Genomic DNA, 57,671 nt, shown 5'->3' on the forward strand with positions numbered 1-57,671 from the left:
CCCAGCCCCCCCCCCCCCCCTTACGGGGGGCCGGCCGGCCCGCCCCCCGGGGCGCGCGGGGGCGCCCGGCGGGGGGGGGGGCGGCGGGGCCGGCCCCCCCCCGCTCGGCCTCCGTCAGATCCTCCTGCCGAGCGTGACCCGCGTCAGCGGGCCGTTCACCCGAAGCGGCGCGGCTCAGGCCCGAGGGCCGGCGTGCAGGACGGCGAACAGCCCCTGGGCACGGGCGCCGTCCGGGGTGTCCCAGGCGCCGGCCACATGGCCTGCCGCCCCCTGGGGAAGGGCGGGACGGCCGTCCGGGGCGGGCTGCAGGACCCGCTGAAGACGCAGGGCCGTGCCGGGTGCGACCGGCAGTTCGGTGCCCTCTCGGTCGTCGGTGGCGGTGAGCGTGGCGAAGTCCGGGCGGAGGGGGCCGTCGCCGGTGTAGGAGCGGGTGACCTCCCGGTCGGGGGCGTCGCTGACGCTCTGGGCCTGGGCCTGGGCGTGACCCTCGATCAGGGCGAGCAACTGGGCGACCAGTACCGGGTCGTGGCAGCCGTCGTAGGCCCAGCGCTGTCCCAGCACCCCGTGCTCCATGGTGCCGACGAGAGCGTGCTCCGCCCCGTCGAGCGGGGCTCCGCGATAGGTCAGCGGCACCAGGTAGCTGACCGGGTCGGCGCCGGAGGTGTCGGTGACCACGATGAACTCGATCCCGACCTCGCCCTGCGGGTCGTCGAGCCGGAAGCCGCCTGCCTTGGCCAACTGCGGTTCGCCCGCGCCGCCGCGGTACCAGGGCCGGGCGGGAAGCCAGGCGGTGAGCAGTTCGAGCTTGGTCGGCTTGATGGAGGTGTGGTGGATGACGGCCATGGCGAAAATTCTCTCCTTGTGAATAGAGGCAAGCCTCCATACCTTCCCATCTGCGCGGCGCCGGCAGGGAAGTTCCCCGGCAAGATCCACGAGACGCGGGGCTTCTGCGACCGTCCGTTCAGGGCCGGTGCGCAAGGGGCGAGGCGGTGCCTCCCCGCCAGACGGGCGTTACCCGCACGGACGCGATCAGCCACGCGTCGTCCTCTTTGCGGTAGGTGTTGTCGTACCAGCCGCCCACAGCCCACCAGTGCGTCGGGTCGCCGGACTCGGGCACGTGCACGGCGTGCAGGTAGGACCGGGATCGCGCGGTGGTGCCCTGGACGGTGATCTGGTGGTTCGCGCTGATGTGATGGGTGCGGTGGTACCGGCCCAGGTCTGCGCGTACGAAGTCGGCGAGCCCCGCGCGTCCCCGGTGTGCCGTGTCCGGCAGCTCCAGAACCCCGTCTTCCGTGAACAGGGCCGCGTATCCCTCGAATTCCTTCTCGTCCAGGTGGCGGGCGAAGGAATGGAGTACCTCGGTGATCGCTGCACGGTCCACGAGCAGGCGGATCTGTGTGTCGACGGACATTTCGTGAGCCTTTCGCGGAAAAGGGAGCGCGGAGTGCGCCGAGAGCAATTTATGCGAATAGTGAGGAATGGGTAGGTTTGCACGTTCCGTGTGCGGCGGCCGTCGTCCCCGAGCGCACCGGGCGGAGGGGAACGCGCAGGTCACTGGCGCCTGACGCGCTCCCCGGCGCCGTCGTCGGGACGTCCCTCCGGCCCTCCGCCGTCGGCGCGCCCGGCGCTCCGGGCAGGCGTCGCGGTCCGGATCCGGCCGGCATCCCGGCACGCGGCGTCCGGGCACCTGGCCGCCGGCGCGGGGAATCGCCGGGATCACCGGGAGGAGCCCGCGGTGCGGCCCGCTCAGGTGAGACATGTGACGCGCATCGTGGTGGCGAGGAGGCTTTCGAGTGGTGAGGCGGGGCACTCGGCACACCACGGACCGGCATCCACGACCGCCACGAGGTGCGGAGAGCGGCAGCCGGCCGGAGGACTCGCTCGGCAAGGGGAGACGCGGCATGGTGCGCATCGGAGCAGAGGAAGAGTTCCACGTGCTGGACGTGGGCAGTGGACGACTGGTGCCACGTGCCCGCGCCGTGCTCGACCGGGTGCACAGACCCGGTTTCACCACCGAGCTCCAGCAGTCGGTCGTGGAGCGCAACAGCGGCGTGCACGACACCCTCGACGGCCTCTACGCCGACCTGTCCGGTGCCCGCCGCCGACTGGACGCGGCGGCCTCCTCGCTCGGCCTGGCCGTGGCGGCGGCCGGGACGGTACCGCTGGCCCGGGTCAGTCCGCGCGAGGTGACCGCGGACCCCCGCTACCGGCACATGGCCGACGAATACCGCAAGGTCGCCGACGAGCAGCTCATCTGCAGTGCCCAGGTCCACGTCGACGTGCCGGACCGGGACACCGCCGTCCGCGCCATGTGCCTGGTCTCCCCCTGGCTGCCGCCCCTGCTGGCGCTGTCGGCCAGCTCGCCGTTCTGGCTGGGCGCGGACACGGGGTACGCCAGCTGGCGCACCATGCTGTGGCAGCGCTGGCCCACCGCCGGACCGGCCGGCTGCCATGCGAGCGCCGAGGAGTACGACGCCGCCGTCGAGGGACTGATCGCCTCCGGCGTCATCAGCGACGCCGGGATGGTCTACCACGACGTACGGCCGTCGGCGCACCAGCGCACCCTCGAGCTGCGCATCTGCGACGCCTGCCCGCGGGTGGAGACGGTCGTGCTGGTCGCCGGTCTGTTCCGCGCACTGGTACGCGACGCCTGCGAGCGCCTGGCGGACGGCGGCGGCCCCGGATGCGACGGCCACCACGACTGGCTGCGCGCCGCGACCTGGCGCGCGGCCCGCTCCGGCCTGGAAGGGACCTTGGTGGACCCGCGGACCCGGCGGGCCGCACCCGCCGCCGAGGTGCTGCGCCGGATGCGGGACCGGCTGCGTCCGGCCCTGGAGGCGTCCGGCGACTGGGAGACGGTGCACACGCTCCTGGAGCAGGCCCTGAGCACCGGAAGCTCCGCGCACCGGCTGCGGCGCGCGGCGGCGGAGGAGGACCTGCTCGCCAGTGTCGGTCTGATGGTGGACGAGACCCGCGGCAGGTACGCCGCACGCCGTCTCGCCGCCGCGCCCCGGCGGCCGGCCGCCCCGGCGGCGGTCCTCGGCGGTCTTCCGTCCCTGCACGGTACGGCGGCCGGGGACATGGTCGGTTGATCCGGATGCCGTCCGACCCCCTTCCCGTACGTCCCGTCCCGCACCGGCCGGTCAGCCGCCGGCCCGGCCGGATGCGCCGGCACCCGCTTCCGTGACCAACGTGACCAAGGAGAGCCAGCCCTTCATGTCCAGCACGCCCCTGTCCCTGCCCTCGTCCCTGCCGCTGTCTCCGCTCCCGTCCCCTGCCGTGCCCCGCGTGGTGGCCGCCGGACGGCCGCCGAAGGCAGGGCACCTCGTCGAAAGGGGGTCCGCCTGATGTGTGGCCTCAGCGGTGAGATCCGGTTCGACGACGGCCGGCCGGACATCGCGGCAGTCGAGCGGATGACCGACCGGCTCGCACCCCGGGGCCCCGACGGCCGCGGGCTGTGGGCCCAGGGACCGGTCGCCCTCGGCCACCGCCGCCTGAAGATCATCGGCCTGTCGGAGAGCGGTGCCCAGCCCATGGCCGACCCCGGCGGGCGGGTGGTCGGCGTCTTCAACGGCTGCGTCTACAACTACCGGGAGCTGCGGGAGGAGCTGCGCGCGCTCGGCCACCGCTTCTTCTCCGACTCCGACACCGAGGTCGTCCTCAAGGCGTACGAGGAGTGGGGCACGGCCTGCGTGGACCGCTTCTACGGCATGTTCGCCTTCGCCCTCGTCGAACAGGACAGCGGGCGGGTGGTCCTGGCCCGGGACCGGCTCGGCGTCAAGCCGCTGTACCTGGCGCGGACGCCGGAACGGCTCCGGTTCGCCTCCTCCCTGCCGGCGCTCCTGGCCGGCGGCGACGTGGACACCTCGCTGGACCCGGTCGCCCTGCACCAGTACTTCAGCTGGCACGCGACCGTCGCCGCGCCCCGGACCGTGCTCAACGGGGTGCGCAAGCTCCCGCCGGCCACGGTCCGGGTGATCGAGCCGGACGGCTCCCACCGCGACCACCGCTACTGGCAGCCCGAGTACACCCGGCGGCCCGAGCACGCCGGGATGAGCGCCGAGGACTGGACGGACGCCGTGCTGGAGGCGCTGCGCACCGCCGTACGCCGCCGGATGGTCTCCGACGTCCCGGTCGGCGTGCTGCTGTCGGGCGGCCTGGACTCCAGCCTCATCGTGGCCCTGCTGGCCGAGCAGGGACAGAGCGACCTGGCCACCTTCAGCGTCGGATTCGACGCGGAAGGGGACGAGGAGGGGGACGAGTTCCGCTACTCCGACCTGGTGGCGCGGCACTTCGGCACCGACCACCACCAGCTGCTGGTCCCCTCGGACCGGGTCTCCCGGGCCCTGGACGGGGCGGTCGCGGCCATGAGCGAGCCCATGATGAGCCACGACGTCGTCGCCTTCCACCTGCTGTCCGAGCAGGTCGCCAAGGAGGTCAAGGTCGTCCAGAGCGGCCAGGGCGCCGACGAGGTGTTCGCGGGCTACCACTGGTACCCGGCCATGGCGGGCGTGCCGCGCCCCCGCGCCGCCGAGGCGTACATCGACGCCTACTTCGACCGGCCGCACGCCGGCCTCGCCCGCATCCTGGAGCCCGGCCTGCTGCCCCGCGACGACGTCTCCGGCGACTTCGTCCGCGCGCACATGGCGGCCCCGGGCGCCGAGACGGCACTCGACGCGGACCTGAGGCTGGACACGCACGTGATGATGGTCGACGACCCGGTCAAGCGGGTGGACAACATGACCATGGACTGGGGGCTGGAGGCCCGCGTGCCGTTCCTCGACCACGAACTGGTCGAGCTGGCCGCCGCCTGCCCGCCCGAGCTGAAGCTGGCGGACGGCGGCAAGGGCGTGCTGAAGGCCGCCGGACGCAAGGTGCTGCCGCGGCAGGTCGTCGACCGGCCCAAGGGCTACTTCCCGGTGCCGGCGATCAAGCACATGGCCGGCCCGGTGCTGGAGCGGGTCCGCGACGCCCTCACCGCCCCCGAGGCGAGAGCGCGCGGGGTCCTGCGGCAGGAGTACGTCGCCGAGTTGCTCGCCGAGCCCGACGCGCACCGCACCCACCGGGGAGCGAACACGCTGTGGCAGGTGGCATTGCTGGAGCTATGGCTGCAGACGCACGGAATCCGCTGACCGGCGGGCGCGCCCCGGAGGACCAGGCCGGACCGCCGGAGACCTCCCTGGACGGCGTCCGGCCGACGGGCGCCGCACCGGCCGGACCGGCGGCCGCCGACCGGGCCGCCGACCGGGCCGAGGAGCGGGCCGAGGACCTCCCGGGCGGCTTGCCGTCCCCGGCCTCGGGCGTCTCGGGCGGCTTGTCGTCCCCGGCGCTGAACGATCCGCCGTCCCCGGCCCTGGACGGTCCGTCCTCCCCGGCCCTGGAGGATCCCTCCTCCCCGGCTCTGGACGATCGGCCGCCACCGGTCCGGGAGGACACACCGTCCGAGACCCTGGGCGGTCCGCCGCCCCGGGCGCCGATGCCCGCCCCCGAACCCCTGCCGCTGCCGGACGCCGCCGCGGCCCACGACATCCCCCACCTGCTGACGGCCCACGGCTGCTGGTACCCCTCCGTGGACCCCGGCGGACGGCACGTCGCCTTCATCTGCGACCGGACCGGCGTACCGCAACTGTGGACGGGACCGGTCGACGGCGCCGACGCGCAGTTGCTGGACTCCGACCCGGACCCGGTGATCGAGGTGTCCTGGTCCCCGGACGGCCGCTGGATCGCGTACACCATCGCGCCGGAGGGCGGGGAGCACACCCGGGTGCTGTGTGTGCGCCCCGACGGCACCGGACGCCGCATCCTGGCCGGCGCCGAGCCGGGCAGCTCCGCTCACCTGGGCTGCTGGCGGCACGACGGTTCGGCCCTCGCGGTGACCGTCGCCGAGCCTTCCCCGAGCGCCGACGAGACCGACGTGGACGCCGCGCCCACCCGTGCCGATGCCGGTACGGCCGTCTCCTCCCATCCGCCGGGCTGGGCCGCGCGGGACGGCCGGGCCGTGCTCCTGGGCGGACCGCCGGCCGGGACGGTCGCGCGACCGGCCGCCGTCCGTGCCGGCGGCCCCGGCGCGGGCGACGACCGGACGGCTCCCGACGGGTCGGCCCCTCTGACGCTGTCCACCTACCTCGTCGACCCGGAAAGCGAGACCGCGCCCGTGTTCCTGGCGAGCGAACGCGGCGCGGCCACCCTCCGGGTGTGCGACGTCAGCCGCGACGGCCGGCTGGCACTGCTGCGCCGGGGGCCGCGGGCACGCCGGGAGGCCCTCGTCGTACGCACCGACGACCTGCGGATCACCTGCGCGGTGCCGGTCGCCGACGGTGATCCCTGGATCGGCGGGTTCTCGCCGGACGGCCGGACGCTGTGGCTGCGCAGCGACCACGACCGGGAGTTCGCCGCCCTGTACGCGGTCCGGCTCGACCCGCGCGGCATGCGGCAGGAACTCACCGTCGCCGCGGAACGCGCGGACTGCGGTCTGGAACTGCTGGTCCTGGGCCACGACGGACGCAGCGCCACGCTCTCCTGGAACGTGCGCGGGGTGAGCGAGCTGGAGATCCTCGCCCTCACCCCGGACACCGGCGCCGCCTCCTCCGCCCCGGGGACGCGGGACGCGCCGCTTCCGGCCGTGCACGGTTCCTCCCGTGCCGTACCGCTCCCGCACGAAGTGGTCACCCGCATCGCGCCCGCCCACGACCCGGACAGCCCGATCGTGGCCCTGTCCGGGTCGCAGCGCCGCCCCGGCGTGTGGTGGCTGCCGCAGGGGACGGCCCTGCGCACCCCGTGGTCCTCCCGCGACGAGGACGTGGCCCCGGGCAGCCGTACCACGCCCGTGAGGCCCGTGGCGATGCGTCCCGTCGCCAGGGACGGCCTCACCCTCGGCGGCTGGTACTACCGCGCGCCGGGCCGCTCACCCGGTGAGCCCGCGCCCTGCGTCATCCACCTGCACGGGGGGCCGGAGGAGCAGGAACGCCCCGAGTTCAACCCCGTCTACCACGAGCTGCTCGGCCGGGGACTGGACGTCTTCGCGCCCGATGTGCGGGGCTCGTCCGGCTACGGGCGCTCCTACGTCGACGCGGACCTCGGCAGGGGACGGTTCGCCGCCATCGACGACGTCGCCGACTGCGCGGCCCACGTGGTCCTGGCCGGGCTGGCCGACCCGCGGCGCCTGGCCGTGATGGGCCGCTCCTACGGCGGCTATCTGACGATGGCCTCGCTGGTGTGGCACCCGGATCTGTTCCGCACCGGTGTGGCGGTCTGCGGGATGTCGGACTTCGCGACCTTCTTCGCCGGCACCGAGCCGTGGATCGCGCAGTCCGCGGCCCACAAGTACGGCCATCCGGAGCGCGACCGCGACCTGCTGCGCTCCCTGTCGCCGATGAGCCGGGTCGACGCGCTGCGCGCTCCGGTGCTGGCCGTCCACGGCGAGCACGACACCAATGTGCCGCCGGGGGAGTCGGAGCAGTTCGTCCGCGCGGCCAGGGAGCACGGGGTGGAGGCGGAGCTCCTCGTCCTGCACCACGAGGGCCACGACTTCCGGCGGGCGGACAACCGCCGTCTCTTCCGCCGCACGGCGGCGGACTGGATCGAACGCCGTCTGGGGGTCTGAGACGGCCGAGAGCCCGAGGCGGTCCGAGGCGGTCCGAGGCGTCCCGGGACGCGGCCTGAGACGGCCCGGGGCGCGGCCCGAGGCGTTCCGGGACGCGGCGCCGCCCGGCGCCGACGCGTGGAGAGGAGCAGAGGCGGACCCCGCGGTCCGCCGTCCGCCGTCCCCCGCTCACCGGCGTGCCCACGGCCGGACCGGGTACCTGCGTGGGCATGACCTGTCCTCTCCACCCGGTGACGCCGCCGCACCGGCGGTGGCCCCCGCGCGCCGCGTCCGGCGGGCGGGCGGCCGGGCGCCTGACGTGCGTCCTGCCTTCTGCCCCGCCTCCACCGGAGCCGTGGAGGACGACGCGATGACGCCCGACGTGACGAAAGCGGCGCGGATGGTCGCGGAGGCCGTGGCGGACGTACCCGTCGAGGAGGTTCCCCGGCGGGTGTGCGCGGCGGTGGGCGAGGGGCTCGGGATGGACGGCGCCACCGTGTCGCTCCTCACCGACACGCCGTCCCGCCAGCTGCTCGCCGCCTCCGGCGACGCCGCGCTGCTGCTGGAGGAGATCCAGTTCACGGTGCTGGAAGGGCCCTGCATCACCGCCGCCCGTGAAGGCGAGCCCGTGGCGGTGGACGACCTGCGGACCGGAGTGTCGCCCTGGCCCCTGTTCGGGGCGAGCATGCGGGAGAAGCTGCCGCAGGTGGAGTCGGTCTATGCGCTGCCCGTCTTCTTCGGCGACTACGTCCTCGGGTCCATCGACCTGCTCGCCCTGCGCCCGCACGCCCTGGGGAAGGGGGCGCTGGAACAGGCGTCCCTCGTGGCCGACGCGGTGACGGCGGCCCTCCTGCCCACCCGCGACATGATCGTCACCGGGGCCCGGGCCCCGTCCTGGGAGCCGGAGGAGACGGTCCGCGCCCACTGGTTCGACACCGCCCGTGCCGTCGGCGCCCTGGCCGCCGCGCGCGGGCTGACCCCCGAGGACGCACTGGCCCTCATGCGCGCCGAAGCCTTCCGCAGCGGCGGGTCGCTGGCCGACATCACCCGGGACGTCCTGCGGGAGCCGCCCGGAGCGCCGTGACCCCGCAGCCGGGCGGACCGCCCTGCGCGGCGGATCGCCACGTGCGGCGGATCGCCACGTGCGGCGGATCGCCACGTGCGGCGGTCGGGGCCCGGAACCCGGCCGGCCGGGGAGAGGAGGCAAGGTGACGTACCCCCCGGAGCCGTGGCACCTCGAGGGGCGGCTGTACGTGTCCGTATGGACGGTGCCGCGGAGCGACGTGACCGCACCGTTGCCGCCGGAAGTCCGGCCCGTCACCCTGCTCGGCCGCGCGCTGGTGGGCACGGCCTGGGCCGTGTACGAGGGCGACGGCGTCCTGCGTTACAGGGAGGTTCTGCGGGCGGTTCTCGTCCGGCGGCGCTTCCGGCCGATGGCGACGATCACCGGCATCTGGGTGGACAGCGAAGCCTCGCGTGCCGGGGGCCGCGCCCTGTGGGGGGTTCCGAAGGAGCTCGCCGTCTTCACGGTCACCGGCCACGACACGTTCTCCGCGCGGGCACGTGCCGAGCACGGGCACCTCCTCTGCGCGGCTCGGTTCCGTGCCCTCACGAGGGTCTCCCTCCGCGTCCCCGTGGCCTTCCCCGTGGCCCAGACCCGCGCGGGCCGGCTCCACATCAGCCCGGTCAGGTGCCGGGGCCGGGCCCGGCCTGCCCGCGCCTCCTGGGAATTCGGGGAGGCCGGCCCCGGCGGTCCGGGGCGGCGCCGCCCGCTGCTGAGCGTCCTGTACGAGGATGCCCGCATGCTGTTCGGCAGGGCCCCGCACCGCCCGTGATCACTGCGTCCGGTGCACGGCTCGGCCGGAGCCGGGCCGCGTCCCGTCTGCCGGTCGGCTCGGCGTATCGGCGAACATGCCGGGCTCGTACGAGCCCCCCGGGTTGTGCACGATCACGTTCATCCGGGTGGCCGCGTTGATCAGGGAGACCAGGCAGACCAGCGCACCGACCTGGTCGTCGTCGTAGTGCTCGCGCACCGCGGCCCAGGTCGCGTCGGACACGCCGCGCTCGCCGAGCCGGGTGCCTTCCTCGGCGAGCGCCAGCGCGGCCCGCTCGGCCTCGGTGAACACCGTGCTGTGCCGCCAGGCGGCGACCAGGTTGAGCCGGAGCGCGGTCTCACCGGCGGCCGCGGCCTCCTTGGTGTGGACGTCGACGCAGAAACCGCAGCCGTTGAGCTGGCCGACCCGCAGCTCCACCAGCTCCCGCAGGGCCTTCGGCAGCGTCGACTCTTCCAGGGCCGACGAGGTGTTGTAGAACCGCTTGGCGATCTTCGCGGCGGTCGGGCTGTCGAACAGGTTGAAACGAGGTTCCATGACGTCGTCCTCACTCGGGGTGTCGTGTGCTGCCGTACCGGACGAACACGAGATGCCGGCCGCCCGGACTGTGTGACGGCGCGGCGATGTGGCGTGCGTCACCTCGCGCGGATGTCACAGGGCGGTGCGGGCCGGCGTCTGGTGTACGACACGGCCGAGAGCGAAGGGCAGGAGCCGGCGATGAACGACCGAACCACGAGCGACCGGGCGAGGGACGCCTCCGGGCCGGCCGTTCGGGACGACCGCCTGGGCAGCGCGACCCAGGTGTTCGTCGCCCACCGCAACCTGCTGTTCACCGTCGCCTACGAGATGCTCGGCTCGGCCGCCGACGCCGAGGACGTCCTTCAGGAGACCTGGTTGCGGTGGGCCGGCGTCGATCCCGGCACCGTGCGGGACCAGCGCGCGTACCTGGTCCGGATCACCACCCGGCAGGCGCTGAGCCATCTGCGGACGCTCGGCCGGCGCAAGGAGTCCTACGTCGGCCCCTGGCTGCCCGAGCCGCTGCTGACCGCGCCCGACGTGGCCGAGGACGCCGAGCTGGCCGACAGCGTCTCGATGGCGATGCTGCTGGTACTGGAGACGCTCGCCCCGACCGAGCGGGCGGTGTTCGTGCTGCGCGAGGTGTTCGGCCTCGGGTACGACGAGAACGCCGAGGCCGTCGACAAGACCCCGGCCGCGGTCCGCCAGATCGCCCACCGGGCACGGGCCCACGTCGCCGCGCGCCGGCCGCGCGGGGCCGCTTCCGCCGCCGAGACCCGCCGCACCGTCGAGGCGTTCCGGCGGGCGGTCGAAACGGGCGACCTGCAACGCCTGCTCGACGTCCTCGCGCCGGACGTCGTCCTGCTGACCGACGGCGGCGGAGTCGTGCAGGCCGCACTGGCGCCCGTCGTGGGGGCCGATCGGGTGGCCCGTGTACTGGGCAGGATCGCCGCCACGATGGCGCTGCAGCCGGCCCGCGTCAACGGCGACCCGGCGCTGGTCGTCCGGCTGGACGGCGCGATCGACACCGTCATGGCGTTGCACGTCGACGGCGGCCTCGTCACCGGGCTCTACGCCGTGCGCAATCCCGAGAAGCTGTCCTATCTGGAACGGGAGACCACCTTGCGGCGCTGAGACCGGGCCTTCTCGACGGCGGCGGGAGGCCGGCGTCTCGGCTCGCCTCGGCATCCGGCCGCCGACGGTCACCACGCCAGGGCTCAGCCGTGGCACTGCTCGCGGACCGAAGCCGACGTCCGGATGCCAGATCTCGCCCGGCTCCGGTAAGTACCCCGTGGACGGAACACGACATCACCACCCACGGCGCTGAACCACCCACGGCGCTGAACCACCCACGGCGCTGAACCACCCACGACACTGAGCCGAACGGGTGGTGGGGCGGGTGCTCGACGCCCCGAGATCACCCCGTGGCGGGTCTCCGGCGTATCCGGGGCATGCCCCCTACGATGGCCGCATGGCCGTCCCCCTTCTCGCCGGCATCCCCGTCGACGTACCCGGCCCGCACTCGGCACGGATCGCCGGACACGGACCGGAGCCCCCGAAGCGCGAGCCCTACGGCAGCGGCGCCCGGAACGCCGTCCACCACCGCCCGGACGGAAGCGGGACCGGCCTCGGTGCCGCCCCCCTCTGAGTACGCGGTCACGGTGCGGACCGGACAGCCCCGCGCGGAACACCCGGAACCCGGACGATCAACGCGAGACCTGGAGCCCCCATGCCCTTCCCCCTGCCCCTGCGCGGCGTCGTCCCGCCGGTCCTCACCCCGCTCACCCCGGCCGGACAGGTGGACGTCCCCTCGGTGCGCCGGCTCACCGAGCACCTGATCGGGGCCGGCGTGCACGGCCTGTTCCTGCTCGGGTCGAGCGGAGAGGCGGCCTACCTCACCGACGCCCAGCGGCTGACGGCGCTGGAGGCCGCCGTGGACACCGCCGCGGGCCGCGTCCCCGTCCTGGCCGGGGTCATCGACATGACCACGGCCCGGGTGGGGGAACGCGCGGCCGACGCCGTCCGCGCGGGCGCCGACGCGCTCGTCGCCACCGCCCCGTTCTACACCCGCACCCACCCCGTCGAGATCGCCGACCACTACCGGCGCGTCCGCTCCGCCGCCGGCCTGCCGCTGCTCGCCTACGACATCCCGTCCGCCGTCCACACCAAGCTGCCCCGCGACGTGGTGCTCGACCTCGCCGCCGAGGGAACGCTCGCCGGACTCAAGGACTCCAGCGGCGACGAGGGATCACTGCGCCGCCTCCTGGTCGACCCGCGCCGCCGTACCCGCGGCTTCACCGTCCTCACCGGCTCCGAACTCACCGTCGACAGCGCGCTGCTGGCCGGAGCCGACGGCGTCGTGCCCGGTCTCGGCAACGTCGACGCCCACGGCTACGTACGGCTCTACGAGGCCGCACGGGCCGGGGACTGGACGACCGCCAAGGCCGAACAGGACCGGCTGGCCGCCCTGTTCGCGCTCACCGAGGCCGGCGACCCGGCCGCCATGGGGCCGAGCTCCTCCGCGCTCGGCGCCTTCAAGGCGGCAACCCACCTGCTCGGCCTCATCGACTGCGCCGCCACCGCCGCACCGCAGGTACCGCTCGGCCCGGCCGCCGTGGACCGCATCCGCACCCACCTCGCCGAGGCCGGTCTCCTCTGACTGCTCTGACTGCTCTGGCCCTCTGTCTCTCCGGACTTCCCCCGTCTCTTCTGCCTCCCTCCGTCTCTTCTGCCTCCCTCCGTTTCCCCTGCCACCTCCGACTCCTCTGCCCCGGAGCGTCCGTGAAGTCCTCCGCGCGCACCGCCCCGAAGCCCCCGCCCTGGTACCGCGAGATCGGCCGGGAGAAGGGGAAGTCGTTCTTCGCCGCCTGGCTCGGCTACGTCCTGGACGGCTTCGACTTCGTCCTGATCACCCTTGTGCTGACCGAGATCGCCGACGACTTCGGCCTGTCCGCCGTCGAGTCCGCGAGCCTGGTCTCCGGCGCCTTCGTCACCCGCTGGCTCGGCGGCGCCCTGCTCGGCGCCCTCGGCGACCGCTTCGGCCGCAGGAGCGCCATGGTCGCCGGCATTCTGCTGTACTCCCTCGGCACGTTCGCCTGCGGGTTCGCCTGGGACTACACCAGCCTGTTCGCCGCCCGCCTGCTGATCGGCATGGGCATGGCCGGGGAGTACAGCGCCAGCGCCACCTACGTCCTGGAGACCTGGCCCGCCCGCCTGCGCAACCGCGCCTCCGGATTCCTCATCTCCGGCTTCTCCCTGGGTGGCGTCCTGGCGGCCGAGGTCTACGAGCACGTGGTGCCGGACCACGGCTGGCGCTGGCTGTTCTACATCGGGCTGCTGCCCGTGGCCGTCGCCCTGTGGGTGCGCCGGGCGCTGCCCGAGGCCGACGACTGGGAGGCGCGGGTGGGAGCCGCCGGGAAACGGCCGAACCCGTTCCGGCCGTTGTTCGCCGGTCGCGCCCGCGCCTGGGCCAACACCGTCCTCGCCGCCGTCGCCACCGGCTCGCTCCTCGCGGTGTTCACCCCGCTCGGCGCCGGGGCGGTACCCGTGCTGTCCGTCGTGGCGGCGGCCTGCCTGACCGCGTTCGCCGTGCAGCTGGGCGGACGCAGGCGCTGGCCGCTCCTCGTCGCGCTGTGCGTCACCGTCTTCTGCGCGTTCCTCTACAGCTGGCCGGTCCAGGCCCTGCTGCCGACCTACCTGAAGACCGAGCTCGGCTACACCCCGGCACAGGTCAGCGACGCGCTCTACTGGGCCGGCTTCGGCACCATGGCCGGATGCGTCGCCACCGGCTTCCTCGGCGACCGGTTCGGCACGCGCAGGGCGTACGCCGGCACCCTGCTGGCCGGCCTCGCCTTCGTCTTCCCGGTCTTCGCCGTCCAAGGCAGCCTGCTCGGGCTGGGCGTCCTGCTGTTCCTGATGCTCGCCTGCATGCAGGGCGTCTCGGGGCTGCTGCCCAAGTTCATCGCCGGGCACTTCCCGACCGAGACCCGCGCCGCGTCCCTGGGCTTCACCTACAACGTCGGTGCGCTGGGCGGCGCCGTGGCCCCGGTGCTCGGCGCGCACCTGGCCTCGGCGATGTCCCTGGGCCAGTCGCTCGCCGTCCTCACCTTCACCCTGACCCTCGTGGTGATCGTGCTGATCGGCTGCGACATCCCCAGTCGTCTGAACCGGTTCGCCGATCCCGAAGCCGTCCCCGACCATCTCCTCGTGGAGGCGGCGACGGCCACCGCCCGGAAGCCGCCGCCCCCCGCGGGCCGCCCGCGGCGGGACACCGGCACCCGCCCGACGGACCGCTGACCGGGCGGCACCCGGCGGCCGGTGCCGGGGGCCTGCGTCACCGGCCCCGGTCCCGGCACCGGCACCGGCACCCGTCCCGGCACCGGCGCCGGCACCCGTCCCGGGCGGGGACGGGGTCCACCCTGGCGGGCCGCCCCGAAAGGGCGGCCCGCGCATGGTGTCCGGCGGCCTCGCGACCGGCCCGCGTGGAGAGGGCGCCGACGCGAGCGGCGTCGTGACGGGTATTCAAGGAGGATCCCAGGGGAATCCCAGGGGAATTCCGGGGAAATTCCAGGGGGATCAGCGGGAGGCGGGGACCTCGGCGGGGCGGTCGGCTGGTCCGGCGACCGCGGGCACCGTGACCGCCGGCCTGGTGCGCAGTCCGAAGGCGCTGATCAGCGTGGCGAGCAGGGCCGCGGTGAGCGGGACCCACAGGGCCGCCCGGTAGCCGTCGAGCAGCGCGCCGGGCGCCGTCGACGCGGTGGCCGCGACATTGACGGCGGTGACGGTGGACAGGCCGATCGCGGCACCGAACTGGAAGGAGGTGTAGAGCAGACCGCCGGCCAGGCCCTGTTCCTCCTCCCGGACGCCCTCGGTGGCGACGATGGTGAGCGGACCGTAGGCGAGGGAGAAGGCCAGCCCGAGGAGGATCAGGCCGGGGAACATCGCCGAATAGGTCCAGTCGGCGCCGACCGGCAGGAACAGAGCGTACGACAGAGAGGCCAGCAGCAGCCCGCCGAAGATCACCCGGGCGTTGCCGAAGCGGTTCACCAGCCGGGGGGTGAGGACCGGGGAGAGGACCGCGTCGACGCCGATGACGATCATTGCGAAGCTGGTCTGCAGGGTCGACCAGCCGCGCAGCTCCTGGAGGTAGAGGACGACCACGAACTGGAAGCCGAAGAAGCCCGCCGCGAAGAGCAGTCCGACGAGATTGGCGCGGACCAGGGCGCCGCTGCGGAAGACACCGAGGCGGACCAGCGGGGACGCCGCGCGCCGTTCCGTGACGACGAACGCGGCAAGGAAGGCGAGGCCCGCGCCGAGCGTGCCGGCGGTCCAGGCGTGGCTCGTGTGCGTGGCGCGCTCCACGCCGAGGACGAGCAGGACGACGGCGGCGGTGACGGTGACGCCGCCGACCAGGTCGATGCTCCGGCCGGCCCGGTCGGGACGCGCGTGCCTGGGCACGAGGGCGAGCGCCGCGCACAGGATCAGCGCGGAGAGCACGACGGGGGCGAAGAACACCCAGCGCCAGCCGACCGAGGTGAGCAGCCCGCCGGCGACCAGGCCGATCGAGAAGCCGCCGGCCGCCGTGCCGGAGTAGAACAGGAGCGCTTTGTCGCGCCGGGGGCCCTCCTCGAAGCCGGTGGTGATGATGGACAGGCCGGCCGGGGTCATGAAGGCGGCGGCGACCCCGGTGACGAACCGGGCGACGATCAGCATCCACTCCTCGGTGGCCAGTCCGCCCAGGCCGGAGAAGAGCAGGAAGACCGAGAGCCAGAGGACGAACATCCGCCGGCGCCCGAAGAGGTCGGCGGCGCGCCCGCCGACCAGCATGAAGCCGCCGTATCCGAGGACGTACGCGCTCATGACCCACTGGAGGGAGCCGGTGGACAACCCGAGGTCGGCGCGGATGGAGGGCAGGGCCACGTTGAGCATGGCCACATCGATGCCCTCCAGGAAGATCGCGCCGCACAGGACGAGCAGGACGCCCCGTTCGCGTGCGCTCAGCGCAGCCGCCGGTTTCTGTGGACTCATCTCGGTTCCTCGATGGTTGTGGGGACGTTGCCGGTGCGAAAACCATCGATCAGGGCGCGGTGGGGGAACAACGGCGAAGACCGCAACGTTCGTTCAACCAGGCTTACCGATCCGGCCGACCTGGGGAACGTCGATGGAACGCGATGAACTGGAGTGTTTCCTGCTCCTCGCCGAGGAGTTGCACTTCGGTCGCACGGCCGACCGGATGCGGCTGTCCCGGGCCCGGGTGAGCCAGCTCGTGCGGCGACTCGAACGCCGCGTCGGCGCCCCGCTGTTCACGCGGACCAGCCGCCGCGTCGCCCTCACCTCGCTCGGCCGGCAACTGCGCGCCGATCTCGAACCGCACCACCGCGCGATCGAGGCCGCCCTGGAGCGGGCGTCCGCCACCGCGCGCGGCATCGACACCGTGCTGCACGTCGGCTTCTCGAACCCGCTGACCGGCGAGATCGTCCTGAAGGCGACGGAGGCCCTGCGCGCCAGCCACCCCGGGCTCGCCGTGGAGATCTGCGAGGTGCCGCTCGCCGACCCGTACGGGCAGCTGCGCAAGGGTGAGTTCGACGTCCAGATCACCGAACTTCCCGTACGAGAGGAAGACTTGGGTGAGGGGCCGACACTGCTCGCGGAGGAGCGCGTCCTCGCGATCGGCTCGGCGCATCCGCTCGCCGCCCGGGAGTCGGTGTCCCTGGAGGACCTGGCCGACGTGCCGTTGCTCACGATCGCCGGTCAGGTGCCCGACCACTGGCTCGAACACCACGTCCCCGCGCGCACACCGAGCGGCCGGCCGATCCCCCGCGGCCCCGGCGTGACGAACATGCAGGAGGCGCTGATGCTGGTCGCCGGCGGCAGGGGCGCGCTGCTCGCACCCGCGCACACGGCGACGTACTACGCCCGCCCCGGTGTCGCCTACATCCCCTTCGCGGACGCGGAGCCGACCGGCTACGGCCTGGTGTGGCGGGCCGGCCACGCCACCGGCGCGGTGCGGACCTTCGCCAGGATCGCCCGCGAGGTGGCGAAGGACGTGGTGCGGGGGGACACCGGAAGAAACACGCGCGGTCTGGAGAACACCCGAATCCGTGGGGTGCCGTCATGAGCGACGGCACCCCACCGCGGCGGAAGACCGGCTCGGGCCGGGCCCTCGGCATCGTCGGCGCGGCGGTCACCGCCTGTCCAAAGCACCCCGGCCGGACCGAGCCGGGAAGCGCAGTCCGCCACCGGTCACCTCGGCCGCTTCGGCCATCTCAGCCGCTTCGGCCATCTCGGCCACTTCGGCCCCTCCGCCCTCGCCGACCGCCTGCGGCCGGCGAGCACGTGATGCCCGGAGCCGGCCGACAAGCCTTCGGGCGCCGACCGCCTGCGGAAACCGTTCGACGGGCGGGGCCGGAACCGACATGATCCACGCGTGACGACTTCGCGACAGCTTCTGGTCCGGGCCGCCGCCCGCAACAACGCCGAGCGGTGCGCGGCGATGAGCCGGGCGCACGGCGCGCCGGGCGAGTTCGGGGAACAGGCGTGGACCGCTCCGTCCCGCACACCGCTCTACCACCCCGACGCGGTGACGCTGGTGCCGGGCGCCGATCCGGCCGCGCTGGTGGCCCGGATCGACACCGCCGCGCCCGGCGCCTCCGTCAAGGACAGCTTCGGCGACCTCGACCTGGCCGAGGCCGGCTTCCGGGTGCTGTTCGAGGCACAGTGGATCCACCGCCCGGCGAGTGCGCCCGCCCCCGCGACGGACCTCTCCTGGGACGTGGTGGACGAGCCGGACACGCTGCGCGCCTGGGCGCTCGCCTGGGACCGCGGGGACGGCAACGCGGACCTCTTCCGGCCCGAACTGCTCGACGATCCCGCCACGTTCGTGCTCGCCGGACGCACCGCCGACGGCCGGATGGCCGCCGGTGCGGTGGCGAGCCGCAGCGAACAGGTGGTGGGGATCACCGATCTCTTCGCGCTGGAAGGCGGCCTCGACGTGGCCTGGCCGGTCGTACTGGACGCGATGTCCCGCCTGTTTCCCGCCTCACCGGTGGTCGGCTACGAACGGGGCGAGGCGCTGGCCGCGGCCGTCCGCCACGGCTTCGAACCGGTCGGGCCGCTGCGGGTCTGGCTGAACGGCCGGTGACCGGACACTCCACCGGACCCGGCGGCAACACCCCCCGCCTAGGGAAGGCGACCATCGGGTGGCCATCGGCGTGGCCGTCGCGGACACCGCCCGGCTCCGGCGCCCGCTCAGGAGACGAGGGGCGGCTCGTCCAGCTCGGTCAGCTTCACCGTGCACAGGCCGCCGCGTTCGGTCTTCACGTCCGTCACCTTCAGCCGCGTACCCGGCAGGAGGACGAACTCCTCCTCGCCGGTGAACGCGGAGAAACCGCGGATGCCCACGGCCCGCGCGGGGACCACCTCGAAGAGCGTCCGTCTGCCGCGGCTGCCCAGGAACGCCCGTGCGACGCCGAGCTCGGACGTGCACGAGGACACACCCCACCAGGTCACGGTCCCCCCGCGGGGATACTGCGACCGCAGGTCCAGGGACACCCCGCGCCACAACGGCTCCGTGCGGACGGGAAGCCGCGCCACCGCCGCGAACAGCAGCCGCAGATAGGGCAGGTACGGGACGAGCCTGGTCCGGTCCGGGGAGCGCAGGACGGCGTTGAGCTCCCGGTAGAACGCGGACTCGCAGGTGTAGAGGTGGAGGGCGGCGATCGCGTCGGCGGACAGGCCGCCGCCGTCCGCATCGTCCGCCCGCCTCTCGCCGAACGCGTGCGACAGCTCGACGTGCCGGCCGAGCCCGGGCAGCAGCCGGGCGACCGGGGCGACGGCGTCGCGGAACCCCATGAGCGGGGTGTCGAACACACCGGTGATCGCGGGGAGGGCGAGTCCCTCGTCCTTGACGCCGGCGAGCCGTTCCAGATACAGCTGGTGCAGCTCCATGGTGGACGCGATGAACGCGCCCATGCGTTCGGCGACGCCGCCGTCCGCCCCGCCGTCCGCCGCCCCGGGCCTGTCCCACCCCTTGCTCGGCAGCCAGTCGATCTCGTCGGCGCCCAGCGACGCGAGGGCCGCGTTCACCACCCCGAAAGGGTCGCCTTCGCAGAACATGTCCCCCTGCGCCGCGGGATTGGGGTGGTCGATGTGCCGGACCTCGACCCCGGGGTACTCCTTCTGGAGCCGGAGGACGACCTTCTTCAGATTGCGCGCGTGCGCCCCCCACCACGCGAAGACGACACCGCGGTCCCCCTCGTCGGCGTTCTGCTTGGCCTTGAGGATCTCCTCGACGATCCGCTCCGCGACCGGACGCCAGAACGCGGTGTGCCGGCCGGCCCCCCTCGCCCCCTCACCGTCGGCGGTGAGGGCCGCGTTCAGCAGCAGGACACCCTGCGTGAGCATCGCCTGGAACCACTCCGGCGGCTGGACGGTGTCCTGCTTCTCCAAAAGGGCCCGGACATCGGCGATGGGGGTCTTCTTGGGAATGCCGTACTTCCACATCGCCGCCGCCTTGACGATGCAGCGGATGCTGACGACCCTGCCGAACCGGCTGTCCTCCCAGTCGTGGAAGGTGTTGTCGAACATGGCGATGCCGGTGGCGCTCTCCGGCCGCGGGTACGGGTTCTGGCCGAAGACGACGACCTTCCACTTGTGCGGCGGGTGGGGCTTGAGCGCCTGGAAGGTCAGTTCACGCACGGGAACGACCTCGGGGCCGCGGTCCGGGCCGATGAACGCGTCCGCGTCCGGCTGCGCCTCGATGACCGGCTTGAGCAGCGGAAGCCATGGCTCACCGCCGCCTTCGAACAACTCCGTGAGAGCCAGTGGGTCATGCGGACCGGACTGGGCGGGAAGGGCGGCATCGCTCATTGCGGACGGGACTCCGAAGTGTCGGACCCTGCGGACAGGGGCATGGCCGGCGAGAAGGAGTGATCTCCGCGCGGACGTCCCGCACGCGAGGGCGGAGGAAGCCGAGAGCCACGCGCGGGGAGCGGATCGGTACGCGTCGGGGACGCCGGATCCGAAGACGTGATCACCCGAAGGTGTGATCAGCGGAAATCTGGCGGCAGGCTAACACCGGACCGGTGCACCGGCAATCGTGACGCCGCGTCACGGTCCTTCGCCCGCCGGGTCGTTGTCAGTGGGGCACGGTAGCGTCGTGAGCAGTGGAAAAGCCGTTTCTCGACGGGAGTGGACGATGACCGTGGACCGCGTACAGCCGGCACTCAGGGTGGTGCTGACCGACATCGACACGCAGGTGGTGGAGGCGTGGCGGGCGGCGTTCGCCGACACCCCCGGCATCGAGATCCGCCAAGGCTCGATCCTCGACGAGGACGTCGACGCCTGGGTCAGCCCGACCAACTCCCGGGGCCGGATGGACGGCGGGGTCGACGCGGCCATCAAGCGGCACCTCGGAGCGGGCATCCAGCTGCGCGTGCAGCGGGCGATCCGCGACCGGTTCGCCGGACGTCTCCCCGTGGGCAGCGCGGTGTGCGTCCCGTCCGGGGCGAGCACCCCGAAGTTCCTGATCTCGACGCCGACGATGGAGAAGTCCTCGCAGAACGTGAGCGAGACCCTGAACGTGGCCCTGGCGTGCGCCGCCGCCTTCCAGGCGGTCCACCGGCAGAACGACGGGGCGCCGGGCAGCATCGGGTCGGTGGCGCTGGTCGGCATGGGAGCCCGGACCGGCCGGGTGCCCGCGCGGGTGTGCGCCAACCTGATGTGGACGGGCTACACGTTGTTCAACGACTACTCCTTCGAGGACGACGACGACCTGCGCAGCACGATCGTCGCGCAGCTCGACGACATCGAGAACGTCCCCGCCGAGAAGCGGATACGCATCACGCCGCCCCGGCGCCGCGCCGCCCGCCGCTGACCGGCGGCCCGCTCCCGCGCCCGGATCCCGCCGCCCGGCCCACGCGCCGGGAAGCGCACGCGCCGCCCAACTGGGCCGGTCTCCCTTAGGGTTGGCACGCGCCTGGCCGTGACCGGGTTCCGGCCCGGGTCCCGGCCCGGGGCCCTGACCCGGATGCGGTCCCCGAGGCCGCGATCGTCGTATTGGCCGGACAGCGTCGAGACATCGGAGTCAGCTCTGCATGACGTACCAAGTACCCCCGGAAACAGCGTGCTTCGTGGACCGGGAGGAGGAGCAGGCGCGGGCCTTCCGCGCGGTGGCGGAGTGGGGCGGGCGGTCCCGGCCGCTGGTCCTGGCGCTGAGCGGCCTGGGCGGAACCGGGAAGACGGAGCTCGCCTTCCGGATCGCACGCCGGCAGCGGGACCGCTATCCGGACGGGGTCCTGTACGTGGACCTGGACGACCTGCGGCGCGACGGAGCGGTGGAGGTCTCCGACGTACTGGGGGAACTGCTGCGCTCCCTCGGCGTGGGGGCGGAGTGGCTGGGGCACTCGTTCCAGGCCCGCTGCAAGCAGTACTGGGCGCAGACCGACCGCAAGCGGCTGGTGGTGATCGTCGACAACGCGCGCTACGGAGCCGAGGTGACACCCTTGCTGCCGGCCTCCGGTGAGAGCCTCGCGATCGTCACGAGCCATGGCCCCCTGTACGAGCTGGAGAGCGGAGCCGTGGTCGAGCTGGCGCTCGACCCGCTGGACGACGGGCACGCCATGGAGCTGCTGCGGCGGGTCGCGGACGATCCCCGGCTGCTCCGGGAAGCCGAGGCCGCCGTCGGCCTGGTGCGCCTGTGCTCCGGGCTTCCCGCGGCCCTGCACGTCGCCGGCCGCTGGATGCGCAGACACCGCCGCCGTCCCCTGGCACGTCTGCTGGACGACCTGACCGCCGAACTGCACGAGAAGGGACTGCCGGTGGTGGAGCGCGTCTGGGACGCGGCCTACCGGGGCCTGGGAGCCCGGGCCGCGTCGCTGTACCGGCTGCTGGCCGGCGCTCCCGGGCCGGCCTTCACGGCCGAGAGCGCCGCCGCGCTCGCGGGATGCGGCCCGGAGGCGGCTGTGGAGGCACTGGAGGAACTGGAGAACGCCGGACTGCTCGACGGCCGCGGTGAGCGGTTCCGCCTGCCGGAACTGCTGCGGGCGCACGCGGCGCGCTGCGCGGTCCGCGAGGGCGGCGAACGGGAGACCGCGGAAGGGCAGCACCGGATCGTCCGGTGGTACCTGCGGCAGGCGCAGCGGGCCGACGCGCTCGCCGCCGGGGCCCGCCTGACCCTCGCCGACCCCGAACCACCCGTCGAGGGCGCCCCCGACGTACGGTTCGAACCGCCGGACCAGGCCGGACCGGTACGGGCCGCGGCGTCCACGGGCCAGGCGTCCACGGGCCAGGCGTCCACGGGCCAGGCGTCCACGGGCCAGGCGTCCACGAGCCCGGCGGGGCGGGCGCTGGCGTGGCTGGAGGCCGAGCGCCACGCACTGCACGCGTGCGTCCGCATCGCCTACGCGCGGGGCCTGGACAGACAGGCGTGGGCGCTGTGCGAGCCGCTGTGGACGCACTTCCTCGACCACCCGCACGGCACCGGCACCGTCGAGGCGTTCCGCACGGGGGTGGCCGCCGCGCAGCGCGCCGGAGACGTACCCGCCCTGGTGCGCATGCGATGCCAGCTGGCGCGGCCCCTGTGGGAGCGGGAGGACTTCGCCGGTGCCGAGCAGCAGATGCAGCAGGCGCTCGGCGCGGCACAGACCCTCGGCGACTCGGACCGGGACCGGAAGCTGGCCGCGTCGGCCGTCGAGTTCCGCGGCATGCTGCGTTCCGCCCGAGGGGACTGGGCCGCCGCCGCGGCGGACTTCCGAACGGCCCGTGAGACGCACCGCGCGATCGGCAACGACTACGGCGTCATGCTGCAGACCTACCGGTGGGGCCAGGCCATGGCCGAGCTCGGGGACCTCGAGCGGGCCGTCACCCTGCTGGAACAGGCCCACGCCATGGCCGGCGAACTGGGCCGGCACCGTATGACGGCGCGCACCGGCTTCGCCCTGGGCGGCGTGCTGCGCGGCCTCGGCCGGGCGGACCGGGCACGCGCGTTGTACGAGACCGCTCTGGCCGGCGCGCGCGACCGCGGTGCCGAAGGGGACGAAGCCCGGGTCCTCGACGCGCTAGCGGCCCTGGCCGAGGAGACCGGGCGCACGGAGGAGGCCCGGGACCACCGTGCGGCGGCGGCCGCCATCCGCGAGCGCAACGGCATGGCCCCCTGACGGACGTGCGTCACAGGGCGTTCTCGGCCTCCCCGTCGGCCGCGGTGGACAGCTCGGCGGGGAAGGAGCGGCCCCCGATCACGCACGTGACCGAGGCGCGCATCCGCGACGGGACCGGCCGGCCGCCGAGCCAGGCGTGGACGGCACTGAGCACCGCGGCCGGGTCGGCCCGCACGATGCGGCCGCCGTCCCGGCACGGTGAGATCCGCACCCGCAGCAGCGCCCCGCCGCGCACGCGGACCAGGCAGTACGAGGGGGACAGCACCGCGGCGGCCGTGCGGCAGCCCGGGTAGCGGTCGAGGGTGTGCGCGGTCCATCCGCCCGCCGTCCACGCCACGCCGTGCGGGGCACCCGTCGGCCGCGTCGCGCGGCGGTACAGGAGTGCGGCGCTCTGGGCGTGCCGCTCGTCGGCCGTGCCGTGTTCGGCGGCGAGATGGTGTGCGGGCGCGCCGGTGTAGGCGGGGAAGCGTTCCACCGTCACCCGGGAACCGTCGAGTACGGCCCGCACGGCGAAAGCGGCCGGAGTACGGAGCGGCGCACGCGGCGCGGGGAGGACGCGGGCGCCGACGGGCACCGCCGAAGGCGTGAGGTCCAGCAGCCGGTACGCCTCCTCGCGGAGCCGGTCCAGCGCCTGCCCCTGTGCGGCGAACGCGGAGCGTGCCAAGGCCCGCACGGCTTCGGGGCGGTGCCGGGCCAGGGCCGCCTCCAGCCCTTCGGGGCCCGGCTCGCGCAGCCGCGGTCCGTGCTCCAGGAACGCGGCCAGGGGGCTGCCGGGTATGAGTTCCTCGCCCCCGTCGTACGCCCCGATCAGCGGGCGGCCCAGGGCGGCGGCGTACAGCGCGGTGGAGCCGTGGTCGGTGACGACGGCGTCCCCGGCGACGAGGACCGCGGCCCACTCCTCGTACGCTTCCGCCAGGACCAGGCCGGCGTCGAGCGCCGGGGACAGGCGCTCGGCGAGCTCGAAGGAACCGAGCCGGCTGCGCTCGTTGGGGTGCAGGACGAGCGCCACCTGGTACGCGTCGTGGGGGAGCGCGGCCACCAGCTCCGCGGGGAGCCCCGGGCGCCGGCGGAGCAGTGATTCGGGGCCCCAGGTGGAGGTCAGGACGACCAGCGTCCGCGCACCGGTGCCCAGGGCGGCCCGGTAGCGGTCCCGGTGCGAGACGGACGCCAGCAAGCGCTCCAGGGTGGGGTCGCCCACCACCTTGGCCCGTGCCGCGGCTCGTGGACTGAGGCGTGCCAGCCGGTGCACCTGACCGGGGTGGGCGAGGGCGTGGACGGAGGCCAGGGCGCGGCCGTCGGGCAGCAGGTACGCCGGGTCCAGGCCGGAGGGCACCCGGCCCGAACCCTCCCCCCGCACGCTCTTGTTGAAACCGGCGCCGTGCGGGAGCAGTACCCGCGGGCCGCGCAGCAGGCCGATGTCGCCTTTCGGGCTGGCCGCCAGGATCAGGTCGTAGGAGCGGCGGCACGCCTCTTCCCAGGGGACGGTGCGCGCTCCGGCGCGCTCGACGGCGGTCAGCGCCTCGACGTCGAAGTCGGAACCCGGAACTAGGGTGTAGGACCGGTCGATCCGGTCGTCTCCGGCGAAGACCGGCAGCACGTCGAGAAGCCGGTGCAGAGCCGTGGCCGACCGCGCGGCGAAAAGCACCTCACGTCGCCCGTCGCCCGTCGCCCGTCGCCCGTCGCCCGTCGCCCGTCGCCCGTCGCCCGTCGCCCGTCGCCCGTCGCCCGTCGAGTATCCGATTCTACCGGGGTCAGGCGCGTCAGGTATGCCGTTTGCGCAGTTCAGCCGGGGTTCTCTGTTCGCGGGCATGGGGTGATCGTATCGACCGGCCGGTGCCGGCCGAGCCCGCGCGGGCGGGCCGCCGGGCGTGGCCCACCTCGCGATGCGCTCCGGTGGGAGGTGAAGAATGGGGCCCATGACGGAGTGGGGGATCGCCGTGCTCGCGGCCGGCTCGGCACTGCTGGGAAGTCTCGTCACGGGGTGGTTCACCCGCGGGGCGGGTCACCGGCAGGCGGAGGCGGCGCGGCACGCGGGGGACCGGCAGGCGGACGCGTTGCTGGAGACGGTCCGGATGACACTGGAGGAACAGCGAGCCGCTCGTCTGCACGAGGCGCGGCGGCAGACCTATGCGCGGTTCCTGGAAGCGGCGGAGGAGGCTCTGCTGGCGCGGCGCACCGGTGAAGGGCAGTCCACGACCCGTTCCGCTCTGCAGCGGGCTCTCGGTGCCGTGCTCCTGGAAGGCCCCGAGGGCGTCGCCCGTTCCGCCCGCGACCTGGTCGGCCTCCTCGCCGGCAGCCGCTCCCTCGACGATCTGGAACGGGCGAGACGCGACTTCGTCGAGTCCGCGCAAGAGGCACTCGGGCAGGCGGACCGGCGGGGCTGAGGCGGCCGGCGGGCGGACCGGCGCCCCCCTCCCACCCACGGTCAGCCGGGGCCCCGGCCTGCGCTCCGGACGCGGCCCGGCGCCGTCCGGGGCGTCCGGGGGCAGGGGCGTCCGGGGGCATCCGGGGCCGTGGCGTGAGGGGCCGCGCGGCCCCGGCCGTCCCCGTTCACCATGACCGCCCGGCGATGCCCCCTGCTTAATGAAAGCCAAAAGAAAAGTGGTGTCAGTGTCCTTGACCCCAACTGCCGCGGCGGGCAAGGTTCCGGAGAGCGCTCTCCCACGTCGGTCCCATCCCAGGAGTCCCCTCATGCCCGCAGTCGGCATACCCCCAGCAGCGCCGTTCCCCCGCAGACCCGGCCGCCGTGCCCCGGCCACGGTCCTCCGCAGACCCGGCCGCCGCGGCGTCGTCGGCGTGGTGGTCACCGCTCTCGCCGCCACCCTTCTCACCTTCGCGCCCGCCCAGGAAGCCGAGGCCGCGCCCGTACTGCTCTCCCAGGGCAAGCCGGTCACCGCCTCCAGCCAGGAGCACGGCGGCACCCCGGCGACCGCGGCCGTCGACGGCAACTCCGGCACCCGCTGGTCCAGCGCCCACTCCGACCCGCAGTGGATCCGCGTCGACCTCGGTGCGAGCACCAAGGTGAGCCAGGTCGTCCTGGACTGGGAGGCGGCGTACGCCAAGGGCTACCGCATCGAGCTGTCCGCCAACGGCTCCGACTGGTCGACGGCCTACCAGACCGCCACCGGCGACGGCGGCACGGACACCGTCACCGTGACGGGCGACGCCCGTTACATCCGCGTGTACGGCACGGCCCGCGCCACCCAGTACGGCTACTCGCTCTGGGAGTTCAAGGTGTACGGCGAGAGCGGCACCGGAGGTCCGCAGCTGCCCGGCGGGGGCGATCTCGGCCCGAACGTGCACGTCTTCGACCCGTCGACGCCGGGTATCCAGGCCAAGCTGGACGAGGTATTCCGCGAGCAGGAGTCGGCGCAGTTCGGCAGCGGCCGGCACGCGTTCCTGTTCAAGCCGGGTACGTACCACGGCCTCAACGCGCAGATCGGCTTCTACACCCAGATCGCGGGCCTCGGCCTGAAGCCCGACGACACGACCATCAACGGTGACGTGACGGTCGACGCGGGCTGGTTCAACGGCAACGCCACGCAGAACTTCTGGCGGGCGGCCGAGAACCTGGCGCTGAACCCGGTGAGCGGGACCAACCGGTGGGCGGTCTCCCAGGCGGCGTCGTTCCGTCGTATGCACGTCAAGGGCGGACTGAACCTCGCGCCGAACGGCTACGGCTGGGCCAGCGGCGGCTACATCGCCGACTCGAAGATCGACGGCCAGGTCGGCAACTACTCGCAGCAGCAGTGGTACACCCGGGACAGCGCCATCGGCGGCTGGTCCAACTCCGTGTGGAACCAGGTCTTCTCGGGTGTCGAGGGTGCCCCGGCGACCAGCTTCCCCGAGCCCCGCTACACCACCCTCGCGAACACCCCGATCTCGCGCGAGAAGCCGTTCCTGTACCTGGACGGTGACGAGTACAAGGTGTTCGTACCGGCCAAGCGCACCGACGCGCGCGGCACCACCTGGGCGAACGGCACTCCGCAGGGCGAGTCGATCCCGCTGAGCCGGTTCTACGTCGTCAAGCCCGGCGCCACCGCCGCCACCATCAACCAGGCACTCGCCCAGGGGCTGCACCTGCTGTTCACCCCGGGCGTCTACCACGTCGACCAGACCATCGACGTCGACCGGGCGAACACCATCGTGCTCGGCCTCGGCCTGGCCACGATCGTCCCGGACAACGGGGTGACCGCGATGAAGGTCGCCGACGTCGACGGCGTGCGACTGGCCGGGTTCCTCATCGACGCCGGCGTGGTCAACTCCCCGACGCTGCTGGAGGTCGGCCCGCAGGGCGCGTCCGCCGACCACGCCGCGAACCCGACCACCGTGCAGGACGTCTACCTCCGGATCGGCGGCGCGCACGCCGGCAAGGCGACCACCAGCATGGTGATCAACAGCCACGACACGATCGTCGACCACACCTGGGTGTGGCGGGCCGACCACGGTGAGGGCGTCGGCTGGGAGACCAACCGGGCCGACTACGGCGTCCGCGTCAACGGAGACGACGTCCTGGCCACCGGACTGTTCGTCGAGCACTTCAACAAGTACGACGTCGAGTGGTACGGCGAGCGCGGACGGACGATCTTCTACCAGAACGAGAAGGCGTACGACGCCCCGAACCAGGCGGCCATCCAGAACGGTGCGACGAAGGGCTACGCCGCCTACCGGGTCGACGACTCCGTGGACACCCACGAGGCATGGGGCCTGGGCAGCTACTGCAACTACAACGTCGACCCGACGATCCGCCAGGACCACGGCTTCAAGACCCCGGTCAAGCCGGGAATCAAGTTCCACAGCCTGCTGGTGGTCTCCCTCGGCGGCATGGGCCACTACGAGCACGTCATCAACGACACCGGAGCGTCCACGGTCCCGGCCGGCACCTCGACCGTGCCGTCCACCCTCGTCTCCTTCCCCTGACACACCGTCCGCCGGCCGCCGGATGATCCGGCAAGTGGGCCGGCACCGACCCCCTTCCGGTCCGGGTGACAACCCCGTGCCCCGGCCCGGAGGGGCCCCGCGGCCCGGTGCCTGAACCGGGCGCCCGGGGCCGCGGCCCCGTCACGCCCTCCACGCGACCGTGCCGTCCCGAACCGGGCGGCACGCCGCGGCCACGCGCCGAACGGGGACCGGGGATCCCCCTGGTGAGCGCTCCCCACCCGGCACACCGACCTGCCAGGAGCAGATGTGTCCAGACCCCCCTCCCCACCCGCCCTGACCCGCCGCCGCACCGGCCCGGCCGGCTTGTCCGTGCTGGCTCTCGGCGCGCTGGTGGCGTCCTCGCTCACCCTCGCCGCCCCACCGGCCCGAGCCGCCGACACCCTGCTGTCGCAGGGCAGGCCCGCCACCTCCTCGTCGCACGAGGGCGACGCCTACGCCGCGTCGGCGGCCGTGGACGGCAATCTCACCGGCACCCGCTGGTCCAGTCAGTGGAGCGATCCGCAGTGGCTCCAGGTCGACCTCGGCCGTCGCGCGAACCTCAGTCGGGCCGTCCTGACGTGGGAAGCCGCGTACGGCAGGAGCTACCAGATCCAGGCGTCCGACAACGGCACCGACTGGCGGACGCTGAGGACCGTGACCGGCGGCGACGGCGGCACGGACGACCTCGCCCTGACGGGCTCCGGGCGCTACGTGCGGATGCTGGGAACGGAACGGTCCGGGGGGTACGGCTACTCCCTGTGGGAGTTCCAGGTCTACGGGAACACGGACGACGCTCCGCCGCCCCTCACGGGCGCGGTCCGGGTGACGGGCTCCCAGGGGAACTGGCAGCTCACCGTCGGCGATCAGCCGTACACCGTCAAGGGGCTGACCTGGGGACCGGCCATCGCCGATGCCCCGAAGTACCTGCCGGACGTGAAGTCGATGGGTGTCAACACGATCCGCACCTGGGGCACCGACGGCGGCACCAAGCCGCTGCTGGACTCGGCGGCGGCCAACGGCATCCGCGTGATCAACGGCTTCTGGCTCCAGCCGGGCGGCGGCCCGGGCAGCGGCGGCTGCGTGAACTACGTGACCGACTCGACGTACAAGAACAACATGCTGACCGAGTTCGCGAAGTGGGTGGAGACCTACAAGTCGCACCCGGCCACGCTGATGTGGAACGTCGGCAACGAATCGGTGCTCGGACTGCAGAACTGCTACAGCGGCACCGAACTCGAAGCCCAGCGCAACGCCTACACCTCTTTCGTCAACGACGTGGCCAAGAAGATCCACTCGATCGACCCGGATCACCCGGTCACCTCGACCGACGCCTGGACCGGTGCCTGGCCCTACTACAAGCGCAACGCGCCCGACCTCGACCTGTACTCGATGAACTCCTACGGCGACATCTGCAACGTGCAGGAGGACTGGGAGGCGGGCGGCTACACCAAGCCCTACATCATCACCGAGGGCGGGCCCGCCGGTGAGTGGGAGGTGCCGGACGACGCCAACGGTGTCCCCGACGAGCCCACCGACGTACAGAAGGCGGACGGCTACACCCAGGCGTGGAACTGCGTCACCGGCCACCGGGGCGTCGCGCTCGGCGCCACCCTCTTCCACTACGGCATCGAGCACGACTTCGGCGGCGTCTGGTTCAACCTCCTGCCCGACGGCCTCAAGCGCCTGTCGTACTACGCCGTCAAGAAGGCCTACACCGGGTCGTCCAGCGGCGACAACACGCCCCCGGTCATCACGAACATGGCCGTCAGCCCCGCGTCCTCGGCCCCCGCGGGCGGGGAGTTCAGCGTGCGCGCCGACGTCCGCGACCCGGACGGCGACCCGATCACGTACAAGATCTTCCTCAGCGGCAACTACGCGAGCGGCGACAAACGGCTCGTCGAGGCCCGCTGGCGCTCCACCGGGAACGGTACCTTCGCCGTCACCGCGCCCGAGAAGCTGGGCGTGTGGAAGGTGTACATCCAGGCCGAGGACGGACGCGGGAACGCCGGTATCGAGACCAAGTCGGTGAAGGTCGTCGCCCCGCCGGTCACCGGTACCAACGTGGCGCTGAACAAGCCGACCACCGCCTCCTCCTTCCAGGCGTCGTACGGCGACTGCCCCTGCGAGCCCGCCGAGGCCACCGACGGCCGTGCCGACACCCGCTGGGCCAGCGACTGGAGCGACCCCCAGTGGATCCGCGTCGACCTCGGCGCCCCCACCGCGATCCGCAAGCTCCAGTTGCACTGGGACCCGGCCTACGCGAAGTCCTACGAGGTCCAGGTGTCCGACGACGGCACCACCTGGCGCACGGTCCACTCCACGACGACCGGCAACGGCGACATCGACACCATCGACGTCGCGGCGACCGCACGGCACGTCCGTCTCCACCTGACGGCCAGGGGGACGGGCTGGGGCTACTCGCTCCACGAGTTCGGCGTCTACAGCTGACGCACGCACCGCGCCAGGCCCCCGGCAGGGGGCAGCGCTCAGCCCCCTGCCGGGCCACCATCCCCCCACCGATGGGCTGGAGGCCCTTCATGAGATGGCGTACGAAACGACTCCCCGCGCTCCTTCTCGGCAGCGCTCTCGTCGCATCCGTCCTCGGTCTCGGCACGGTCGCCACCGCGGCCGATCCGGGAAGTCCCGCCCTGGCCGGCGGTCACACCGGACACACGACGGCCGTGTCGACCCAGGCGTCCGGAGACGACCCCGACGGAGACGGCTACATACCGGCCGTCCCCCAGGTCACCGGCGTCACACCGTCCACGCACACTCCGCCGCCGCGGTACCACAAGGAGTTCCAGGCCAACTGCTCCGTCACGCACACCGCGCCGGACGACCCGATCGTGTACCCGGGGCAGCCGGGCAAGTCCCATGACCACACCTTCATGGGCAACACCTCGACCGACGCGCACAGCACCACCAACTCGCTCTACGGCGGCGAGACCAAGTGTCTCGCACCCGCCGACGGCTCCGCGTACTGGATGCCCTCCCTGTACAACGGGGACAAGAAGATCCTCCCGGTGGGCCCGCAGGTCATCTACTACAAGGCCGGTGTCACCGACTACACCAGCGTGCGGCCGTTCCCCAAGGGGCTGCGGTTCGTCGTGGGCGATCCGATGCAGAGCGCCGACGAGTTCCGCCGCCACCGCGGCTTCGTCGAGGGCTGGGAATGCGGTGACAGCTTCTTCAACGTCGACATCCCGGCGAGCTGTCCGAGCCGGCCCGACGTACAGCTCAACATCCGTATGCAGGCCCCCAGTTGCTGGGACGGGAAGTACCTCGACACCCCCGACCACAAGAGCCACATGGCCTACCCGGTCGTCAAGCCCGGCACCAACGACAACATGTGCCCGGCCTCCCACCCGGTCGCCGTGCCGATGATCGAGTTCAAGATGGCCTTCCCGGTCAACGGCGACATGAGCCAGGTCCGGCCGGCCAGTGGGCGCGGCTACTCCTTCCACTACGACTTCTTCAACGCGTGGGAGGAACGCACCCTCAAGGCGTTGGTCGACCACTGCATCGTGGGTGGCTTCCAGTGTGACGCGCGCGGCTACGACCTGTACCACCCGGAGCGGGGCGCGGTCCTGAACGCGGACTACCGACTGCCCTGACCGGCCGTACGACCCGGGCCCGGCCGTTCCCGCTCACGCGAGGAAGGCCGGGCCCTCTGCCCTGCCCGGCGCCACCGGCAAGGGCCAGGACCGAGCAACCGTGAGAAGAGGGGCGGGACATGGACCCGGACAGGGACGACAGGGTGCTCGACCGGCACATCGCAGAGCTGACCCTTGAGCAGAAGGTGCGCCTGCTCACCGGTGCGACGACATGGCGCACGGCGGGGGAGGCCGGCATCGGTCTGCGGGAGATGGTGATGTCGGACGGGCCGGCCGGCGTCCGCGGTGAGGCGTGGGACGAGCGACGCCCCTCCGCGCTGCTGCCCTCCGCCTCGGCCCTGGGAGCCATGTGGGACGAGGGGCTGGTGGAGGAGCTCGGCGGGCTGCTGGCCGCGGAGGCCGCCCGCAAGGGCGTCGACGTGGTGCTGGCCCCGACGCTCAACCTCCACCGGACCCCGCTCGGGGGCCGGCACTTCGAGTGCCTCTCGGAGGATCCCGAACTGACGGGCCGCACCGGCGCCGCACTGGTCCGGGGCATCCAGGCCCATGGTGTGGCGGCCACGGCCAAGCACTATGTCGCGAACGACTCCGAGACCGACCGGCTGACCGTAGACGTGCGCGCGTCCGAGCGGACCCTGCGCGAGGTGTACCTGGCACCCTTCGAGGCGGCCGTCGAGGCGGGCGTGTGGCTCGTCATGGCGGGCTACAACCGCGTCGACGGCGTGACGATGACGTCCCATCCCCTCCTCGACGAGCCACTCAAACGGGAGTGGGGGTTCGACGGGGTCGTCGTGTCCGACTGGGCCGCTGTGCGGTCGACCGAGGAGCCGGCCCGCGCCGCTCTCGACCTGGCGATGCCAGGGCCGCAGAGTCCCTGGGGCGCCGCGCTGGTGCAGGCGGTGAAGGACGGACGGGTTCCGGAGCAAGCCGTCGACGACAAGGTGCGTCGACTGCTCCGGCTCGCCGACCGGGTGGGCGCCTTCACGCCGCCTCGCCGGCGCCGCAGGCCGGTGCAGGACTCACCGAAGCCCCGGGCGCTGCTGCGCCGGGCGGTCGCGGCCGGCTCCGTGCTGCTCGGCAACCGAGGAGTGCTTCCGCTGGATCCGGCGGCGCTGTCCGCCGTCGCGGTCATCGGCGCGCACGCCGCGTCACCCCGCACGCAGGGCGGCGGCAGCGCGGGTGTCTTTCCCTTCGATGTGGTGACCCCGCTGGCCGGGATCCGGGCCCGGCTGCGCGGCCGCGCCCGGGTGGTGCACGTCCCCGGGGTGCCGCCCCCGGGCCTCGCATCGGCCCCGCTCGACACCGACCGGTGCAGCGACCCGAGGTCCGGCGCCCCCGGGGTGCTGCTGCGCGTCCTGGACGAGTCGGGGCGGGAACTGCGCGCGGAGCATCGCCTCTCGGGCCGTCAGCTCGAACCGGATCTGCCTCCGGGGGCCCACACGGTGGAGATCAGCGCCGTGCTGCGGCCGCGGCGGACGGGGGAGTGGACGTTCGGCGTCGGCGGCTTCGGCCGGATGACGCTCACCGTCGGCGGACTCACGATCCTGGACGGCGTGTTCCCCCGTGAGACGGACGACCCGGCGGTCGTCCATGTCAATCCACCAGTGCGGGAGGCACGGACGGAGCTGACCTCGAAGCGGCCGGTGCACGTGGTGGCGCGGCGCGAGCTGGTCCCCGGCTGCGGGCGCGCCACCGTGGTCACCGCGGCGCCGCCGGAGCCCGATGCGCAGAGCGCGATGGCGGCCGCGGCGGAGGCGGCCCGGGAGGCGGACGTCGCGATCGTGGTCGTCGGTACCACCCAGCACGACGAGACAGAGGGATACGACCGGAGCGATCTGTCCCTCGGCGGGCGGCAGGACGACCTCGTGCGCGCGGTGGCCGCGGCCAATCCGCGCACGGTCGTGGTCGTCAACAGCGGCGGTCCGGTAGAGCTGCCGTGGCGGGAGGACGTGGGCGCGGTGCTGCTCGCGTGGTTCCCGGGACAGGAGGCGGGCGCGGGGCTCGCCGACGTACTGTTCGGGGTGGAGGAGCCCGGCGGGCGGCTTCCCACGACCTGGGGCTCGTCTCTCGCGGACACGCCCGTGACGCGTACGCGACCCGCGGGGGGTCGTCTCGACTACGCCGAGGGACTTCACATCGGGCATCGGGCCTGGCTGCGGGCCGGCCGGGCACCGGCCTTCTGGTTCGGCCACGGACTCGGGTACACCACCTGGGAGTACGAAGCCGTCGAGGTGCCGGCAAGGGTCACGACGGGCGACGCGTTCACCGTGCGGGTACGCCTTCGCAACACGGGGAACCGCGCCGGGCGGGAGGTCGTCCAGGTCTACGCGGCCCGGCCGGGGTCGGCCGTGGAGCGGCCCGTACGCTGGTTCGCCGGCTACGCGGCGGTCCGGGCGGAGGCGGGCCGGACGGTGACCGCCGAGGTGGAGGTGGCGCCCCGCGCCCTGCGTCACTGGTCGGAGGAGGAACGCGCCTGGTCCACGGAGCCTGGGCCGTATCGGATCATGGTGGGCAGGTCGGCGGGGGACCTGTGGTGGGAAGGGGAGGTGACGGTCGAGCGTCGGGCGCTCACCGGCTGAGGCCCCTCACTGCGCCGCCCGTTCCTGCAGGCTGGTCTGCCACACGGGGCTCTGCTGCTCCGGGTCCGCCTCGGTGCGGCGGCCACCGCGGGCGAAGAAGTCGGCGAGTGGCAGGATCGCGGCTCCGACGGTGACGGCGTCCGGTCCGAGGGTGCCGAGGTCGATCCGGACGCGCGCCGCCGGGTACTTCAGCGAGTACGACGTGGTGTAGGTGCGCACCCTGTCGAGGAAACGCCGGCCGAGCTGGAGGCCTGCCCAGCCGCCCACGAGAATCCGTTCGGGCTGGAACAGGTTGATCAGGTCGGAGAAGCCGGCGCCGAGGTACTCGGCGGTCTCCTCCAGGACGGCCAGAGCGGTCGCGTCGGCCGGCGGAGTCACTCCCTCGGTGTCGGGGGCGGGGTACGCGGCGGCGAGCATCGCGGTCAGCGCGGTCTCCTCGTCCGCGCCGGCCGGTGGCCGTCCGCCCGCCTCCGCCCACCGTTCCAGGAGCGCTTCGGCGCCGGCGTACGCCTCCAGGCAGCCCTGCGCGCCGCAGCGGCAGTGCCGTCCCCGTACCCGTACGGTCAGATGTCCCCACTCCAGGGCCATGCCGGACCGCATGTCATCGGCGACCACGCAGGCGCCGACGCCGGAACCGAAGAGGACCACCGCCGCGTTCTGCGCACCTCGCCCGGCGCCGAACCACATCTCCGCCTGGCCGAGCGTCTTGGCGCCGTTGTCGATGTAGTACGGCACGGTCTCGGGCAGCAGCCGGGACTCGCGCAGCAGCCGCTCCAGCGGGACGGCGTCCCAGCCGATGGTCTGGCCGTGCACGACGGCGCCGTCCTCGGCGGTCCTGGCCACGATGCCCGGCACGCCGATCCCGACGCCGAGCAGCCGGTCCGCCGCGATGCCGGCCTGCTCCAGCACCTGGGGGATGCCCTCGCGCAGGTGGGCCACGACGACGTTGACGTCGTAGCGGTCGACCCGGCGCGGACCCTCGGTCTCCAGCGGCTTCTCCACCCGGGCCAGCTCGGTGAGGGCGAGGTCGAACAGTTCGATCCGCACCCGGGTCTCCCCGACGTCGACGCCGATCATGTAGCCGCTGTGCGCGCTGATCCGCAGGAGGGTGCGGGGGCGGCCGCCGGCCGAGTCGACGCTGCCGGCCTCCTCCACCAGCCCCTCCGCGACCAGCTCGGACACCACGTTGCTCACCGAGCCGGAGCTCAGCCCGGTGACGGGCCCGAGCGAGAACCGGCTGAGCGGCCCGTCGAAATACAACCGTTGCAATACGGCGGTGCGGTTCTCCCGCCGCAGGTCACGCACCGTACGGCCGCTGCGCATCTTCACCCTGCCCCCTCGTTTCCGGTGTCCTGCACGCAACTTACATGGCACCGAGGCCTTGACGCGACCTTCACTTGAGGTTTAACTCACACCGTAAATTAAGCGGCGGGGTGCTTCAGGGCTCGAACACGGGACGTCACTCGTGTCGCACCCTCCCCGCAGGCGAAGTCCGTTCACCTCCCGGAAGGCCTCTGGAGCCATGCGCAGAACCCGAGCCGCAGCCGTCGGCGCCGTCACCCTCTCGCTCGTCCTCGCCGCGGCCGCCTGCGGCGGGGGGACGACCGGCACGGAAGGGTCCAACGAGCGGCCGAAGACCCTGACGTACTGGGCCTCCAACCAGGGCGCCAACCTGGAGGTGGACAAGAAGGTCCTCCAGCCCGAACTCGACAAGTTCGAGAAGCAGACCGGCATCAAGGTGAAGCTGGAGGTCGTGCCCTGGAGCGACCTGCTCAACCGGATCCTCACCGCCACCACCTCCGGCCAGGGCCCCGACGTCCTCAACATCGGCAACACCTGGAGCGCGTCGCTCCAGTCCAGCGGCGCCCTGCTGCCCTGGGACGAGAAGAACTTCGAGGCGATCGGCGGCAAGGACCGCTTCGTGGAGTCCGCGCTCGGCTCCACCGGGGTCCAGGGCCAGGACCCGGCCGCCGTGCCGCTGTACTCCATGGCCTACGCGCTCTACTACAACAAGAAGATGTTCGCCGAGGCCGGGATAGCGAAGCCGCCGGCCACCTGGGAGGAACTGGTCCAGGCCGGCAAGAAGCTCTCCAAGGACGGGAAGTGGGGGCTGGGCGCCGAGGGATCGAACCTCTCCAACAACATCCACCAGGTCTTCGTCCTCGGCAAGCAGCACGGGGCGGACTTCTTCACCCCCGACGGCAAGCCGGACTTCACCTCCGACGGGGCCGTGGCGGCCGTCAAGCAGTACGTCGACCTGATGGCCAAGGACAAGATCGTCGCGCCCGGCAACGCCGAGTACGCGCAGAACCAGTCCCTGGGCGACTTCGCCAAGGACAAGACGGCGATGGTGCTGTGGCAGACCGCCTCGGCGACCTTCAAGACGTACGGCATGGACGAGGACGAGTGGGGCGTCGCCCCCGCCCCCGTGCGGTCCGGCAAGCCCGGTCAGGGCACCGCGACCAACTCGATGGTCGCCGGCATCAACATGGCCGTCTTCAAGAACACCAAGAACATCGACGGCGCCAAGAAGTTCGTGAAGTTCATGACCAGCGACGAGGAACAGATCATCCTCAACAAGGCCTACGGCTCCATCCCGCCGGTCAAGTCCGCCCAACAGGATCCGGCCTTCGACAGCCCGGCGCTCGCCGTCCTGCGGGACACCCTCACCACCAGCGCCGCCGCGCTGCCGCAGGTCCCCGAGGAGTCGCAGTTCGAGACCGTCGTCGGCACCGCGGTCAAGGAACTGTTCGCCGACGCCGCCGCCGGCCGGCCGGTGACCACCGAGTCGGTGCGGGCCAAGCTCGACAAGGCCCAGCAGCAGATGCCCAAGAAGTGAGCGCGGACACCACCATGACCACCACCGCTGCCCTGAGCACAGGCGAGCGGAAGGCCCGGAAGGACGGCCCCGGGGCGGCACCGCCCACGCGCCGCCGCCCCGGGCGGCTGCGCCGCGCCGGACTGCCGTACCTGCTGCTGCTTCCCGCGCTCGCCCTCGAACTCCTGGTCCACCTGGTGCCGATGGTCATCGGCATCGTCGTCAGCTTCAAGGAACTGACCCAGTTCTACATCCGCGACTGGACCACCGCCCCCTGGGCGGGCTTCGGCAACTACGCGCTGTCGGTCGACTTCGACGCCCCCGTGGGCGAGGCGCTGCTGAAGTCGTTCCTCACCACCTGCCTGTTCACCGTCCTGTCGGTCGGCCTGTGCTGGCTGCTCGGGACGGCCGCGGCGATCTTCATGCAGGAGACCTTCCGCGGCCGGGGCCTGCTGCGCACGCTCTTCCTCGTCCCGTACGCGCTGCCCGTCTACGCCGCCGTCATCACCTGGGCGTTCATGTTCCAGCGGGACAAGGGCCTGATCAACCACGTGCTGCACGACCAGCTCGGGCTCACCGACGGCAACCCGTTCTGGCTGATCGGCGACAACAGCTTCCTCGCGCTGCTCGTCGTCTCGGTGTGGAAGGGCTGGCCGTTCGCCTTCCTCATCATCATGGCCGGGCTCCAGAACATCCCGAAGGACGTCTACGAGGCCGCCGCCCTGGACGGCGCGGGCATGTGGCAGCAGATCCGCCGCATCACCCTGCCGGCGCTGCGCCCCGTCAACCAGGTCCTCGTCCTGGTGCTGTTCCTGTGGACGTTCAACGACTTCAACACCCCCTTCGTCCTGTTCGGCAAGGCGGCGCCGGAGGCCGCGGACCTCATCTCCCTGCACATCTACCAGTCCTCGTTCCAGACCTGGAACTTCGGGGCGGGCTCGGCCATGTCGGTCCTCCTGCTGCTGTTCCTGCTCGTGGTGACGGGCGTCTACCTCCTGCTCACGTCCCGAGGAAGGAAGGCCACCGATGCCTAGCCAGTCCCGGCGTCAGGCCCGCTCCCCGATGGCCGCCCCGCGGTCCTTCCTGTGGAGCCGGAGGATCTTCCTGACCCTCCTGTCCGCCTTCGTGCTGCTGCCGGTGTACGTGATGGTCTCCAGCTCGCTGAAACCGCTGGAGGACGTGTCGGGCGAGTTCGCGTGGTTCCCCTCGGAGCTCACCGTCCGCCCGTACCTCGACATCTGGGACACGGTCCCGCTCGCCGACTACTTCGTGAACTCCCTGATCGTGGCCACGGCGGCGACCGTCTGCTCCGTCACCATCGCCGTGTTCGCCGCCTACGCGGTCAGCCGCCACACCTTCCGCGGCAAGCGCGTCTTCACGGTGACCGTGCTGTCGACCCAGATGTTCCCCGGCATCCTGTTCCTGCTGCCGCTGTTCCTCATCTACGTCAACATCGGCAACGCCACCGGCATCGCGCTGTTCGGCTCCCGAGGCGGCCTGATCCTCACCTACCTCACCTTCTCGCTGCCGTTCTCCATCTGGATGCTGATCGGCTACTTCGACTCGGTGCCCCGCGACCTGGACGAGGCGGCCAAGGTGGACGGCTGCGGCCCGCTCGGCGCCCTCTTCCGGGTCATCGTGCCCGCCGCGGTCCCCGGCATCGTCGCCGTCGCCGTCTACGCGTTCATGACCGCCTGGGGCGAGGTCCTCTTCGCCTCCGTCATGACCAACGACACCACCCGCACCCTCGCCGTCGGCCTCCAGGGCTACGCCACCCAGAACGACGTGTACTGGAACCAGGTCATGGCCGCCTCCCTCGTCGTCAGCCTGCCCGTCGTCGCCGGCTTCCTCCTCCTCCAGCGCTACCTCGTCACCGGCCTGACCGCCGGCGCCGTCAAGTAGCCGCCGGGGCCGCATTCCCGCCCCGCTCCCGCCCGACCAGCCCAGAAAGGCTCCCCGTGTCCGAACCGCTCGACCTCGCCGCCTTCCCCGAAGACTTCACCTGGGGCACGGCCACCTCCGCCTACCAGATCGAGGGCGCCGTCGCCGAGGACGGCCGGGCACCGTCGATCTGGGACACCTTCTCCCACACCCCCGGCGCGATCGACAACGGCGACCACGGCGACGTGGCCTGCGACCACTACCACCGGTGGCCCGAGGACATCGCGCTGATGAAGCGGCTCGGCACCGACACCTACCGCATGTCCGTCGCCTGGCCCCGCGTGGTGCCCGGCGGCGACGGGCCGGTCAACCCGGCCGGCCTCGACTTCTACGACCGCCTCGTCGACGGCCTCCTCGACGCGGGCATCACCCCCAACATCACCCTCTACCACTGGGACCTTCCCCAGGCCCTCCAGGACCGCGGCGGCTGGACCGTGCGCGACACCGCCGAACACCTCGCCGCCTACGCCTCCGCCGTCGCCGGCCGGCTCGGCGACCGCGTCACCCGGTGGGCCACCCTCAACGAACCCCTGTGCTCCGCCTGGATCGGCCACCTGGAGGGCCGGATGGCCCCCGGCCTCACCGACCTGACCGCCGCCGTACGCGCCTCGTACCACCTGCTGCTCGCCCACGGCCTGGCCACGCGGGCGATCCGCGCCGCGGCCCCCGGCGCGCAGGTCGGCCTCGTCACCAACCACTCCACCGTCGAGGCCGCCTCCACCCGCCCCGAGGACATCGCGGCGGCCACCCGCATGGACGGCCACACCAACCGCTGGTGGCTCGACCCCGTCTACGGCCGCGGCTTCCCCGCCGACATGCGCGAGCTGTACGGCGTGGACCTGCCGGAGCGCCCCGGCGACCCGGAGACGATCGCCGCGCCCCTGGACTGGCACGGCCTCAACTACTACTTCCCGGTGACCGTGGCCGACGACCCCGCCGGCCCCGTCCCGTACGCCCGCGAGGTCCGCCTGCCCGACGTGCCGCGCACCGGCATGGACTGGCAGATCGACGCCGGCGGCCTGGAGGCCCTGCTGCTGCGCCTGACCGACGATTACGGCGTGCGCAGGCTGTACGTCACCGAGAACGGCTCCGCCTTCCCGGACACCGCCGCCCCCGACGGCACCGTCCACGACCCCGACCGGGCCCGCTACCTGGAGCAGCACATCGCCGCCTGCGCCCGCGCGGTCCGCAAGGGCGCGCCGCTGGCCGGCTACTACGCCTGGTCCCTGCTCGACAACTTCGAATGGGCCTACGGCTACGACAAGCGCTTCGGCCTCGTCCACGTCGACTACGCCACGCAGGCGCGGACCGTCAAGACCAGCGGCCGGCGCTACGCCGACATCATCCGCGCCCACCGGCAATCCGCCGCCTGACGGCCCGCGGCACCGGCCTTCCCGTGAGGTCCTGACGCCGGGCACCGCCCCGGCGCCCGGCGTCAGGACCGGGCGGGACCCGCCCGACGCACCGCGCACGGCGCCTCAGGCGGACGCGCGCACCACCAGTTCCGGTGCGAAGACACGCGTGTGCGGCTCGGTACGGCCGCCCTGGACGTGCTCGTCCAGCAGCCCGGCCATGGCCGCCGCTCCGCTGTCGAGGGTGAAGGCGCCCTCGACGACCGGAGGGCTGTCGTGGCCCGCGCGCGCCAGGACGTCGCGGAATCCGGCGAGGCGGTCACGGCCGGCCCGCAGATCCCGCGGGACGCCGATCATCGCGACGCGGCGGCAGCCGCGGGCCAGCAGCCGCTCTCCGGCCAGACGGCCCCCCGCGTAGTGGTCCAGATCCTGGCGGCCGGGATCGACGTTGCGCACCCCGTTGACGACCCGCGACACCGTGGCGCGGGAGACCTCCGCCTCCCGCGCGACATCCTCCAGCGTCGGGACCTGCCTGTTCATACGGGCACTTTGACGCCGGTGTTCTGCCGGACCCAGGGCGGCCGGCCGCCGTCAGGGCCGCCCGGGCCCGTCCCCGTACGCCGTGGCACCCTCGGCGTACGGGGTGAAGTGGGCCGGGACACGGACGCCGGGCCGTTCCGTCCCGCAGTGCGTCTGGCGCCGTCCGGCGCCAGGCCTCGCCCACCCGCCGGTTCGCGGCCTCCCAGCGCGCCAGCCGCCTGGCCAGGAGCACGGCCCCGAGCCGGTGAAGCGGCTTGGGCCAGGGGCCGTACCAGAGCCGAGCCGGTGGCGGGGCCGGTGCGGGGCTGCCGGGCTCGGCGACCGACCAGCGATGGCCGCTCCAGCCCTGCGGCGCCGTGTTCGCCCTGCGCCGCCGACGGGAGTTCAGGACCGCCGGCTGCCGGGCCGGGGAGCGGTGTGGGGGTGGGCACGGATGAGGACGTTGCAGTCGGAGACGCGTGAGCCGTCCTTCGCCGCCCGGGCTTCCTCCCGTTCCCGTGCGAGACTTTGGCACGTCCGGCATTCCGCCACCGGGGGCGGTTCGGGAGGCAGCACCCCCAGGGCAGGGGGCGGGCTCGTGGGGCCCCACGTCATCGGCGGTACCTCCTGACGAGCCGGGGCAGTGCCCGGCCGGTTGCGCACCGGCCGACGTCGTCGACGCAGGGCTCGCACAAGGGGGCGTGGGCATAGAGCGCCTGGTGCGCGCGGCGGCCGACGCACGGTCCGCAGGCACGCGGCCACCAGCGGCCGTCGTCACCGGTCAGCTCGCCGAGATCGACGGCCGTCGCGCCGGTCAGCCGCCGCGGGCACCAGGCACAGACCGCGCCACGGACTTGATCCGGAGTCAGCGTGTCGGACTCGGGCAGCGCGAGCAGGGCCAGAACCTCGGGCGGGATCTCCTGCGTGGTGATGCTCATCGGCCCACTCCTCGTGGGGGCCGCGGATCAGTACCGTGTCGCATGTCGGCGCTCCTCAGCAGCGTTGGCCACGCCCGGGGCCGGTCGCACGGCCGCCGGGCTCTAGTCAGCCAGGATCTTGTGACGCACCGTGTCGGGTCGATATCCCTCCGTAATCTCACGGTGGGATGGAACTCCATCCCGTTCGTGGATACCGAGGGTCGCCACTGTGGGAACTGCACTGGAGCCGATCGACCTACCCGACTCGGCATGGGAGCGCGCCGAGATGCGCCGGGCGCTGCGTGTGCGAGACATGGGCGCCGTGTTCCGGTACGTGCAGCAGTACGCCGGTGCGAGCCAAGCCCGCATCGCCACCGCAGCCGGGATGACACAGGCCCGTGTCAACGAGATCATCAACGGGCGCCGCGTGGTATCCCAGCTCGACGTGTACGAGCGGATCGCCGATGGTCTCCACATGCCCGACGACGCCCGACATCTGCTCGGCCTGGCTGCCGGCCGCGAGAAGCGCAGCGGCGGCGCCGCGTTCGACCTGGCGGCGTTTCCTGAAGCCGTCCGCGTCTACGCGGCCCAGCACTCGGCAGCGGAGGAGATCCAGCAGCAGGCCCGCGAGGCGCAGGAGCTGGATGTCCTGGCCGTGCGCGGGCTCGGGCTGATCGGGCTCGACGACAGCCTGCTGCGGGCCTGCCTGCCCAGGGAGCAAGGCGGTAAGGGGCTGCGGGTCCGGGTCGCCCTGCTCGACCCGGAGTCGTCGGCGCTTGCACGGTGAGCAGCCGAGATCGGGGAGTCCGCTGAGTCGCTCGCCCGCGGTGTACGCCTGGCTGAGGCGCGTCTGCGGGAACTGGCCGGGACATGCGACATCAGGGTGTACCGGTACCGCATGCTGCCTACGTGGCGGGTGATCCGTACGGACGCCACGATGTTCGTCGGTGCTTTCGACGCCGGTTGGGAGGGGCACGAGTCGGCCACCTACAAGGTCATGGAGACACCGCACGGACCCCTGTTCAGGGGGTTCCGCCGGATGTCCGAGGCGGTTGTCGACGGGGCCGAACGCACAGTCTGAACGGAGAGGGGAACGAGACTCGTGGCCGGCGGATGCTCGCCACGCTCGTGCGTGTTCCGGAGATCGACGGGACCTTCCTGGAAGTCGAGACGCTCGTTGACGAGACGGATGTGCCTGCCGCCCTGGCCGACATCCGCGCGGTCCTCGCCGATTTCGGCATCGGACCGGAGGATCTGACGCGAGAGACGTACACGAGCGCTGTCTCTGCGCAACGGCGTTGATCCCGAGCACGGCGAACCGCCCCCTGCACGGCCCTTCGCGGGCCGTGCAGGGGGCGGTTCGTTACAGGCGGCGGTCGCTCAGGATCAAGGGCGGGCCGGTCGTCGTGGTCGGCGCGGGGTGAGGCTCCGAGAGGACGATCGACAACCGTGGCCCGTACCCCTTTGGACCTGGACGACCTGGTACGAGCACTGGACGCTGCTGGAGGACGAGCGGGCCCTCGTATCCGGCAAGCGTGGCACGACGCGACTCGGCTTCGCCGTGTTGCTGAAGTTCTATACGCAGTACGGCCGGTTTCCCCGGGGCCGGTTCGAGCTGCCGGGCGAGGCGGTGGAGTTCGTCGCCCGGCAGCTACAGGTGCCCGCGTCCGAGCTGGACGCGTATGAGTGGAGCGGTCGGACGGTCGAGTACCACCGTGCGCAGATCCGCGGGCACCTGGGCTTTCGTGAGTGCAGCGTCGCGGACGCGGACAAGCCGGCGGCCTGGCTCGCCGAGCACGTCGCCTGCAAGGAGCGGCGGCCGGAGCAGGTGCGGGTGGAGCTGCCGGCCCGTTGTCGTACGGAGTGCATCGAGCCGCCCACCCTGGGCGGTGCGACCGGATCGTGGGGGCGGCGCTGCGGGTCGCTGAGGAGACGCTGAGGCGCGGATCTCGGCACGGATCACGGTAGAGAGCATCGAGCGGATCGTCGCCCTGGTCGCCAGCGCCGACCAGGAGGACGACGCCGAACCCGGTGACGCCGGGACTGGCGAGGGCGAGGACGGACCGCCAGTCCTGGGGAAAATCAAGGAAGCGCCCGGCAACGTCAGCCTGGAGACGATGCTCACCGAGATCGACAAACTGCTCGCGGTCCGCGCGATCGGGCTTCCGCCGGATCTGTTCACGGACGTTGCGCCGAAGGTGGTGGCCGGATGGCGGGCGCGGGCCGCAGAGGAGTCGCCCTCCCATCTGCGCACGCACCCGCTGCCGTTGCGGGTGACGCTGCTGGCCGCGCTGCTGCACGAGCGGGAGCGGGAGATCACGGACACGCTGGTGGAGCTGCTGATATCCACGGTGCACCGGATCGGAGCGCGGGCGGAGAAGAAGGTCACCGAGCAGTTGGTCAACGCGTTCAAGAAGGTGTCGGGCAAGGAGAACATCCTCTTCAAGCTCGCCGAGGCGTCGATCGGCGACCCGGAGGGCACGGTCCGCGAGGTCGTCTACCCGGCCGTATCGGGCGGTGAGCAGACGCTGCGGGAGCTGGTGCACGAGTTCAAGACCCGCGGCCCGGTCTACCGGCGCACGGTGCAGACCACGTTGAAGGCGTCCTACACCAACCACTACCGGCGCGGGCTGATCAAGCTGCTGGACGTGCTGGAGTTCCGTTCGTCCAACCACACGCACCGGCCGGTGATCGAGGCCCTGGCGCTGGTGGCCCGGTACGCGGCGGCGGGCAACACCACGTACTACCCGCTGGGCGAGACGGTGCCGGCCCACAAGGCGATGGGCGGGGACTGGGCGGAGGTCGTGCACCGCACCGACAAGCGGGGCCGGCGCCGGGTGGTGCGCATGGTCTACGAGGTCGTCGCCTTCCAGGCCCTGCGCGACCAGCTCAAGCGCAAGGAGATCTGGGTCGTCGGCGCTGACAAGTGGCGCAACCCGGATGAGGACCTGCCCCAGGACTTCGCTGAGCGGCGCGAGGAGAACTACCGCGAACTGCGCAAGCCGCTGGACGCGGCAGACTTCGTCGACGAGTTGCGGGGGCAGATGACCACCGAGCTGACGCTGCTGAACGACCGGATGCCCAAGCTGTCCTGGCTGGACATCGCTGAGCGGAAGTCCGGGGCGATCCGGCTCACCCCGGCCGAGGCCCAGCCCGAGCCGAAGAACCTGCGCAGGATCAAGGCCGAAGTACAGCGCCGGTGGGGCGTAGTGCCGCTCATCGACATGCTCAAGGAGGCCGTCCTGCGCACAGGCTGCCTGGACGCGGTCACCTCGGTCTCCGGCGGCGGCTCCCTCTCGGCGGAGGTCCTGGCCGAGCGCCTGCTTCTGGTGATCTACGCCTACGGCACGAACACCGGGATCAAGGCCGTCGCCTCCGGCGGCCACGGCCACACGGAGGACGAACTGCGCTACGTCCGGCGCCGCTACCTGTCCGCGGAGGCCGCCCGCGCCATCGCCATCCAGATCGCGAACGCCACCTTCGCCTCCCGCAGTACCGACCTGTGGGGCCAGGGCTCGACCGCGGTCGCCTCCGACTCCACCCACGTGCGCGCCTACGACCAGAACTTGTTCACTGAGTGGCACGCGCGCTACGGAGGCCGCGGGGTCCTCATCCACTGGCACGTGGAGAAGAAGTCCCTGGCCATCCACTCCCAGCTGATCAACTGCACCGCCTCCGAGGCCGCCGCGATGGTCGGAGGCGCGATGCGGCACGGCACCACCATGGACGTCGAGGCCAACTACACGGACTCGCATGGCCAGTCGGAAATCGGGTTCGGCGTCACGAGACTGCTGAACTTCGACCTGCTGCCCAGGATCAAGCGGATCAACAAGGTGAAGCTGTACCGGCCGGTGGCCGGCGAGCCGGACGCCTACCTGCAACTCACCCCGGCGCTGACCCGGCCGATCCACTGGGAACTCATCGCCCGGCAGTACGACCAGATGATCAAGTACGCGACCGCGATCCGTACCCGGACCGCGTCGACCGAGGCGATCTTGCGCCGCTTCACCCGCAACGCCTCCCACCCCACCCATGCGGCCATGCTGGAGGTCGGCCGCGCGCAGAAGACCATCTTCGTGGCGCGCTATCTGCGGCTTCGGGACCTCCAGCGGGAGATCGAGGAGAGCCTGAACGTCATGGAATCCTCCAACGGCACCAACTCCGTGATCGCCTACGGCAAAGGCGGAGAAATCACCTCGAACCGGCGCGACGAACAGGAGACGTTCGTGCTGTGCCTGCGGATCCTCCAGTCCGCCCTGGTCTACGTGAACACCCTGATGCTTCAGGACATCCTCGGCGAACCCGAGTGGGCCGAACTCCTCACCGACGCCGACCGGCGCGGCCTGACCCCGCTGTTCTGGTCCCACGTACGCCCGTACGGCGAGGTGAACCTCGACATGGAGGCACGTCTGAACCTCACCGCAACTACGGTGCCGGGCGCCCGGGCACCGATCAACGGTGTCGGCTCGGCTGCGGCGGGAAAACGGTGACTGACCCGGTACAGGCTGTCGCTACTGGAAAGCCATGCCGTCGAGGATTCTTTGGAGGACGTGGTCGCTGTTGGCTGAGTCGGCGGCGGGGGCATGCTCCGTGATCCCCATGCCGGCGAAGTCGAAGCGCTTGGTCAGCGCGTGCAGGGCGGCGCGCAGCTGGTCGGGGTGCAGGCCCCCGGGTTCCGGGCAGGACAGGCTGGTGAAGTGCTCGGGGTCCAGCACGTCCAGGTCCAGGTGGATGTAGACGTGCGTGGCCCCCGTACCTGCCACCGCGGAAATCAGTTGGCCCGGCTCCCGAAGAGCCTGAACGGACAGGGCTCGGACTCGTTCGGACGCGATGAAGTCCAGCTCGGCGGGATCGAGGGCACGAGCGCCCGCGAGCACGAGCTGCCGGGTGGAAAGGCGCTCATCCGGCCTGGGCACCAGTTGTGACGGCCCCTGGCCGAGCAGGGTGCGCAGCACCATTCCGTGGAAGCCCCCCGAGGGAGACGTGTCGGGGGTGTTGAGGTCCGCGTGGGCGTCGAACCAGACAACTGCCAGGCTGTCGCCATGGCGAGCGACGGCGCGGGCGACGGGCGCGAGCTCGATGCCGCAGTCGCCGCCCACAGAAAGCAGCGTGTCATCGCCACTCCGGCCCAGCGCGGCCCTGGTTGCTTCCAGCGAGCGGGTCAGCACATCGAGGTGGCGTACGCCGTCCAGGTCCTGTCCGGGGCGGGGGTCGATGTCGACGACAGTGCGTCGCGCTGCGGGGAACAGCGCGCTCAGCCGGTGCGCCCCCTCAGCGAGCCGTTGAGGATTGCGTGCAGCCGACCCTTGCCACTGGGGAATCACGAGAACGGTAGGGGATCCGTTGCTGCGGTCGAGCCCGGTCATGTCGTGTAGTCCGCGTTGATGCGGATGTAGCCGGCGGACAGGTCGCAGCCGTAGACCGTGGCTTCGGCCTGTCCGATGCCGAGCGTGATGACGATGTCGACCTCGTCCCGGCGCATGATGCCGACGAGTTTGTCGAGGGTGTCGGCCTCGGGTTCTTCGGGGTACACCTCGATGTCGCCGAATCTCACGGTGACGTTGCCCGGCGCGATGTCGGTGTCGTCGGTGTTCTTGCCGATGGCCATCAGCACTCGGCCCCAGTTCGGGTCGGCGCCGTGGACGGCGGTCTTGACCAGCGGAGAGTTCACCACGCTCTTGGCGATGCGTTTGGCCTGTCCGTAGTCGCCAGCCTGGGCAACCGTGACGCGCAGGAGCTTGGTGGCGCCTTCGCCGTCACTGGCCAGCTGCCGGGTGAGGTCCAGGCAGAGGTCTGCGAGGGCTTCGGAGAACTCCGCGGGATCGGCTGGTCCTGCGGCGCCGTTGGCGATGACCGCCACTGTGTCGGAGGTGGAGGTGTCGGTGTCGACGCTCAGGCAATTAAACGTGCGATCCACCGCTGCGCGCAATGCGCTGTCCAGGTCGGCCGGGGACATGTCCGCGTCGGTGAACACGTAGGCCAGCATCGTGGCCATATTGGGTTCCAGCATGCCGACACCCTTGGCGACGCCCACGATGCGGGCCTGCCCGACGGTCCGTACGGCGGTCTTCGGGCGGGTGTCGGTGGTCATCATCGCGCGTGCCACATCCAGCGGTCCGGCCACGAACGCCGCGAGGCCGCGCTCGGCGGTCTCGTCGAAGTGCGTACGGATGGTGCCCATCGGCAGCGGGCGTCCGATGACGCCGGTGGAGCCGATGAGCACCTCGTCCTCCGGGATCCCCGCAATCCCGGCGACACGGCGGACGACCTCCGCAGCGTTCTCCTCACCCCGGCGCCCGGTGGCGACGTTCGCGTTCTGCGCCAGCGTCGTCACAGCACGCAGGTTCTGTCCCGAGGCATGAGCACGACTGAGGACTACGGCCGGACCCGCGAAGAGGCTCTGGGTGAACATCGCGGCGCTGGTGGCCGGCCGGTCCGACACGACGATGGAGATGTCGTCGCCGTACTCGCGCAGACCGCCGTGCCCTGTGTAGGCCCGGAAGCCTATTGGCCACGCCACAGGGTCAGAATCTTGATCCAATGAATGATCATGCGTCATGCGACATATATTTGCACCTTGGGGGCAGGCTGTCCATCCACTTTCGAGCGCCGACCCCGAACCCACCCCACCTCGCCACGCGATCAGGAAACGACCGATTGATGAGCAAGATCAGTAAGCGGCGGTGCACGGCCGAACCGGCGCCGGATCATGCCCTAAAACGGTGTCGGAAAGTCGAGGTGCTCAAGAACTTGAGGAGTACCCTTTTCTGTACGATTTGGCGGATGCAGCCACCCCAGGACGACGACATCGCCGATCTCCTCGCCCCCGTACCGGCCGTACGGACCCGGCCCTGGTACTGGTGGGCTCGTGGGATGCGCACGCGTGTCCACCAAGGGGCAGCTGCTCGATCGGCAGATCCACGCACTCACCGAAGCCGGATGCATCCGGATCTTCGCCGGCAAGAAGTCCGGCAAGAACGCCGAACGCGAGGAACTGCGTAAGGCCCTCGACTACCTGCGCGAGGGCGACACCCTCGTCGTCCCGTCGCTGGACCGACTCGGCCGCTCCATCCAGGACCTCATCGCGATCGTGTCCGGCCTGCGCAAGCGCGGCATCGGCTTCACCTCACTGCACGAAGCGCTCGACACGACCACGCCCGGCGGGCGCCTGGTCTTCCACGTCTTCGCGGCCCTGGCAGAGTTCATCCGCGAACTCATCGTCCAGGGCACCAACGAGGGCCTGGACGCCGCCCGCGCCCGAGATGCCCGCCTCGGCCGACCGCCGGCCTTGACCGACGAACAGGTACACCACGCACGCGACCTGCTCGCCCGACCGGAGAACACCGTCACCTCGATCGCCAAGCTCCTCGGCGTCTCCCGCAACACCATCTGCAACTACGTGCCCGAACTCAAGGGTGGTCGCCTCGCACTCGCCGAGTCGACCAACACGGCAGAACTGCCCCGACCCTCCAGGTCAAAGGACTGATCACCGCCGTTTGCGGCTGGTGACACGGTTCTTACCGGCACCCCGTCTTCCGAGGGCGGCGGCCCCGGTATGCCATCGCCCCGGGGAGCCGCCGGCCCCGGCCGTTGGGCCGCGGACGCCGTGGGTCCGCCGTTCGGCCCATGGTTCCTCACCCCTGGGGGGAAGCGCACCCGGGACACCGGCCGCACCCCCGTGTCGATGATCCGACGAACGCCGGACGGCTGCCACACTCACGTGCGATTCGATCGAGAAGCGCCGGCCGGCGAGGGAGTCGACACGTGTGGAGCAGAAGGCGCTGGGCCGCGGCAGCCGCGGCGGGAACGCTGGTCCTCGAAATCGCCTGTGCTGCCGGAGCGCAGGGACACGGCGGTACGGGTTCCGGCGCATCGTCACAGGGACTCGTCCGGGTCCGTACGGTGCCGGTCCCGGACGGCCGGGACGGCATCGTGCTCAGCGGGACGGACACCCGCCCCTTCAGTCTGCTGGGAGTCACCTGGGACGATCCCGACGCCCGCCTGACCGCGACCGTCGAGGTGCGCACCCGGGCCAGGGGGACGGCACGCTGGTCCGGGTGGCTGCGGCTGGACGGTGACGACGCCCGGGGAGAGGAACCGGCGCTGCGGGGCGGTACCGCCCCGGCGTGGGTGGGCCCGTCCGACGGCGTGGAGGCCCGGGTCGTCCCGGACGCGGACGGTTCCTCCGCCCTGCCCGAAGGGCTGCGGCTGGACCTGATCGAGCCGGGACCGGGCGTCCCCGGCGGGGGCGCGCCCGTGCCGTCGCCGGTCGTCGGCCCCGGGGCCGCCCCGCAGAGCGCGCCGGTTCCGCGTCCGGCGATCGTGTCCCGGGCCGGATGGGGAGCGGACGAGTCGATCAGCCCGCAGGCCCCCGCCTACCTGCCGGGCGGGAAGGTCGAGGCGATGGTGGTCCACCACACCGCCGGGTCCAACGCCTACACCTGCGCCGAGGCCCCGGCCGTGCTGCGCGGGATCCACGCCTACCACGTAGGGCAACTGGGCTGGAAGGACATCGGCTACAACTTCCTCGTCGACAAGTGCGGCACGCTCTACGAGGGGCGCAAGGGCGGTGTCGACCGGCCTGTCCTGGGGGCCCACGCCTACGGCTTCAACACGGAGACCAGCGGCGTCGCGGTGCTCGGCAGCTACACGGACGTCACCCCCGGCGCGGCGGTCCTGGACTCGGTGGCGAAGCTGGCGGCGTGGAAGCTCGGCCAGTACGGCGTCGACCCGGCGGGCACCGCCACGCTCACCGCCGGTGCCGCCGGCCGCAGCCACACCGGCGCGACGTGGGCCAAGGGGGCGAAGCTGAGCTTCCCGGCGATCCACGGCCACCGCGACGGTTACAACACCGAGTGCCCCGGCGCGCGGCTGTACGCCGAGCTGCCCGCCATCCGCGTCCGGGCCGCCGCGTTCGCCGCCGGTACCTCCTCCGGGAGCAGCCGGGGCGCTGCGGTGCCGACGGCCGCGGGGGAGTAGCGGGGCCGGCTCCCGGCCCGGCGCCTCGGACTGTCGGTTCCTCGGTCTGACGAACCCTCGGCCTGACGGCGTGTCGGCCCGGGGCGGCCGGACGATGGTGGCGATTTCAAGAAGTTCTGCCGGCTTTGTTGACGGAGCGACGGGCGGGCTGCACATTACCTAGCGGTAGAACCGTTCAGTAACCCGGTGTTCCTCGTGTCGTCGCCGGTGTGCGGGCCGTCCGTGGGCGCGACCGCCGTCGACTCTCCGCCGAGCCGCCGAGCCCCCGTCCGTACGCCGCCGGGCGCCGCCGTGCCCGGGTCCGGCATGCCCGACTCCGAGGAGAGAACGGATGCCCAGACGCCCCCTCCGCCGTGCCCTGACGGCGGTCGTCACCGTCGCCTGCGCGGCGGCCGCCGGCCTCTTGGCCGGTCCCCCCGCACAGGCCGCCGGCCCCCTGCCGTACGTCGCCCTCGGCGACAGCTACAGCGCGGGCTCCGGCATCCTGCCCGTCGACCCGCGAGCACCGCTGCTCTGCATGCGGTCCACGCTCAACTACCCCCGCGTCATAGCCGACCGCACCGGCGCCGCCCTCACGGACGTCACCTGCGGCGGCGCCCAGACCAAGGACTTCTCCACGGCCCAGTACCCGGGCGTCCCCCCGCAGCTCGACGCCGTGCACAGCGGCACCCGGCTGGTGACCCTGACGATCGGCGGCAACGACAACAACACCTTCATCGGCGCCCTGCTGGCCTGTGGCACGGCCGGCATCGCCACCGGCGGCCACGGCAGCCCCTGCAAGACCCTGTACGGCGACACGTTCACCGACCGGATCGACGACAGCACCTACCCGGCCGTGAAGACCGCCCTCCAGAAGATCCGGGCCAAGGCCCCCGGCGCGCGGGTCGCCGTCCTCGGCTACCCGTGGATCCTGCCGCCCGTCGCCGAGCCGTCCTGCTACGCCAAGATGCCGATCGCCTCCGGCGACGTGCCCTACCTGCGCGGCATCCAGGCGCGCCTCAACGAGGTCGTCGCACGCGCCGCCCGGGAGACCGGCGCCACGTACGTGGACTTCTCCCGGACCTCCGAGGGGCACGACGCCTGCCGGCCCGCCTCCACCCGCTGGGTGGAGCCCCTGCTCTTCGGGACCAACGTCGTTCCCGTCCACCCCAACGCCCTGGGCGAGAGCCGGATGGCGGAGCAGACGCTGACGGCCCTGGGCCTCGGCTGACCCCCGTGCCGCACGGACCGGGCCGCCGCGACGGCGGCCCGGCCGGTTCCACCGGCCCCGCGGATACGGCCGAAGGCTTCAGCCGAGGGTCTGGATCAGGTCGTAGCACGCCTGCTCGCAGGAACGGCAGGCTTCGGCGCACAGCCGGCAGTGCTCGTGCGTGTCCGCGTGCGCGGAGCATTCGTCGGCGCAGGCCTTGCAGGCGGTGGCGCAGGCCATGAGGACCGCGCGGGTGACGTGGGCGTCGTAGCCGGTGTGGCGGGACAGCACGGAGGCGGTGGTGTTGCAGACGTCCGCGCAGTCCATGTCGGTGCGGATGCATTTCGCGAGCTCGCCGACCATGCCCTCGGACAGGCAGGCGTCCGCACACGCCGTACACGCCTGGGCACAGGCGATGCACTCCTCGACACAGCGGGTGAGCCTGTCCCGGTCGACCTGCCCCAGGTCGGCCGGGTAGGTGGCGAGCATGTCCCTGACCTTCGTCATCACCGGTCACCTCCTCGGGATCGGTGCCGGAGGGGGCGGACCGGGACGGCCCGCGTTGCCTCCCCTCCCGGCACCCGCCCCTGCCGGGTTGGCCCGCCCGCGGCGGCACAAACACGGCCGGGGCATATCGCGGGCGGCCCCGGCCCGCGGGCCTCAGGAGGCGGGCGGCATCTCGACGGCGTCCGAGTCGAGACCCGGGCGCGCCTTGGCCCAGGCGCCGCGGGTGAAGTCGGGGATCTCCACGGGACGGCCGCCCCGGGCCAGGGACGCGGCGCTCAGGGGGACCGGCGCGCACCAGGCCGCCGAGTCGTAGACGTCGATGTCGGGTGCCAGGCCGATCCGCATGAGCTGGACCGTGCGCCACTGCATGACGTAGTCCATGCCGCCGTGGCCCCCGTTGTTCGCGGCGTCGTCGCCCACCTTCCGCCACAGCCAGTGGTCGTACTCCTTGCGGTACCCGGCGAAATCGCGCCAGGTGTGGCCGCTGTGGTCCGGTTCGAGGTAGACGCGCGCGCCGGTGGGCGCGGGGCCCGCGTAGTCCTCGACGATGCCCCGGCTGCCGGCGAGGGAGTTGATCCGGCTGTAGGGCCGGGGTGAACTCACGTCGTGTTCCGCCCGGATCATCCTGCCCTTCTCCGTCTCGATCAGGCAGGTGACCAGGTCACCGTTGATGTACGTCTCCTTCCAGGAGGGGTGGTCCCGGGGCACGAAACGCTCGCGGTAGTCGGCCAGGCCCTTGGGCGCGGTGGAGGTGGCGCGCAGCGTGGTCATCCGGTCGCCGCGGTTGACGTCCATGGCCCCCGCGATCGGGGCCAGGCCGTGCATGGGGTACAGGGAGGCCGTGCTGCGGGTGTGCCACAGCCGCCGCCAGGCGTCGGTGTAGTAGGTGTCGGAGAAGAGCAGTTCCCGCAGGTCGTGCAGGTAGCCCCCGTGGCCGTTGGTGACGTCCCCGAACAGGCCGTCGTGCGCCATCTTCAGTACGGCGAGCTCGTTGCGGCCGTAGCAGCAGTTCTCGGCGAGCATCAGGTGCCGGCGGGTCCGCTCGGAGGTGTCGACGAGGTCCCACAGCTCGCGCAGTTCGGTGGCGACGGGCAGCTCCACCATGGCGTGCTTGCCGCTCAGCAGCGCCGCCCTGCCCTGCTCGTGGTGGAACTCCCACGGCGTGGCGATGTACACGAGGTCGATGTCGTCCCGCTCGAGCATCCGGGTGTAGGCGCCGGCGGAGCCGCCGTACTCGGCGGGGCGCGGCTCGCCCCTGCTCGCCAGGCGGTCGGCGGCGCGCCGGGCCCGGTCGGCGCGGATGTCGCAGACGGCGGTCACGGTGCAGCCGGGGACCGCGGCCCACCCCGTGACCATGCCCGCGCCGCGGTTGCCCAGGCCGATCACGCCGACGCGGACGGTCCGGTGGGCGTCGAAGGGCACGCCGGCCATCGACTTCTGGCCGGGTCTGCGGCCGGGGGCCTGAGCGGGGGCGGCCGACGCGGCACGGGCCGGACCGGCGATTCCGGAAGCGAGCGCTCCGGTGGCGACGGCTCCGCCGAGAAGCAGCCGACGGGAAAGGGCGGGGGATTCCGGCGTATCCGACATAGTGGCAACGCTCCTCGGTGGGTGGCTTGCGGCACTGTCGGGGCATGACTCTGCGGGCTCGCCTGGGACATGTCAATATGTGTTCGCAGTCGAGCTGTTTCGAGCAGGACCGAGCATCGGTCCGGCCCGGCGGCCCGCGGAAGGGGAAGGGTCAGGGCCGTCCGCCGTCTTCGCCGCGGACCGGCGCGGTGCTGGCGCGCACGATCAGGGACGGCTCGACGGAGACGGGTTCCGGCGCGGCGCCCGGATCGGCGATGTGCCGCAGCAGACGGGAGACGGCCAGCGCTCCCATCTCGGTGAACGGCTGGGCGACCGTGGTCAGGGAGGGCGAGCAGTACTCGGCCAGGGCGATGTCGTCCACACCGACGACGGACACGTCCCGCGGCACCCGCCTGCCCAGTTCGTGCAGGGCGCGGATCACCCCGAAGGCCATCTCGTCGCTCGCCACGAAGACCGCCGTGGCGTCGGGGATGCGGCCCAGCACCAGCCCGTTGCGGTATCCGGAGGCGGGCGTCCAGTCACCCTCCAGCACGGGCGGCACGGCCAGGCCCGCCGCCTCCAGGGTGGCGCGCCAGCCGTCGCACCGGCTCGACGCGTCGAGCCACTCCCGGGGCCCCGCGACGTGCCAGACGTTCCGGTGCCCCAGCTCGATCAGGTGACGGGTCGCCAGACGCGCCGCCAGCCTCTGGTCGACGGCGACGACCTCCGTGGCGGGCGTCCGCGAACCGTCGACGGTGACGGTCGGCACCGAGCGGGTCAGCTGCTCGATCCGCGGGCTCACATGGATCAGCGGTACGGAGAGGACGACGCCCTCGGCCCCCTGCTCCGCCAGCCGCGACAGCGCCTCCTCGAGGGCGGCGGTGTCCAGCGAGGCGGTCGCCGCGGTGCTGACGGCGTACCCCGCCTCGCGCGCCGCCCGTTCGATGCCGAACGTCAGGTTGGTGCGCGAGTGGAAATTGGTCTGCAGGGTCACGACGCCGATCGTCCGGCTGCGCCCCGACGACAGCGTCCGCGCCGCGTTGTTCCGGCGATAACCGAGCTGCTCGACCGCGGCGAGCACCTTGGCGCGGGTCCTCGGCCGCACGTTGGGGTGGCCCGCCAGGGTCCGGGACACCGTCTGGGCGGATACCCCGGCGAGCCGGGCGACGTCGGTCATGCCGGGCTGCCGTACGGGCCCGCCGCCACCCTGCCGCTTCGTCATGCGTCCCTTCCCGCCGGCTCCCCGCGCCGTCCCCGGTGTCGCGCGCCGGGCGCAGTGTATCTCTGCGGGCTCTCTTGGCATCGATAACACCATGTGCCATAGTTCCCGCCGTCCCGCGGTGTCCGCGGGGACGCACGCCGCATCCGACTGCGCGGTCCACGGGGAGACCGGACCCTCCCGTCCGTGGACAGGTCAGGAGAGAGCCGTGGGCAAGCGGGACAGGGAACACGGTACGACGGCACCCGGGACGGGCGCGCCGGGACCGGGTCCGTCCCGGATGCCGGAAACGCGCGGACCGGCGGCGCCGGAGTGAGCCGGGGCGGCGCGAAGGCATCGATAACATCCGGCACCGCCCGGCACCGCCCGGCACCGCCCGGACCATGCCGCCGGGCCGGGCGGCCACCGCCCGGACACGGCCGCCGCCCCCGCCGTCGGCACCCGCCCCCCGCACGATCCTCGCCGCCCCTGGTCATCGCCAGTACCGCCGCCATGGCCGCCACCGCTGTCACCGCCGCGTCAGCCGCGCCACCACCGTCTCCCGTCCCTCACACGACACGAGGAAGTGCCAGGTGGAAACCATGAGACCCCCGACACCCCGACCGCCCCGGCGAAGAAGGACGCCCCACCCCGGCACCCTGACGGCGGCGCTGCTCCTGTCACTGGGCATGCTGTCGAGCGCCGCCGTCGCACCCGCCGGCGCGGCGGCACCGCGGGCCCTCCCCGCGGCCCCGGCCGGAACGGCGACGCCGGTCCAGCTCAGCCGGGGCGCGCTGACGGTGACCGTGGCCGAGGAGTTCCCCCAGGTCGTCTCCTACCGGCTGGGCGAGCGCACCCTCGACGGGCGGGCGTCCGTCCTGGACACCTTCACCGTCAACGGCACCCCGCACCGCGCCACCACCACCATGACGGCGGAAGGGGGCAAGGCCACCTACACGTCCACCTTCGCGGACCTGCCCGGACTCACCCTCACCACGACCATCACCGTGACCGGTGAGGACTCGGTCGTCTTCGCCGTCGAGGAGATCTCCGGTCCCGCCGCCGCGACCGTGCGTACCCTCGCGGTCCCCGGCCACTCCCTGGTCTCCGCCGACTCCTTGGACCCGGGGGCGAACCTGGCCCGGACGAAGATCTCCACGGACTCGACGACCACGGCCGACCGGTTCATCCCGGTCACGGGCGACACGCCCCCGGACAAGGAACCGGTCGGCACCCCGTACGGGTTCGTCGGCACCGCGCACCTGTCCGCCGGCATCATCACCAACGCGACCGAGGACGCCCCGCAGAACGACAACACCAACGGCAACACCCGCCTGTGGTCGCGGATCACCGACGCGGGAGGCGGAGTGCGCCGCGCGGAACTGTCGCCCGGCACCTACACCTACGCCCCCCGGGGCGCGACGGACCCGCGCGTGCGCACCTACGCGCTGCCCCGGGCGACCGTCGTGCTCGCCGCCGACGCCAACCGCGACGGCACCGTCGACTGGCAGGACGGCGCCATCGCCCACCGCGCCCACATGCGCCGCCCGCTCGGCGCCGACCGGGTGCCCGAACGCGTCGTGCAGCGCATCCCGTTCAACTTCGCGAGCCAGGCCACCAACCCGTTCCTGAAGACGCTGGACAATACCAAGCGGATCTCCATGGCGACGGACAACCTCGGGCAGTGGGTGCTGGAGAAGGGGTACGCCGGCGAGGGCCACGACTCCGGGCACCCCGACTACGGCGGCAACGAGAACGTCCGCGCGGGCGGGCTGAAGGACCTGAACCGGCTCACGGACACCGGCGCCCGCTACAACGCCGACTTCGGCGTCCACGTCAACGCCACCGAGGCGTACCCGCAGGCGAAGAGCTTCAGCGAGGAGATGGTCAAGGGCCAGAAGAACGGCTGGGACTGGCTCAACCAGGCGTACCACATCGACCAGCGCAAGGACCTCGGCACCGGCGCCGTCCTCGACCGGTTCGAGCGGCTGCGCAAGGAGGCCCCGGGCATCAGGACCGTCTACATCGACGCCTACTACTCCAGCGGCTGGCTGGCCGACGGACTCGCCGACCGGCTGCGGAAGATGGGCTTCGAGGTCGCCACCGAGTGGTCGTACAAGTTCGAGGGCGACGCGCTGTGGTCGCACTGGGCCGCCGACAAGAACTACGGCGGCGCCACCAACAAGGGCATCAACTCGAACATCGTCCGGTTCCTCGCCCACTCCGACCGCGACGTGTGGAACGTGGACCCGCTCCTCGGCGGCGCCTCCGTCGTCGAGTTCGAGGGGTGGACGGGCCAGGACGACTGGAACGCGTTCTACCGCACCGTCTGGAGGGACAACCTGCCGACCAAGTTCCTCCAGCACTACCGGCTGATGGACTGGGACTTCGGCACGTCCGCCACCCTCACCGGCGGCGTACGGGTGCGGATGGCGGACGGCCGGCGGCAGATCTCCCTGGGCGGCGCCGTCGTCCTCGACGGCGACAC

44 protein-coding genes and 1 pseudogene (1 of these 45 running past the window's edge) are annotated in these 57,671 nt (G+C 72.5%); 31 read left to right on the forward strand and 14 right to left on the reverse strand.

The features are described from left to right. Nucleotides 1-174: 174 nt before the first annotated feature. Both ABZ340_RS22890 and ABZ340_RS22895 read right to left on the reverse strand, forming a co-directional pair. The gene (locus ABZ340_RS22890; protein ID WP_358783660.1) at nucleotides 175-843 is read right to left on the reverse strand and encodes a 1,4-alpha-glucan branching protein; all 669 of its coding nucleotides are present in this window, start codon (nucleotides 841-843) and stop codon (nucleotides 175-177) included. Nucleotides 844-961: 118 nt separating this feature from the next. Continuing rightward, a complete protein-coding gene (locus ABZ340_RS22895) occupies nucleotides 962-1,411 on the reverse strand; it encodes a nuclear transport factor 2 family protein (protein ID WP_358783661.1) in 450 nt (149 codons plus the stop codon). A gap of 490 nt (nucleotides 1,412-1,901) precedes the next feature. Between ABZ340_RS22895 and ABZ340_RS22900 the strand changes: the two genes are divergently transcribed. The 5 genes from ABZ340_RS22900 to ABZ340_RS22920 all read left to right on the forward strand — a co-directional run bounded on the left by ABZ340_RS22900 (nucleotide 1,902) and on the right by ABZ340_RS22920 (nucleotide 9,417). Next, nucleotides 1,902-3,092, forward strand: a complete 1,191-nt coding sequence (locus tag ABZ340_RS22900; protein ID WP_358783662.1) for a glutamate--cysteine ligase — start codon at nucleotides 1,902-1,904, stop codon at nucleotides 3,090-3,092. A gap of 255 nt (nucleotides 3,093-3,347) precedes the next feature. Further along, nucleotides 3,348-5,132, forward strand: a complete 1,785-nt coding sequence (locus ABZ340_RS22905; protein ID WP_358783663.1) for an N-acetylglutaminylglutamine amidotransferase — start codon at nucleotides 3,348-3,350, stop codon at nucleotides 5,130-5,132. A 344-nt stretch (nucleotides 5,133-5,476) separates the two neighbouring features. Then, nucleotides 5,477-7,603 carry a prolyl oligopeptidase family serine peptidase gene (locus ABZ340_RS22910; protein WP_358783722.1) on the forward strand — a complete coding sequence of 709 codons (2,127 nt, stop codon included), beginning with the start codon at nucleotides 5,477-5,479 and terminating at the stop codon, nucleotides 7,601-7,603. Nucleotides 7,604-7,952: 349 nt separating this feature from the next. After that, complete coding sequence (locus tag ABZ340_RS22915) at nucleotides 7,953-8,666, forward strand: GAF domain-containing protein (RefSeq protein WP_358783664.1); 714 nt, start codon at nucleotides 7,953-7,955, stop codon at nucleotides 8,664-8,666. Between the two features lie 124 nt (nucleotides 8,667-8,790). Continuing rightward, nucleotides 8,791-9,417, forward strand: coding sequence for an acetoacetate decarboxylase family protein (locus ABZ340_RS22920; RefSeq protein ID WP_358783665.1), 627 nt, complete (start codon nucleotides 8,791-8,793; stop codon nucleotides 9,415-9,417). On the opposite strand, the gene ABZ340_RS22925 is transcribed toward ABZ340_RS22920, so the two are convergent. Beyond that, nucleotides 9,418-9,951, reverse strand: a complete 534-nt coding sequence (locus tag ABZ340_RS22925; protein WP_358783666.1) for a carboxymuconolactone decarboxylase family protein — start codon at nucleotides 9,949-9,951, stop codon at nucleotides 9,418-9,420. 180 nt (nucleotides 9,952-10,131) lie between these two features. On the opposite strand from ABZ340_RS22925, the gene ABZ340_RS22930 reads away from it, so the two are divergent. From ABZ340_RS22930 to ABZ340_RS22945, 4 genes are all read left to right on the forward strand, one after another. Further along, nucleotides 10,132-11,064: an RNA polymerase sigma-70 factor gene (locus tag ABZ340_RS22930; protein ID WP_358783667.1), complete on the forward strand. Its 933-nt coding sequence runs from the start codon at nucleotides 10,132-10,134 to the stop codon at nucleotides 11,062-11,064. A gap of 337 nt (nucleotides 11,065-11,401) precedes the next feature. Then, nucleotides 11,402-11,578, forward strand: a complete 177-nt coding sequence (locus ABZ340_RS22935; RefSeq protein ID WP_358783668.1) for a hypothetical protein — start codon at nucleotides 11,402-11,404, stop codon at nucleotides 11,576-11,578. Between the two features lie 81 nt (nucleotides 11,579-11,659). Further along, a complete protein-coding gene (locus ABZ340_RS22940; RefSeq protein WP_358783669.1) occupies nucleotides 11,660-12,589 on the forward strand; it encodes a dihydrodipicolinate synthase family protein in 930 nt (309 codons plus the stop codon). Nucleotides 12,590-12,711: 122 nt separating this feature from the next. Next, on the forward strand, nucleotides 12,712-14,226 hold the full coding sequence (locus tag ABZ340_RS22945; RefSeq protein WP_358783670.1) for a sialate:H+ symport family MFS transporter: 1,515 nt from the start codon (nucleotides 12,712-12,714) through the stop codon (nucleotides 14,224-14,226). A gap of 279 nt (nucleotides 14,227-14,505) precedes the next feature. On the opposite strand, the gene ABZ340_RS22950 is transcribed toward ABZ340_RS22945, so the two are convergent. Next, entirely contained in the window at nucleotides 14,506-15,957 is a 1,452-nt protein-coding gene (locus ABZ340_RS22950) for an MFS transporter (RefSeq protein ID WP_358783671.1), read from the reverse strand. A gap of 133 nt (nucleotides 15,958-16,090) precedes the next feature. Between ABZ340_RS22950 and ABZ340_RS22955 the strand changes: the two genes are divergently transcribed. Further along, nucleotides 16,091-17,047: a LysR family transcriptional regulator gene (locus ABZ340_RS22955; RefSeq protein WP_358783672.1), complete on the forward strand. Its 957-nt coding sequence runs from the start codon at nucleotides 16,091-16,093 to the stop codon at nucleotides 17,045-17,047. Between the two features lie 309 nt (nucleotides 17,048-17,356). Further along, nucleotides 17,357-18,070: a hypothetical protein gene (locus ABZ340_RS22960; RefSeq protein WP_358783673.1), complete on the forward strand. Its 714-nt coding sequence runs from the start codon at nucleotides 17,357-17,359 to the stop codon at nucleotides 18,068-18,070. Between the two features lie 107 nt (nucleotides 18,071-18,177). Here the strand turns inward: ABZ340_RS22960 and ABZ340_RS22965 are convergent, their stop codons facing one another. Further along, a complete protein-coding gene (locus ABZ340_RS22965) occupies nucleotides 18,178-19,797 on the reverse strand; it encodes an ADP-ribosyltransferase domain-containing protein (RefSeq protein ID WP_358783674.1) in 1,620 nt (539 codons plus the stop codon). A gap of 328 nt (nucleotides 19,798-20,125) precedes the next feature. On the opposite strand from ABZ340_RS22965, the gene ABZ340_RS22970 reads away from it, so the two are divergent. Both ABZ340_RS22970 and ABZ340_RS22975 read left to right on the forward strand, forming a co-directional pair. Continuing rightward, the gene (locus tag ABZ340_RS22970) at nucleotides 20,126-20,803 is read left to right on the forward strand and encodes a macro domain-containing protein (RefSeq protein WP_358783675.1); all 678 of its coding nucleotides are present in this window, start codon (nucleotides 20,126-20,128) and stop codon (nucleotides 20,801-20,803) included. A gap of 220 nt (nucleotides 20,804-21,023) precedes the next feature. Further along, nucleotides 21,024-23,084 (forward strand): tetratricopeptide repeat protein, encoded by a 2,061-nt coding sequence (locus tag ABZ340_RS22975; protein WP_358783676.1) that lies wholly within the window; start codon nucleotides 21,024-21,026, stop codon nucleotides 23,082-23,084. A gap of 10 nt (nucleotides 23,085-23,094) precedes the next feature. On the opposite strand, the gene ABZ340_RS22980 is transcribed toward ABZ340_RS22975, so the two are convergent. Next, entirely contained in the window at nucleotides 23,095-24,729 is a 1,635-nt protein-coding gene (locus ABZ340_RS22980) for a translation initiation factor 2 (protein WP_358783677.1), read from the reverse strand. Between the two features lie 271 nt (nucleotides 24,730-25,000). On the opposite strand from ABZ340_RS22980, the gene ABZ340_RS22985 reads away from it, so the two are divergent. The 5 genes from ABZ340_RS22985 (at nucleotide 25,001) to ABZ340_RS23005 (ending at nucleotide 34,197) form a co-directional block, all read left to right on the forward strand. Beyond that, complete coding sequence (locus ABZ340_RS22985; RefSeq protein ID WP_358783678.1) at nucleotides 25,001-25,468, forward strand: hypothetical protein; 468 nt, start codon at nucleotides 25,001-25,003, stop codon at nucleotides 25,466-25,468. A gap of 307 nt (nucleotides 25,469-25,775) precedes the next feature. Beyond that, a complete protein-coding gene (locus ABZ340_RS22990; RefSeq protein WP_358783679.1) occupies nucleotides 25,776-28,004 on the forward strand; it encodes a discoidin domain-containing protein in 2,229 nt (742 codons plus the stop codon). Between the two features lie 294 nt (nucleotides 28,005-28,298). Next, a complete protein-coding gene (locus tag ABZ340_RS22995) occupies nucleotides 28,299-30,452 on the forward strand; it encodes a discoidin domain-containing protein (RefSeq protein ID WP_358783723.1) in 2,154 nt (717 codons plus the stop codon). An 89-nt stretch (nucleotides 30,453-30,541) separates the two neighbouring features. Then, nucleotides 30,542-31,618: a DUF1996 domain-containing protein gene (locus ABZ340_RS23000; protein WP_358783680.1), complete on the forward strand. Its 1,077-nt coding sequence runs from the start codon at nucleotides 30,542-30,544 to the stop codon at nucleotides 31,616-31,618. Between the two features lie 119 nt (nucleotides 31,619-31,737). After that, nucleotides 31,738-34,197 carry a glycoside hydrolase family 3 C-terminal domain-containing protein gene (locus ABZ340_RS23005; protein ID WP_358783681.1) on the forward strand — a complete coding sequence of 820 codons (2,460 nt, stop codon included), beginning with the start codon at nucleotides 31,738-31,740 and terminating at the stop codon, nucleotides 34,195-34,197. Nucleotides 34,198-34,203: 6 nt separating this feature from the next. On the opposite strand, the gene ABZ340_RS23010 is transcribed toward ABZ340_RS23005, so the two are convergent. Then, entirely contained in the window at nucleotides 34,204-35,526 is a 1,323-nt protein-coding gene (locus ABZ340_RS23010) for an ROK family protein (RefSeq protein WP_358783682.1), read from the reverse strand. 193 nt (nucleotides 35,527-35,719) lie between these two features. On the opposite strand from ABZ340_RS23010, the gene ABZ340_RS23015 reads away from it, so the two are divergent. The 4 genes from ABZ340_RS23015 to ABZ340_RS23030 are packed head-to-tail and all read left to right on the forward strand — an operon-like array spanning nucleotide 35,720 to nucleotide 40,329. After that, entirely contained in the window at nucleotides 35,720-37,036 is a 1,317-nt protein-coding gene (locus ABZ340_RS23015) for a sugar ABC transporter substrate-binding protein (protein ID WP_358783683.1), read from the forward strand. A 14-nt stretch (nucleotides 37,037-37,050) separates the two neighbouring features. Further along, the gene (locus ABZ340_RS23020) at nucleotides 37,051-38,049 is read left to right on the forward strand and encodes a sugar ABC transporter permease (protein ID WP_358783684.1); all 999 of its coding nucleotides are present in this window, start codon (nucleotides 37,051-37,053) and stop codon (nucleotides 38,047-38,049) included. A gap of 28 nt (nucleotides 38,050-38,077) precedes the next feature. Next, entirely contained in the window at nucleotides 38,078-38,917 is an 840-nt protein-coding gene (locus ABZ340_RS23025; protein WP_358783724.1) for a carbohydrate ABC transporter permease, read from the forward strand. A 56-nt stretch (nucleotides 38,918-38,973) separates the two neighbouring features. Further along, nucleotides 38,974-40,329, forward strand: a complete 1,356-nt coding sequence (locus ABZ340_RS23030; RefSeq protein ID WP_358783685.1) for a GH1 family beta-glucosidase — start codon at nucleotides 38,974-38,976, stop codon at nucleotides 40,327-40,329. Between the two features lie 105 nt (nucleotides 40,330-40,434). Here ABZ340_RS23030 and ABZ340_RS23035 read toward each other — a convergent pair whose 3' ends face one another. After that, a complete protein-coding gene (locus ABZ340_RS23035; protein ID WP_358783686.1) occupies nucleotides 40,435-40,848 on the reverse strand; it encodes a LacI family DNA-binding transcriptional regulator in 414 nt (137 codons plus the stop codon). Nucleotides 40,849-41,438: 590 nt separating this feature from the next. Then, nucleotides 41,439-41,765, reverse strand: a complete 327-nt coding sequence (locus tag ABZ340_RS23040; protein WP_358783687.1) for a hypothetical protein — start codon at nucleotides 41,763-41,765, stop codon at nucleotides 41,439-41,441. Nucleotides 41,766-41,973: 208 nt separating this feature from the next. Between ABZ340_RS23040 and ABZ340_RS23045 the strand changes: the two genes are divergently transcribed. The 5 genes and pseudogenes from ABZ340_RS23045 to ABZ340_RS23065 all read left to right on the forward strand — a co-directional run bounded on the left by ABZ340_RS23045 (nucleotide 41,974) and on the right by ABZ340_RS23065 (nucleotide 46,234). Further along, nucleotides 41,974-42,531, forward strand: a complete 558-nt coding sequence (locus ABZ340_RS23045) for a helix-turn-helix transcriptional regulator (RefSeq protein WP_358783688.1) — start codon at nucleotides 41,974-41,976, stop codon at nucleotides 42,529-42,531. A gap of 111 nt (nucleotides 42,532-42,642) precedes the next feature. Next, entirely contained in the window at nucleotides 42,643-42,825 is a 183-nt protein-coding gene (locus ABZ340_RS23050; RefSeq protein WP_358783727.1) for a hypothetical protein, read from the forward strand. Between the two features lie 20 nt (nucleotides 42,826-42,845). After that, nucleotides 42,846-43,046: pseudogene (locus ABZ340_RS23055) on the forward strand (adenylyl cyclase); the annotation flags it as partial. Nucleotides 43,047-43,164: 118 nt separating this feature from the next. After that, nucleotides 43,165-43,683 carry a DUF4158 domain-containing protein gene (locus ABZ340_RS23060; protein ID WP_358783689.1) on the forward strand — a complete coding sequence of 173 codons (519 nt, stop codon included), beginning with the start codon at nucleotides 43,165-43,167 and terminating at the stop codon, nucleotides 43,681-43,683. A 52-nt stretch (nucleotides 43,684-43,735) separates the two neighbouring features. Continuing rightward, nucleotides 43,736-46,234, forward strand: a complete 2,499-nt coding sequence (locus tag ABZ340_RS23065; protein ID WP_358783725.1) for a Tn3 family transposase — start codon at nucleotides 43,736-43,738, stop codon at nucleotides 46,232-46,234. 21 nt (nucleotides 46,235-46,255) lie between these two features. Here ABZ340_RS23065 and ABZ340_RS23070 read toward each other — a convergent pair whose 3' ends face one another. Together ABZ340_RS23070 and argJ are read right to left on the reverse strand one after the other, a co-directional pair. Beyond that, nucleotides 46,256-47,110 (reverse strand): arginase family protein, encoded by an 855-nt coding sequence (locus tag ABZ340_RS23070; RefSeq protein WP_358783690.1) that lies wholly within the window; start codon nucleotides 47,108-47,110, stop codon nucleotides 46,256-46,258. Then, the gene (argJ, locus tag ABZ340_RS23075) at nucleotides 47,107-48,303 is read right to left on the reverse strand and encodes a bifunctional glutamate N-acetyltransferase/amino-acid acetyltransferase ArgJ (protein ID WP_358783691.1); all 1,197 of its coding nucleotides are present in this window, start codon (nucleotides 48,301-48,303) and stop codon (nucleotides 47,107-47,109) included. The genes ABZ340_RS23070 and argJ overlap by 4 nt, the downstream gene beginning before the upstream one ends. A gap of 324 nt (nucleotides 48,304-48,627) precedes the next feature. Here argJ and ABZ340_RS23080 point away from each other — a divergent pair, with 324 nt between their 5' ends. The 3 genes from ABZ340_RS23080 to ABZ340_RS23090 all read left to right on the forward strand — a co-directional run bounded on the left by ABZ340_RS23080 (nucleotide 48,628) and on the right by ABZ340_RS23090 (nucleotide 51,933). Then, a complete protein-coding gene (locus ABZ340_RS23080; protein ID WP_358783692.1) occupies nucleotides 48,628-49,230 on the forward strand; it encodes a recombinase family protein in 603 nt (200 codons plus the stop codon). A 416-nt stretch (nucleotides 49,231-49,646) separates the two neighbouring features. Continuing rightward, the gene (locus ABZ340_RS23085; protein ID WP_358783693.1) at nucleotides 49,647-50,723 is read left to right on the forward strand and encodes a peptidoglycan recognition protein; all 1,077 of its coding nucleotides are present in this window, start codon (nucleotides 49,647-49,649) and stop codon (nucleotides 50,721-50,723) included. A 331-nt stretch (nucleotides 50,724-51,054) separates the two neighbouring features. Next, nucleotides 51,055-51,933, forward strand: a complete 879-nt coding sequence (locus ABZ340_RS23090) for an SGNH/GDSL hydrolase family protein (RefSeq protein WP_358783694.1) — start codon at nucleotides 51,055-51,057, stop codon at nucleotides 51,931-51,933. 78 nt (nucleotides 51,934-52,011) lie between these two features. Here the strand turns inward: ABZ340_RS23090 and ABZ340_RS23095 are convergent, their stop codons facing one another. The 3 genes from ABZ340_RS23095 to ABZ340_RS23105 all read right to left on the reverse strand — a co-directional run bounded on the left by ABZ340_RS23095 (nucleotide 52,012) and on the right by ABZ340_RS23105 (nucleotide 55,207). Then, nucleotides 52,012-52,419 carry a four-helix bundle copper-binding protein gene (locus tag ABZ340_RS23095; RefSeq protein ID WP_358783695.1) on the reverse strand — a complete coding sequence of 136 codons (408 nt, stop codon included), beginning with the start codon at nucleotides 52,417-52,419 and terminating at the stop codon, nucleotides 52,012-52,014. Between the two features lie 153 nt (nucleotides 52,420-52,572). After that, nucleotides 52,573-54,006 carry a Gfo/Idh/MocA family oxidoreductase gene (locus ABZ340_RS23100; protein WP_358783696.1) on the reverse strand — a complete coding sequence of 478 codons (1,434 nt, stop codon included), beginning with the start codon at nucleotides 54,004-54,006 and terminating at the stop codon, nucleotides 52,573-52,575. Between the two features lie 151 nt (nucleotides 54,007-54,157). Further along, a complete protein-coding gene (locus tag ABZ340_RS23105; RefSeq protein ID WP_358783697.1) occupies nucleotides 54,158-55,207 on the reverse strand; it encodes a LacI family DNA-binding transcriptional regulator in 1,050 nt (349 codons plus the stop codon). A 578-nt stretch (nucleotides 55,208-55,785) separates the two neighbouring features. Between ABZ340_RS23105 and ABZ340_RS23110 the strand changes: the two genes are divergently transcribed. After that, nucleotides 55,786-57,671, forward strand: partial view of an endo-alpha-N-acetylgalactosaminidase family protein gene (locus ABZ340_RS23110; protein ID WP_358783698.1) — the 5' end (the start) only. Its footprint extends 2,161 nt past the window's final position; 1,886 of the gene's 4,047 nt are visible here — the first part of the coding sequence; its start codon is at nucleotides 55,786-55,788; the stop codon falls past the right edge of the window.

The sequence above is a fragment of the Streptomyces sp. NPDC006134 genome, assembly GCF_040628835.1.
Classification (GTDB): domain Bacteria; phylum Actinomycetota; class Actinomycetes; order Streptomycetales; family Streptomycetaceae; genus Streptomyces.

Excerpts from the sequence above, each read along its gene's own strand:
- ABZ340_RS22890 (WP_358783660.1), bottom strand. The coding sequence starts at position 843 with ATGGCCGTCATCCACCACACCTCCATCAAGCCGACCAAGCTCGAACTG.
- ABZ340_RS22895 (WP_358783661.1), bottom strand. The coding sequence starts at position 1,411 with ATGTCCGTCGACACACAGATCCGCCTGCTCGTGGACCGTGCAGCGATC.
- ABZ340_RS22900 (WP_358783662.1), top strand. The coding sequence starts at position 1,902 with ATGGTGCGCATCGGAGCAGAGGAAGAGTTCCACGTGCTGGACGTGGGC.
- ABZ340_RS22905 (WP_358783663.1), top strand. The coding sequence starts at position 3,348 with ATGTGTGGCCTCAGCGGTGAGATCCGGTTCGACGACGGCCGGCCGGAC.
- ABZ340_RS22910 (WP_358783722.1), top strand. The coding sequence starts at position 5,477 with ATGCCCGCCCCCGAACCCCTGCCGCTGCCGGACGCCGCCGCGGCCCAC.
- ABZ340_RS22915 (WP_358783664.1), top strand. The coding sequence starts at position 7,953 with ATGACGCCCGACGTGACGAAAGCGGCGCGGATGGTCGCGGAGGCCGTG.
- ABZ340_RS22925 (WP_358783666.1), bottom strand. The coding sequence starts at position 9,951 with ATGGAACCTCGTTTCAACCTGTTCGACAGCCCGACCGCCGCGAAGATC.
- ABZ340_RS22930 (WP_358783667.1), top strand. The coding sequence starts at position 10,132 with ATGAACGACCGAACCACGAGCGACCGGGCGAGGGACGCCTCCGGGCCG.
- ABZ340_RS22935 (WP_358783668.1), top strand. The coding sequence starts at position 11,402 with ATGGCCGTCCCCCTTCTCGCCGGCATCCCCGTCGACGTACCCGGCCCG.
- ABZ340_RS22940 (WP_358783669.1), top strand. The coding sequence starts at position 11,660 with ATGCCCTTCCCCCTGCCCCTGCGCGGCGTCGTCCCGCCGGTCCTCACC.
- ABZ340_RS22950 (WP_358783671.1), bottom strand. The coding sequence starts at position 15,957 with ATGAGTCCACAGAAACCGGCGGCTGCGCTGAGCGCACGCGAACGGGGC.
- ABZ340_RS22955 (WP_358783672.1), top strand. The coding sequence starts at position 16,091 with ATGGAACGCGATGAACTGGAGTGTTTCCTGCTCCTCGCCGAGGAGTTG.
- ABZ340_RS22965 (WP_358783674.1), bottom strand. The coding sequence starts at position 19,797 with ATGAGCGATGCCGCCCTTCCCGCCCAGTCCGGTCCGCATGACCCACTG.
- ABZ340_RS22970 (WP_358783675.1), top strand. The coding sequence starts at position 20,126 with ATGACCGTGGACCGCGTACAGCCGGCACTCAGGGTGGTGCTGACCGAC.
- ABZ340_RS22975 (WP_358783676.1), top strand. The coding sequence starts at position 21,024 with ATGACGTACCAAGTACCCCCGGAAACAGCGTGCTTCGTGGACCGGGAG.
- ABZ340_RS22985 (WP_358783678.1), top strand. The coding sequence starts at position 25,001 with ATGACGGAGTGGGGGATCGCCGTGCTCGCGGCCGGCTCGGCACTGCTG.
- ABZ340_RS22990 (WP_358783679.1), top strand. The coding sequence starts at position 25,776 with ATGCCCGCAGTCGGCATACCCCCAGCAGCGCCGTTCCCCCGCAGACCC.
- ABZ340_RS23000 (WP_358783680.1), top strand. The coding sequence starts at position 30,542 with ATGAGATGGCGTACGAAACGACTCCCCGCGCTCCTTCTCGGCAGCGCT.
- ABZ340_RS23005 (WP_358783681.1), top strand. The coding sequence starts at position 31,738 with ATGGACCCGGACAGGGACGACAGGGTGCTCGACCGGCACATCGCAGAG.
- ABZ340_RS23015 (WP_358783683.1), top strand. The coding sequence starts at position 35,720 with ATGCGCAGAACCCGAGCCGCAGCCGTCGGCGCCGTCACCCTCTCGCTC.
- ABZ340_RS23020 (WP_358783684.1), top strand. The coding sequence starts at position 37,051 with ATGACCACCACCGCTGCCCTGAGCACAGGCGAGCGGAAGGCCCGGAAG.
- ABZ340_RS23025 (WP_358783724.1), top strand. The coding sequence starts at position 38,078 with ATGGCCGCCCCGCGGTCCTTCCTGTGGAGCCGGAGGATCTTCCTGACC.
- ABZ340_RS23035 (WP_358783686.1), bottom strand. The coding sequence starts at position 40,848 with ATGAACAGGCAGGTCCCGACGCTGGAGGATGTCGCGCGGGAGGCGGAG.
- ABZ340_RS23040 (WP_358783687.1), bottom strand. The coding sequence starts at position 41,765 with ATGAGCATCACCACGCAGGAGATCCCGCCCGAGGTTCTGGCCCTGCTC.
- ABZ340_RS23050 (WP_358783727.1), top strand. The coding sequence starts at position 42,643 with ATGCTGCCTACGTGGCGGGTGATCCGTACGGACGCCACGATGTTCGTC.
- ABZ340_RS23070 (WP_358783690.1), bottom strand. The coding sequence starts at position 47,110 with ATGACCGGGCTCGACCGCAGCAACGGATCCCCTACCGTTCTCGTGATT.
- argJ (WP_358783691.1), bottom strand. The coding sequence starts at position 48,303 with ATGACGCATGATCATTCATTGGATCAAGATTCTGACCCTGTGGCGTGG.
- ABZ340_RS23090 (WP_358783694.1), top strand. The coding sequence starts at position 51,055 with ATGCCCAGACGCCCCCTCCGCCGTGCCCTGACGGCGGTCGTCACCGTC.
- ABZ340_RS23095 (WP_358783695.1), bottom strand. The coding sequence starts at position 52,419 with ATGACGAAGGTCAGGGACATGCTCGCCACCTACCCGGCCGACCTGGGG.
- ABZ340_RS23100 (WP_358783696.1), bottom strand. The coding sequence starts at position 54,006 with ATGTCGGATACGCCGGAATCCCCCGCCCTTTCCCGTCGGCTGCTTCTC.
- ABZ340_RS23105 (WP_358783697.1), bottom strand. The coding sequence starts at position 55,207 with ATGACGAAGCGGCAGGGTGGCGGCGGGCCCGTACGGCAGCCCGGCATG.